We start from the raw sequence: 53,220 nt of genomic DNA, 5'->3' as shown, positions 1-53,220 counted from the left end.
TCCGGATACGTCAGCCCGGTGCCGACCAGGTTGTTCTTGAGCCAGTTGAAGGTCGCCTGGTTCTGGTCGCTGTCGATGGTGGCCCGTGTCACCGGACACGGGCCCGCCCCGAAGAGGTTTCTGTTGCTGAGTACCCCCGCAGAGCGCTCCGCGCGGGTTCAGCGGGAGGCGGCGCGTTGGAGGGCGCTGGCGAGGAGGGCGAGGTCGGTGGGGCCGTTGCCGAGTTCGCGGACCGGGCGGCGGGCGGGTGGGGCGCCGAGTTGGAGGGGGTCTATCGCGACCACGGTGGGGCGCAGGGTGGCGGTGCGGGGGATGCGGCCGCTGATGCGGGCGGTCTGGAAGGCGGTGACGCCGCCGTCCGGGCGGCGCAGGTAGCCGCGGCCGGGGGTGTCCTCCGGGAGGGCGGCCGCGTCGCCGAGGTGGATCAGCAGGTCGGACTCGGCCGGGTCCTCGGTGCGCAGCGCGATCCGCAGCAGGGCGGCTTCGTCCACCTCGGTGCCGGCGCTTGCCTCCGGGCGGCCGGTGGCGACCGCGAGGTGGACGCCGAGCGGGCCGCCGCGGCGGGCGACGGCGGCGAGCGCGCGGGCCAGCGGGCGGCCGACCGGGGAGGTCGGGGAGAGCAGGGCGTCGTAGTCGTCGACGACGACGACCAGCCGGGCCGGGACGGGGGAGGCGGGGGAGCCGGTCGGGCGGGGGTCGGAGGCGCTGCGCGCGGACGGGATGGTCCGGGGGGCCGGAGCCGGGCCGGCGGCGCCGACGGTGGCGGGCACCGGTACGGAGTTCGCGGCGTGCCCGTCCAGGCTGTGCCCGTCCAAGATTCGGGTGGCGTGCCAGGAAGCGAAGTCCAGTCCGTCGAACAGCCGCTCCCGCAAGGCGAGTTCGTCCTCCAGCGCCTCGGCGGCGAGGAGTGCGGCGCGCGGGTCGGCGACGGCGTTCACCCGGCCGGTGACGTGCGGCAGTTCGGTGCAGCCGTCCAGTCCGTCCTGGCCGTCGTCGGTGGCCCGGCCCTCGATGATGGTGACGGCGAGGCGCTCGGGCCGCTCGGAGACGGCGAGCGAGGCGACCAGGGTGCGCAGCAGCTCGGTCTTGCCGGAGCCGCGGGCACCGCCGATCAGCAGGTGCGGGCCGCCCGGGTCCGGGGAGGGCAGGGTGAGTTCGGGGTCGGCCAGGTCGAGGGTGCACAGCTCGTCCCGGGTGGTGCCGAGCAGCGCTGTGGCGGCGCCGATGCCGCCGGCGTGGGCGGCCCAGCGGGCGGACAGCTTGGCCGGGGTGACGGTGTCGAGCTGGAGCAGGTCGAGCAGCCGCAGCGCGTCCGGCAGCGGGCCGCGGGAGACCGGGGCGGCCTCGCGCAGCGGGGCGAGGACGCGGGCCAGCCGTTCGGCCCAGGCGTCGGAGACGGCGTCCAGCGAGACCTCGTGCAGGGTTTCCCGGCCGCGGGCGACCGGGCGGTCCAGGGAGAGCTGGGTGCCGACCTCGCCGGTGATCAGGGCGGTGGCGCCGAGGCCGCGGGGGAGCAGCTCGGGCTGTTCGGCGAGGCAGACCGGGAAGATGCCGACCGCCGGGCCCTGGCGCAGCAGCAGGTCGAGCGCGTGCCGGGCGGCCTCGGTGGCGGGGCGGCCGTCCACCACGACCACGGTGGCGGGGTGGCCGCCGGGGCCGGTCGGGCCGCTGAGCCGGGCGGTGAGTTCGGTGAGCCGGGCGGTGGCCTGGTCGTCGTCGAAGCCGACCAGCAGTCGGCAGTCCTGGCCGTCGGCGGGGCGCAGGTGGGGCAGCCAGAGCGCCCAGGCCCAGGTGTCGACGCGGTCCTCGGGGCTGCGGGCCGGGTCGGCGTCGACCACGACGAGGCTGAGCCCGGTCGGCGGGTGCAGTGCGGCGAGCTGGGCGACGACGGCGCGGGTGAGCGCGTCCAGGCGTTCGCGCGGGCCGCTGAGGCCGAGGCTGCCGGCGGTCTGGAGGTCGAGGGTGACGGGGACGGCGGGCAGCATGGTGCCGGGGGTGGTGCCGGCGCCGCCGGGGCGGTCGGCGGTGCCCAGCCGCAGGGTGAGCGCGTCGGGGTGGCCGGGGCCGCGCTCCCAGAGCCGGGGGCCGGGGCCGACGGCGTTGAGCAGCACGGTGGCGAGGTCGGGCCAGCGCTCCCGCTGGGCGGCGGCCTGGCGCAGCCGTACGGCGGTGTGGTGGCGTTCGGCGCTCTCCTGGCCGTGCGGCTCGGCGGCGCGGCCGGGCAGCAGGGAGAAGAGGCCGCGGCCGCGGCCCGGGGCCGGTTCGGGGGCGGTGGGCGGTTCGAGTACGGGCGGCGCGGGCCGGGCCGGGCCGGGGGCGGCGAGCTGGAGGTGGCCGTTGCCGTCGGGCAGGGCGGCGCGGGCCGGCTCGCCGAGCGGTTCGAGGACCTGGAGGGTGGACTCGCCGATCCGCAGCAGCGCGCCGTGTTCCAGCGGGACGGCGGCCTCGGGCGGCAGCGGCGGGACGATCCGGCCGTCCAGGGTGGTGCCGTTGGTGGAGCCGAGGTCGCGGACGGTGGCCCGGCCGTCGTCGCCGAGGTGCAGGGCGAGGTGCAGTCGGGAGACGTCCGGGTCGTCGAGCGGGACGTCGGCCTCGCCGGAGCGGCCGATCCGGATCTCCCGGCCGTGCAGCCGGTGCACGCCGCCGGCGTCCGGGCCGCCGACCACGCGCAGTTCGGCCGCGGCGCGGGTGTCGTCGGGGTCGTCGGCGGTGGGGTCGGGCTCGTTGAGGCTGAGCACGGCGCCGTCGAGCAGCGGGGGGTGGCCGAGGAGGGTGTGCTCGTCCACCCGGTGCGCCCCGGCGTACAGGTGTACATGGGTGGCGGCCCGTGGTCCGCGCACGCCGACGGCGCCCGCGAGTGCGCCCGCGACGGCGCCGAGCGCGGTGCCCACGGGCGCGGTGACCAGCACGTCCACGTAGGGGATGGCGGAGCCGGCGGCGGTCGGGCCGCTGCGCGGTCGGAGGACGGTCAGCCGGATCTGCATCTCGCCCGCGGGTCCCTTCTGCTGGTGTGATGCCTGGTACCGCTGCCCGGTGTCGTCACGCACGCGCGGGGCGGTTGTGGCGACCCTTGGGCCACACGAGTGGCGAGTGTCCATCCTGCCATCCGGCACGGACGGTCCGCGCACCGTACCGGATTTGACGATCTTGCGATCATCGCCATGGTGGAGGCGACGGAGGGTCAGGTCAACCGTCGCCCCGGCCGCCCGGCCGAGGGGCCCGGTGACCGCCTCCGGGTGGTTCCCTAGGGGATGTCCCCCAACCCTGCTCCGACCGCCAGCCGGTCACCTCGGGAACCGGTACGGACACCGTTAGAGTGGCCGCAAACACGGGCCCGGCAGGCTCACCGCGAACCGGCGGGGGAGCGCCCCGCGGGCGGCACGGCGAGGAGTGCGACAGGTGCGGCCAGTCGGCAGCAAGTATCTGCTTGAGGAGACCCTGGGGCGGGGTGCCACCGGGACGGTCTGGCGGGGTCTGGTGCGCCAGGACGTCCAGGCGCCGGGCAGCGAGCCCGGGCAGCAGGTGGCCATCAAGGTGCTGCGCGAGGAACTGGCGGCCGACCCGGACGTGGTGATGCGCTTCCTGCGCGAGCGTTCGCTGCTGCTGCGGCTGAGCCACCCGAACATCGTCCGGGTCCGCGACCTGGTCGTCGAGGGCGAGCTGCTGGCGCTGGTGATGGACCTGGTGGAGGGCCCCGACCTGGCCCGCTACCTGCGCGCCAACGGCCCGTTCAGCCCGATCGCCGGCTCGCTGCTGATGGCCCAGGTCGCGGACGCGCTGGCGGCCAGCCACGCGGACGGCATCGTCCACCGCGACCTCAAGCCCGCCAACGTGCTGCTCGCCTCCACCGTGGTGCAGGGCACCGAGCAGATGCACCCGCTGCTCACCGACTTCGGCATCGCCCGGCTGGCCGACTCCCCGGGCGTCACCCGCACCCACGAGTTCGTCGGCACCCCCGCCTACGTCGCGCCGGAGTCCGCCGAGGGCCGCCCGCAGACCTCCGCGGTGGACGTCTACGGCGCCGGGATCATGCTGTACGAGCTGGTCACCGGCCGCCAGCCGTTCCAGGGCGACAGCGCCCTGGCGGTGCTCCAGGCCCACCTGGCGCAGGAGCCGCAGCGGCCCAGCACCATGCCCGAGCCGCTCTGGACGGTGATCGAGCGCTGCCTGCGCAAGGACCCGGCGCAGCGGCCGAGCGCCACCGCGCTGGCCCGGGCCCTGCGGGTGGTCGCGGCCGGGGTCGGCGTGCACGCCTCGCCGGCGGCGGTGGACGAGGCGCTGGCGGTCGGCGCCCTGCTGCTGCCGGACCCGCAGCCGACCGCGGTGCCCGGCAGCGCGCCGGCCGCGCCCGCCGCGCCCGTCGGCCCGTACGGCACCGAGGACCGCACCCAGGTGCTGCCCCCGGCCCCGGGCGCCCCGCAGTACGACCCGGCCGCGGCGACCCGGGTGATGGGCACCCAGCCGCCGCCCGCGCCCCCGTACGGCACCCAGGACCGCACCCAGGTGATGCCGCCCACCGCCGTGCCGCCGCCCCCGCCGGTCGCGCCGGCCGGTCCGCCGGAGGAGGCGCCGCACCCCTGGCAGACCCAGCTGCGGGCGGCGCGCGACCGCAACCAGCAGACCCAGGTCGGCTACTTCCGGCCGGAGGACTTCGAGGACCCGCAGGTCGCCCCGCCGCCCTACCAGGCCGATCAGCGGGGCCAGGGCGGCCAGGGCGTGCCCGGCCACCAGCCGCAGCCGCCGGCCGGCTACCGCCCGGACCAGCGCCGCCAGGCGCCGCCGCCCGGCTACGCCCAGCGCCCGCCGGTCGCCCCGCCGCCCTACCAGGTCAACCAGGGGCCCCAGGGGCCCCAGGGCGGCGAGGGCGGCGGCCGTCCGCAGCCGCCCGGCGGCTACCGGCAGGCCCCGTCCGGCCAGGGCCGGACGCCGGGCGGCTACCCGCCCCCGCCTGCCCCGGTGCCACGCCGGGCCGAGCCGCCCGCGCCGCAGCACCGGGAGCCCCGGCCGCCGCGGGAGGAGCCGCGCGAGCCGTCCCGCCGGGAGAGCGCCCCGCCGCGCGAGCGGCGCCCGCGCAGCCGCAACCGGATGTACATCCCGGGGCTGGGCTGCCTCAAGGGCTGCCTGATGGTGCTGCTGGTGCTGGCGGTGGCCGCGCTGGCGCTGTGGAACTTCACGCCGCTGCCGCACTACTGGGACAACGTCGTGGGCTGGTTCGACACCGCCCGGGACTGGGTGAACAACGTCTTCGGCAGCTCCGGCAACTGACGCGGGCCCGGGCGGTCGGCAGGGTACGAGGTACGGGCCCCGGCGACCGACCGGAGGTGACCGGACGTCCGGACCCGGCCCGGAAGCCAGGATTGACGCTTTGTCGACAATTCCCGAGATTTCTCGCCCCCGAGTGCCGCTCCACGGCCCCCAGGCGCCCCGCACGGGGGGTCCGGGCGCGTAGGTTGGTCGCTGTTGTCCCGCCCCACCGAGCGCGCCCGGACCCCCGGAGCGCTCCCGCGCCGCCCACGGAGCAGCATTGGCACGCAAGATCGGCAGCCGGTACACCGTCCACCAGGTGATCGGCCGGGGTTCGGCCGGGACGGTCTGGCTCGGTGAGGGGCCCGACGGCCCGGTGGCGGTCAAGCTGCTGCGCGAGGACCTCGCCGCCGACCAGGTACTGGTCGGCCGCTTCGTCCAGGAGCGCACCGCGCTGACCAGCCTCGACCACCCCCGGGTGGTCGGCGTGCGGGACATGGTGGTGGACGGCAGCGACCTCGCCCTGGTGATGGAACTCGTCCAGGGCACCGACCTGCGCTCCCGGCTGGAGCGGGACGGCGCCCTCCCGCCGCAGTCCGCAGCCTCGATCATCGCCGACGTCGCGGACGGCCTTGCGGCCGCGCACGCGGCCGGGATCGTGCACCGCGACGTCAAGCCGGAGAACGTCCTGCTCGACCTCGCGGCCGCCCCCGGCCCCGGCGGCGCGCCGCGCGCCAAGCTCACCGACTTCGGCGTGGCCCGCCTGGTCGACGCCCCGCGGCGGACCCGGGCCACCCGGATCATCGGCACCCCCGACTACCTCGCCCCCGAGATCATCGAGGGCCTGGAGCCGCGCGCCGCCGTCGACATCTACGCCCTCGCCACCGTGCTGTACGAGCTGCTGGCCGGCTTCACCCCGTTCGGCGGCGGCCACACCGGCGCGGTGCTGCGCCGGCACGTCACCGAGCAGGTGCCGCCGATCCCCGGCCTGCCGGACGGGCTGTGGCGGATCATCTCCGAGTGCCTGGCCAAGGCCCCGGCCTCCCGGCTGCGCGCCGCCGAGCTGGCCGCCCGGCTGCGCGAGCAGCTGCCCTCGCTGGCCGGTCTGCCGGTGCTGGCCGTGCCCTCCCAGGGCCGCGCCCCGGCCGAGGAGCAGCTGACCCCGGGCGAGGCGGTCTACGCCGAGGTGGACGCCGGCCCGGGCACCCACAAGCGCCGCCGCGGCCCGGCCGTCCCGCTGGTGCCGGGCGTCGCCCCGGACTCCACCCGGGACACCCACACCAGCCTGCGCCGCCCCTCGGCCGACGAGCTGGCCGCGTACGCCGCCGAGTCCCGCGCCCAGCGTGCCGCGCCGGGGCACCGCCGGGACCGCGCGGCCCTGCTGCGCCGGCGCCGCCTGCTGGCCGTCCTGCTGGCCACCGTGCTGCTGCTGGCGGGCGCCGCCGCGGCCTGGACGGCCTTCGCGGCCACCGAACCGGGCGGCGGCCACCCGGCCCGCCCGGCCGTGCACGGCACCGCCCCGCGGGCTCCGTAGCCCGCGGAGAACGGCAGCGGAACCGGGGGTGTCGTCATGACCACCCCCGGAACCATTACGCTGGGGGCGTGGCAGCCGTCGATCCTTCCGAAGAGCTCAAGAACCTCGATACGACCATGGGGTCGATCGAGGCCGTCCTCGACCTGGACAAGATCCGGGCCGACATCGCGGTCCTGGAGGAGGAGGCAGCCGCCCCCACCCTGTGGGACGACGTCGCGAACGCGCAGAAGGTGACCAGCCGGCTCTCCTTCCTCCAGGGCGAACTCCGTCGCGTCGAGGGGCTCCGCAGCCGCATCGACGATCTGGGCGTGCTGTTCGAACTCGCCGAGGCCGAGGACGACGCGGACACCCGCACCGAGGCCGAGGCCGAGCTGGTCTCGCTCCAGAAGGCCGTCGAGGAGCTGGAGGTCCGCACCCTCCTCTCCGGCGAGTACGACGCCCGCGAGGCGCTGATCAACATCCGCGCCGAGGCCGGTGGCGTGGACGCCGCCGACTTCGCCGAGCAGCTGATGCGCATGTACCTGCGCTGGGCCGAGCGGCACGGCTACCCGACCGAGGTGTACGACACCTCGTACGCCGAAGAGGCCGGCATCAAGTCCGCGACCTTCACCGTGAAGGCGCCCTACGCGTACGGCACCCTCTCGGTCGAGCAGGGCACCCACCGCCTGGTCCGCATCTCGCCCTTCGACAACCAGGGCCGCCGGCAGACCTCCTTCGCCGGTGTCGAGGTGCTTCCGGTCGTCGAGCAGTCCGACCACGTCGAGATCGACGAGGGCGAGCTGCGGGTGGACGTCTACCGCGCCTCCGGCCCCGGCGGCCAGGGCGTCAACACCACCGACTCGGCGGTGCGCATCACCCACCTCCCGACCGGCATCGTGGTCTCCTGCCAGAACGAGCGCTCGCAGATCCAGAACAAGGCCTCCGCGATGAACGTCCTCCAGGCCAAGCTGCTGGAGCGGCGCCGCCAGGAGGAGAAGGCCGCGATGGACGCGCTCAAGGACAGCGGCAGCTCCTGGGGCAACCAGATGCGCTCCTACGTGCTGCACCCGTACCAGATGGTCAAGGACGTCCGCACCGCGTACGAGGCGGGCAACCCGCAGGCGGTCCTGGACGGCGACATCGACGGCTTCATCGAGGCCGGAATCCGTTGGCGCAAGCAGCGGGAGACCTCGAACGAGGCGTGAGGATTCCGGCCTCGATGAAAATCAAGCACAGCATCGAGGCCGGAATCCGCTGGCGCAAGCAGCGCGAGACCAGCGCCGAGTAACCGCAGGCACACGCGAAGGGCCCCGACCGCAGCGGTCGGGGCCCTTCGTCGTACGCAGGATCGTCAGGCCAGTGCCTGCCGCGCGATCAGCGCCACCGCGAGCAGCCCGGCCAGCAGGGCCAGCAGTATCGCGGGGGAGAGCGCGGCGAACGGCCCCTGCTGCTCCTGCAGCCGGGCCCGGTTGGCGCGGCACACCGGGCAACGCCCGTCGCTGACGCGGCCGTTGCAGTTGGCGCACACCAGATGGTCGCAGGTCATGCGATCTCCTCCTCGCTGCTACAGCCAACGCACCGGACGGGGCTTTGGTTCCCTGTTCCTACCTGTACGGGGGAGTCTGCCCCGTACGGGGGAGCGACCGGACACGGTTGCCCCCTCCACTCTGCCAGGTTCTGGCCGTTCCGGCTCCCGGGCTGTGAGATGGCTCGCAATTATCGGGGCACAACCGGACATTCTCCCCCAGATTCCGGAGTCCGTCCTGGGTCGTCCCTGCGGGCCGGCCACAGCTTCGCGTATGGTCCCAGACCGGGAGCGGCCGTCCGCGCTCCCATCGCCCGCCCCCGGACCGGGCCTCCGGGGCGGATCGACCGAGGACTGGCGCCGCCTAGGATGGCCTCCGTGATGCAGCCGTGATCAGATTCGACAACGTCTCCAAGACCTATCCCAAGCAGAACCGTCCCGCCCTGGACAACGTCTCGCTGGAGATCGAGAAGGGTGAGTTCGTCTTCCTGGTCGGCTCGTCCGGCTCGGGCAAGTCCACCTTCCTGCGGCTGTGCCTGCGGGAGGAGCGACCCTCCACGGGCTCGGTGCACGTGCTGGGCAAGGACCTCGGCAAGCTGTCCAACTGGAAGGTGCCGCACATGCGCCGCCAGCTGGGCACCGTCTTCCAGGACTTCCGCCTGCTGCCGAACAAGACGGTCGCGCAGAACGTCGCCTTCGCGCTGGAGGTGATCGGCAAGCCCAAGAGCGCCATCAACAAGGTGGTGCCCGAGGTGCTGGAGCTGGTCGGCCTCGGCGGCAAGGAGGACCGGATGCCCGGCGAGCTGTCCGGTGGTGAGCAGCAGCGCGTCGCGATCGCCCGTGCCTTCGTGAACCGCCCGATGCTGCTCATCGCGGACGAGCCCACCGGCAACCTGGACCCGCAGAACTCGGTCGGCATCATGAAGCTGCTCGACCGGATCAACCGCACCGGCACCACGGTGCTGATGGCCACCCACGACCAGGCCATCGTCGACCAGATGCGCAAGCGCGTCATCGAGCTCGACAAGGGGCTGCTCGTCCGCGACCAGGCCCGCGGCGTCTACGGATACCAGCACTGACCGACCAGCGCTGACCCGTGGGGCCCGCCGGCCCGGCCCGCCAGACCGCGCAGTACCGACCCTGGAGTTGTTTCCCGCATGCGTGCCCAGTTCGTCCTGTCGGAGATCGGTGTGGGTCTCCGACGCAATCTGACCATGACCATCGCGGTCGTGGTCAGCGTCGCGCTCTCCCTCGCCCTCGCCGGTTCCTCGCTCCTGGTCCGCGACCAGGTGAACTCCATGAAGGGGTACTGGTACGACAAGGTCGAGGTGAGCATCTACTTCTGCACCAAGGCGGATGCCCGCAACTCGCCCCAGTGCGACAAGGGTGCGGCCACCGACCAGCAGGTCCAGGACATCAAGGACCAGCTGGACAAGATGAGTTCGGTGGTCCAGTCGTCCACGTACGAGAGCTCCGCGGAGGCGTACAAGCACTGGAAGGACATGAACCCGGACAACCCGCTCATCTCCGTCCTGGGCCCGGACGCCATGCCGCAGTCCTGGCGGGTCAAGCTCAACGACCCGACCAAGTACGACGTCATCCAGAGCGCCTTCGCGGGCAAGCCCGGCGTCAAGTCGGTCGAGGACCAGCGGAAGATCCTGGAGAACCTGTTCGGTCTGCTCAACGGCCTGCAGACGGCGGCGTTCGTGATCATGGTGCTGATGCTGTTCGTCGCGTTGCTGCTGATCGTCAACACCGTCCGGGTGTCGGCGTACAGCAGGCGGCGCGAGACCGGCATCATGCGCCTGGTCGGCGCCTCGAACTTCTACGTCCAGATGCCGTTCATCGCCGAGGCCGCGTTCTCCGCGCTGCTCGGTGCGGCGCTGGCCTCCGGCCTGCTGGTCGGCGGGCACTTCTTCGTCCAGGGCTGGCTGGCGGACCGGGTGCAGTTCATCCACTTCATCGGCCTCGGCTCGGTGCTGGCGGTGATCCCGCTGCTGGTCGTGGTCGGCATGGGGATGGCCGGCATCGCGGCGTTCTTCACCCTGCGCAAGTACCTCAAGGTCTGACCCCCTGAGGTTGCTTCGGCCCCGTACGGCACTGCGCCGTACGGGGCCGTCGCCGTTCCGCGCTCGGTCGTTCCGGCCCGCCGCGCGCGGTGCGGTGTCTACACTCCGTTGCCATGCTGCAAACTCCGCGCAGGGCACGTCAGGTGGCCGCCCTCAGCCTGGTGTTCGGTGCCGTGCTGCTGGGCGGCGCCGCCACCGGGGCCTGGGGCGGCCCGGGCCACCCGCCGCGCCGGGCCTCCGCCGACGCGGCCCCCGCCGCCGCCGGACTCCCGACGGACCCGGCGGGCGCCGCGCTGTCCGAGCAGCAGGCCGAGCACCTGCTGGCGGCCGGCGGCGACCGCTGGGGCGCGTACTACAGCGCCCAGGAGTACGCCGAGTTCAGCCAGGGCCTGGACGGCCGCTACCCCGGGGTCGGCCTGTCGGTCGGCCGCGGCGAGGACGGCGTCACCGAGGTCTCCCAGGTCACCCCGGCCGGACCGGCCGCCGAGGCCGGGATCGCCCCCGGCGACCGGCTGCTGCGGATCGACCGGGACCAGGCCGACCGGCTGCCGGTCACCGAGGTGGTCGCCCGGCTGCGCGGGCAGGGCGACGAGCGCCGGGCCGGCTCCGAGGTCACCCTGGCCGTCCAGCGCGACGGCGGCGAGGTGCGCGAACTGCGGCTGCGGCGGGTGCTGCTGGACAGCCGGCAGGTCACCGCGGAGCACCTGGACAAGGGCGTGCTGCGGATCACCGTCCGGGCCTTCACCAGCGGCGTGGCCGAGCAGGTGCGCGCCGCGCTGCGCGCCCCGCACGCCGGTGTGGTGCTCGACCTGCGCGGCAACTCCGGCGGGCTGCTGGAGGAGGCGGTCGGCACGGCCGGGAGCTTCCTGGACGGCGGCGCCGTCGGCTCCTACCAGGAGCGCGGCGAGAAGCGGGAGTTGACCGCCCCGCCCGGCGGCGACCGGCGCAGCCCGCTGGTGGTGCTGGTGGACGGCGGCACGATGAGCGCCGCCGAACTGCTCGCCGGGGCCCTCCAGGACCGCAGCCGCGCCGTGGTGGTGGGCTCCCGGACCTTCGGCAAGGGCACCGTCCAGCAGCCCAGCCGGCTCGCCGACGGCGCGGTGCTGGAGCTGACCGTGGGCCGCTACTACACCCCGGCCGGGCGCTCCCTGGACGGCACCGGCCTGACCCCGGACGTCCCGGCGGCCGCGGGCGAGGACGCCGACGCGCTCGCCCTGCGGGTCCTGGCGGGCCTCGGCACCCAGTCCTGACCCGGTCGCCGGGCGGTAAAGCGGCTGCCCGAACCGGCGTCGAAGTGCGAGAATGGCCGCGCTATGGCAAAGGAAACCGGACAGAAGCTGATCGCGCAGAACAAGAAGGCGCGACACGAGTACACGATCCTCGACACCTACGAGTGCGGCCTCGTGCTCACCGGCACCGAGGTCAAGTCGCTGCGTGAGGGGAGGGCCAACCTGGTCGACGGCTACGCCTACATCCAGAACCACGAGGCCTGGATCGACAACGTCTTCATCCCCGAGTACACCCAGGGGACGTGGACCAACCACGCGGCCCGGCGCAAGCGCAAGCTGCTGCTGCACAAGCTGGAGATCCGCAAGATCGAGACCAAGGTCCGCGACGCGGGCCACACCCTGATCCCGCTGTCCCTGTACTTCAAGGACGGCCGGGTCAAGCTCGAACTCGCACTGGCGGTCGGCAAGAAGCTGTACGACAAGCGCCAGACGCTGCGGGAGAAGCAGGACACCCGCGAGACGGCCCGTGCGGTGGCGGCCGCCCGGCGGCGTCAGGGTTAATCCGCTGGACCCTTGCCCGTCGCCTCGCGTACTATGGCGCAAGCAACACGGACGGTCACCGTCCGAGCTGTTTCTCAACAAAACATGGGGATGATCGGTTTCGACAGGGGATGTTGAAACAGGGGAAGCGAGCCGAGGAACGCGGCAATGATCTCGTTAACCACGTGTCGCAAAAAAATAATCGCCAACTCTAAGCGCGATTCCCAGCAGTTCGCTCTCGCTGCCTAATAAGCACCGATAGCGCTTGGGTGTCAGACCGGGGAGTTCCCGACCCGGACCCTGGCATAATCTAGGGAACTCAACCGTCCGCCCGGGCTGCGGGGGTGGATGGGAAATCAAACAGCAGCTGGGCCTGTTGGCGGCTTGTCCGTGTGACCGCCAGGGCCGAGAAAAGCACAGCGGACTGCGCTCGGAGAAGCCCTGAATTAACTCCACTGGACCCGGGTTCGATTCCCGGCATCTCCACCACCCCATGTTGACACCGAAGGCCGTCCACCGCTGATGCGGAGGGCGGCCTTCGGTTTTTGTACGTTCCGGAGCAGCGCGTGCGGGGGGTCGCGGCGTAGGATCATCCGTCCGCTCGTTTTCCGGAGCCGGATTCCGTCGCAACCCCCGAGGCCATGCAGAGCAACACGGACACCACCCCCACCACCGATCACGAGACCGTCCGCGAGCGTGAGATCGCCGGTGAACAGCAGCACCTCGACACCGTCTACCACCGGCTGGAGGAGAAGCTCGCCGAGGCGGAGTACATCCTGGAGGACGCCGCCAAGCGGGTCCAGGTCGGCACTCCCGGCGCCCTCGCCGAGCGCGACGCCCAGGTCTACCGGGCCGGCGCGCACCTCCAGCGGCTCAACAACGAGTTCGAGGACTTCCTCTTCGGCCGGATCGACCTCCAGCAGGCCGACGCGCCGGAGGAGCACGGCATCCCCTCGAACACCCCGCTCGACCCGGCCGACCCGGCCGTCGCCGAGACCCTGCACATCGGCCGCCTGGGCGTGCTGGACGCCGAGTACGGCCCGCTGGTGATCGACTGGCGGGCCCCGGCCGCCGCGCCGTTCTACCGCGCCACCCCGGTGGAGCCCGGCCGGGTGATCCGCCGCCGGGTGATCCGCTCCAAGGGCCGCAAGGTGATCGGTGTCGAGGACGACCTGCTGCGCCCCGACCTCACCCCGACCCTGGACGGCCGGGAACTGGCCGTGGTCGGCGACGGCGCGCTGATGGCCTCGCTGGGCCGCGCCCGCAGCCACTCCATGCGCGACATCGTCTCCTCGATCCAGAAGGAGCAGGACGAGGTGATCCGGGCCGCCGCGGCCGGGGCCACCCTCGTCACCGGCGGCCCCGGCACCGGCAAGACCGCCGTCGCCCTGCACCGCGCCGCCTACCTGCTCTACCAGGACCGCCGCCGCTACGCCGGGGGCATCCTGGTGGTCTCGCCCACCGCGCTGCTGGTCTCCTACACCGAGGGCGTGCTGCCCTCGCTCGGCGAGGAGGGCCAGGTCGCGATCCGCGCGGTCGGCTCGCTGGTGGACGGCATCGAGGCCGCCACCTACGACGCCCCGGAGGCGGCCCGGGTCAAGGGCTCGGCCCGGATGGTGCAGCTGCTGCGCAGGGCGGCCCGGGCGGCGCTGGAGCTGGGCGCCCCCCAGGAGCTCAAGGTGGTCGCCCGCGGCGAGGTGCTGCGACTGGACGCGGGCCGGCTCAAGGCCGTCCGCGGCAACGTGGTGGGCTCCGGCGGCACCCCGCTGAACCTGCTGCGCCCGCGCGCCCGCCGGCTGCTGCTGGACGCCCTGTGGCAGGAGGCCACCCGGCACCTGCCCAGGCCGACCGACCACTACGCCCGGGAGCAGCGCCAGGAGGAGAAGGAGTCCTTCGACGACTACGTCTCGGACGAGTCGTCCTTCCTGGAGTTCCTGGACGCCTGGTGGCCCGCGCTGACCCCGCGCCGGGTGCTCGGCACGCTCAAGCAGACCCGGCACACCAACCGGATCGCCCGCCGTGCCGTCACCCCGGACGAGGCCAGGCTGCTGGCCGCCTCCTGGCGCCACCTGTCGCCGCAGGGCGAGGGCGAGCTGTCCGCGCACGACGTGGCGCTGGTGGACGAGCTGCAGGTGCTGCTCGGCGAGCCGGCCCGTCCGAAGGTCCGCGAGGTGGACGCGGTGGACCTGCTGAGCGGCCTGGAGGAGGTCACCACCTTCGCCGACCGCAACTCCCGTCAGCGCGAGCGTCAGCCGGTGGAGCGCAAGGAGTACGCGCACGTGATCGTGGACGAGGCCCAGGACCTCACCCCGATGCAGTGGCGGATGATCGGCCGGCGCGCCCGGATGGCCACCTGGACCATCGTCGGCGACCCGGCGCAGTCCTCCTGGCCGTTCCCCCAGGAGGCCCAGGCCGCGCTGGACGAGGTGCTGGCGGGCAAGCCGCGCCGCCGCTTCACGCTGACCGTCAACTACCGCAACCCGGCCGAGATCGCCGAGGTCGCGGCGAAGGTGCTGGCGCTGGCCGCGCCGGGCACGCCCTCGCCGAGCGCGGTGCGCCACGTCGGGGTGGAGCCGCGCTTCGCGGCCGTCACCGACCCCGCGCCGGAGGCCTTCGGCAAGGCCGCCCGGGCCGAGCTGGAGCGACTGCTGGGCGAGGTGGACGGCACCGTGGCGATCGTGGTGCCGATGGACCGCCGGGCCGAGGCAGCCGGCTGGGCCGAGGGCCTGGGCGAGCGCGCGGTGGTGCTGGGCAGCCTGGAGGCCAAGGGCCTGGAGTACGACGCGACGGTGGTCGCCGACCCGACCGGCATCGCCGGCGAGTCGGAGGCGGGCCTGCGGGTGCTCTACGTGGCGCTCACCCGGGCGACCCAGCGGCTGACGGTGCTGTCCGGCCCTGACGACCTGCCGGACGCGGCCGGCGTGCCCGCGCTGCTGCACGGCTGACGGCCCCCACGACGAAGGCCCCTCACCACTGGTGAGGGGCCTTCGGACGTTGATGACACCGACCCGCCATGCTCGCCTCGCGGCAAGTGGTCCCTCTGAGGGACGAAGGTTGGGCCCGGGGGCTTGGATCGAGCCGGTGTCCCGTCCAATGTAACGCATCGGCCGGGAGAGGCAAGGAGTGTGCGCCCGGAGACTGTGGGCGACGCGGTCGGCTTGTCGGATCCGCACACTCAATGAACGTTATTTCTGGCAAGCCCTTGGAAGGTGCGACGATCGAGGTCTAGCATGCGCAGGCGATGCCTTCAACAAAATGTTGAGCCTGCGGGACAGACGGAAGAAGGAAGCGTCGATGGCGACGGTGCCCAGTGTCTCCAACTCGATCACCGTGCGAATGGAGGTCCCGGCCCGCGGCAACGCGGTCAGCGCGATCACCACCGCAGTGGAGTCCTCCGGCGGATCGGTGACCGGTCTCGACGTCACCGCCTCCGGTCTGGAGGCGCTGCGGATCGACGTGACGGTCGCGGCCTCCTCGGTGGCGCACGGCGAGGAGATCGTCGAGAAGCTCCGGGCGATCGACGGCGTGTCGATCGGCAAGGTCTCGGACCGCACCTTCCTGATGCACCTCGGCGGCAAGATCGAGATGTCCTCGAAGCTGCCGATCCGCAACCGTGACGACCTCAGCATGATCTACACCCCGGGCGTGGCCCGGGTCTGCATGGCGATCGCCGAGAACCCCGAGGACGCCCGCCGCCTGACCATCAAGCGCAACAGCGTCGCCGTGGTCACCGACGGCTCGGCGGTGCTGGGCCTGGGCAACATCGGCCCGGCGGCCGCGCTGCCCGTCATGGAGGGCAAGGCGGCCCTGTTCAAGCGCTTCGCCGGGATCGACGCCTGGCCGATCTGCCTGGACACCCAGGACACCGACGAGATCGTCGCCATCGTCAAGGCGATCGCCCCGGGCTTCGCCGGGATCAACCTGGAGGACATCTCCGCGCCGCGCTGCTTCGAGATCGAGGCCCGGCTGCGCGAGGCCCTGGACATCCCGGTCTTCCACGACGACCAGCACGGCACCGCGATCGTGGTGCTGGCCGCCCTCACCAACGCGCTGAAGGTGGTCGGCAAGGAGATCGGCGACATCCGCGTGGTGATGTCGGGCGCCGGCGCGGCCGGCACCGCCATCCTCAAGCTGCTGCTGGCCGCCGGTGTCGAGCACGCCACCGTCGCCGACGTGCACGGTGTGGTCCACCTGGGCCGTGAGGACCTCAACGACAGCCTGCGCTGGATCGCCGAGCACACCAACCGCTCGGGCCGCACCGGCAGCCTCAAGGAGGCCGTGGCGGGCGCCGACGTGTTCATCGGCGTCTCGGCCCCGAACGTCCTGGACGGCGACGACCTGGCCACCATGGCGGAGCGCTCGATCGTCTTCGCGCTGGCCAACCCGGACCCGGAGGTCGACCCGGCGGTGGCCCGGCAGACCGCCGCCGTGGTGGCCACCGGCCGCAGCGACTTCCCGAACCAGATCAACAACGTACTGGTCTTCCCGGGTGTCTTCCGCGGCCTGCTGGACGCCCAGAGCCGCACGGTCAACACCGAGATGATGATCGCCGCGGCCCGCGCGCTGGCCACCACCGTCGCCGACGACGAGCTGAACGCCAACTACATCATCCCGAGCGTCTTCCACAAGGACGTCGCCAAGACCGTCGCCGCGGCGGTGCGGGAGGCGGCCCTGGCGGACGCCCAGGAGGCCGCGCCGGCCCGTCCGACCCCCGGCATCGTCGGCACCCTGGACACCTCGGCCTTCCCCACCGTCAAGCTCTGACGGCCCCGGCCGGGCGCCTGACGGCCCGACTCGTGGGCCGGTCGCCGGTCGGTCGTCGGTCGGTCGTCGGTCGGTCAAATGTCCGATTAGCGGCCATACCCGCCCAAGCGCGCCCCGAACCCTTGCGACACAAGGGCGAGGGGCGTGTTTGGGCTTGTCGTGCCTAGGGCGTACGGTAGCCCTGCACGGGGCAGGCGTGTCCGACAAGTACGGAACGTCCCCCTGGTCTTCCGGCGTGTCGTCCCGACCGCCGTCCGCGCCCGGTCCGCCGGAGCCGACGGAGCGTCACACCTCCAACGGGCGGGCGATGTTCGGGTGGCTCGGCCGGGGCCCGATTGGCTTTCTCGGGGCCGGTCGGGGCAGGATTCGTTCCCAGGCAGGCGGCGGGCCTCTTCACGGCTCCGGCGCGCGGCATACGGGTACGGACCCGGCCTGCGACCACGCATTGCCTGCATGAGCACAGTGTGCGGACCTGCGGCCTATCCGGGTGCCCCCCGGTGGGAGCACCGATGGGCCCCCGTACACCGCAAGCGAACAGACCACAGGAGTACACATGAACCGCAGTGAGCTGGTGGCCGCGCTGTCCGAGCGCGCCGAGGTGACCCGCAAGGACGCCGACGCCGTTCTGGCCGCCTTCGCCGAGATCGTCGGCGAGGTCGTCGCCAAGGGCGACGAGAAGGTCACCATCCCCGGTTTCCTGACCTTCGAGCGCACCCACCGCGCTGCCCGCACCGCCCGCAACCCGCAGACCGGCGAGCCGATCCAGATCGCGGCCGGCTACAGCGCCAAGGTGAGCGCCGGCTCCAAGCTCAAGGAAGCCGCCAAGGGCGTCTGAACCACCCCTTGAACGCCCGAGAGGCCGGGCTCCCCGCGGGGAGCCCGGCCTCTCGCCGTGCGTGCGGTCACTCGGTGAATGTCCCTACGCGTCGACCAGCTGCTCGCTGGGCAGCTCGACGTGGGCGCCGAGGTCCCGCAGCTTCTCCATGAAGTTCTCGTAGCCGCGGTTGATCAGGTCGATGCCGTGCACGGTCGAGGTGCCCTCGGCCGCCAGCGCCGCGATCAGGTACGAGAAGCCGCCGCGCAGGTCCGGGATGACCAGCTCGGCGCCCATCAGCTTGGACGGGCCGGACACCACCGCGGAGTGCAGGAAGTTGCGCGCGCCGAAGCGGCACGGGGTGCCGCCCAGGCACTCGCGGTAGAGCTGGATGTGTGCGCCCATCTGGTTGAGCGCGCCGGTGAAGCCCAGCCGCGACTCGTACACCGTCTCGTGGACGATGGACAGGCCGGTGGCCTGGGTCAGCGCGACCACCAGCGGCTGCTGCCAGTCGGTCTGGAAGCCCGGGTGCACGTCGGTCTCCAGGGCGATCGCCTTGAGCTCGCCGCCCGGGTGCCAGAAGCGGATGCCCTCGTCGTCCACCTCGAAGGCGCCGCCGACCTTCCGGAAGGTGTTGAGGAAGGTCATCATCTCCAGCTGGCGGGCGCCGCGGACGTAGATGTCGCCCTTGGTCGCCAGCGCCGCGCAGGCCCAGGAGGCGGCCTCCAGCCGGTCCGGCAGGGCCCGGTGGTTGTAGCCGTTCAGCTCGTCCACACCGGTGATCAGGATGGTGCGGTCGGTGCCCAGGGTGATGATCGCGCCCATCTTCTGCAGCACGCAGATCAGGTCGACGATCTCCGGCTCGATGGCCGCGTTGCGCAGCTCGGTGACGCCCTCGGCGAGGACGGCGGTGAGCAGCACCTGCTCGGTCGCACCGACCGAGGGGTAGGGCAGCTCGATCTTGGTGCCGCGCAGCCGCTGCGGGGCGACCAGGTAGGTGCCCTGCGGGTGCTTCTCGATGGTGGCGCCGAACTGGCGCAGCACCTCGAAGTGGAAGTCGACCGGGCGGCCGCCGATGTCGCAGCCGCCCAGGCCCGGGATGAAGGCGTGGCCGAGGCGGTGCAGCAGCGGACCGCAGAACAGGATCGGGATCCGCGAGGAGCCCGCGTGGGCGTCGATGTCGGCGACGTTGGCGCTCTCGACGTGCGAGGGGTCGAGGATCAGCTCGCCGTCCTCGTCGCCGGCGCGCACGGTCACGCCGTGCAGCTGCAGCAGGCCGCGGACCACCTTGACGTCGCGGATGTCCGGGACGTTGCGCAGTCTGCTGGGGCCCTGGCCGAGGAGGGCGGCGACCATGGCCTTGGGGACCAGGTTCTTCGCACCGCGGACGCGGATCTCGCCTTCGAGCGGGTTTCCGCCGTGGACCAGCAGGACGTCGTCGGTCATCGTTCTCGCAATCCGGGGTGCCAGAGGAGTGGGAACGGCTCCGGTGCGGAACCGCTGGTGGACCGGTGGTACGGGCGTACGGGCGCGTTCGGGCCCCCGGAGAATCCGAGTCGGCACCGTAGAGGGGCGTCCACCATCCGTAGATGGTAGTGGGCGTCCCGGTGGTTCCCGTGAGCCTCTCCCGTGATGGTGCTCTCTCCGGCCCCGCTCCCGCCCGCCGGTTCGGCCGTACGGGTGTTCGTCCGGCGTGGCGGGGTTTCGGGTGTTGCGGTGTCCGACCGGTGCCGTTCTGCGGGATCATGTGTGGCATGACGGCGGCCCATTCGTACGGAGGCCGGTCGCACACCGGCCGTCTGCTCGTCGCGACGCCCATGCTCACCGACCCGAACTTCGCCCGGGCGGTGGTGCTGCTCCTCGACCACGACGCCGAGGGGGCGCTCGGCGTGGTGCTCAACCGGCCGACGCCGGTCGAGGTGGGCAGTGTGCTGGACGGCTGGGGCAGACTCGTCGGGCAGCCCGCGGTGGTGTTTCAGGGCGGGCCGGTGGCGCTGGACTCGGCGCTCGGCCTGGCCGTCGCGCCGGGGGAGCCGGGCACCGGGGAGCCGCTCGGCTGGCGCCGGGTGCACGGCGCGATCGGCCTGGTCGACCTGGAGGCGCCGCCGGAGGTGCTGGCCGGCGAGCTGGGCAGCCTGCGGATCTTCGCCGGGTACGCGGGCTGGTCGCCCGGCCAGCTGGAGTCGGAGCTGGGGAGCGGTGCCTGGTACCTGGTGGACTGCGAGCCCGGGGACGTGTCCAGCCCGGAGCCGGAACGGCTGTGGCGCTCGGTGCTGCGCCGCCAGCGCGGCCCGCTGGCCCTGCTGGCGACGTACCCGGACGACCCGACGATGAACTAAGGCGTGTCTTGACCGGCCCGGTGTCGACGCCCGTGGAACCCGGCCCGCCGCGTGACACTGGCCCGGTTTCCCGGGGCGCCCATAGACTTGGCACCCATGAGCACTCTTGAGCCCGAGCGCGGCCTCGGCACCGGCACCCTGGTCGAGCCCGTCCCGCAGGTGTCCCACGGGGACGGCGACCACGAGCGCTTCGCGCACTACGTCCAGAAGGACAAGATCATGGAGAGCGCGCTCTCCGGATCCCCGGTGGTGGCGCTGTGCGGCAAGGTGTGGGTGCCCGGGCGCGACCCGAAGAAGTACCCGGTCTGCCCGATGTGCAAGGAGATCTACGACGGCATCGGCAAGCCGCAGGGCGGCGACGGGGACAACGGCGGCAAGTAGTCCGCCGCCGTCCGCAGGACGCCGTTTTGCATAGCACCGCGTTTGCGAGGTGGTCTGTGCCAATCGTTCCGGGCCTGGGCAGGATGTCGGGATGGACCTCATTCCCGCACCTTCGAGTGCCGTCCGGCGCCCGGACGGGGACTTCCCGCTCGACGCCGCCACCACGCTGACCGCACCGCCCGCACTGGCCGACGCCGAGCGCTGGCTGCGCGGCACGCTGTCCGCCGCCACCGGGCTGCCGCTCGGTCCGGGCCGGCCGGGCACGGGCATCGAGCTGGTCCTGGACGGCACCCTGGCCGCCGAGGCGTACCGGATCGCGGTGCGCCCCGGCCACGCCCTGCTCACCGCCGGCGGCCCGGCCGGCGCCCTGTGGGCGGCCCAGACCCTGCGGCAGCTGCTCGGGCCGGACGCCTACCGCCGCTCCCCGCTGCGGGCCGGGGGCTGGGTGCTGCCCGGCGCGGACATCGCGGACGAGCCCCGGTTCGGCTGGCGCGGCGCGCTGCTGGACGTCGCCCGGCACTTCCTGCCCAAGTCCGACCTGCTGCGCTTCGTCGACCTGCTGGCCGCGCACAAGCTCAACGTGCTGCACCTGCACCTGACCGACGACCAGGGCTGGCGGGTGGAGATCAAGCGCTACCCGCGGCTGACGGAGCGCGGCGCCTGGCGGGAGCGCTCGATGGTCGGCTACCGGACCGGGCAGCGCCGGGACGACCGCCCGCACGGCGGCTACTACACCCAGGACGACCTGCGCGAGATCGTCGCCTACGCGGCCGCGCGCGGGGTCACCGTCGTCCCGGAGATCGACCTGCCCGGCCACACCCAGGCCGCCGTCGCCGCCTACCCCGAGCTGGGCAACACCGACGTGGTGGACACCGCCGCGCTCGGCGTCTGGACCGACTGGGGGGTGAGCCACCACGTGCTCAACGCCTCCGAGGAGACCCTGCGCTTCTTCGAGGGGGTGCTGGAGGAGGTCCTGGAGCTGTTCCCGTCCGAGTTCGTCCACCTCGGCGGCGACGAGTGCCCCAAGGAGCAGTGGAAGGAGAGCCCCGCCGCCCAGGCCCGGATCCGCGAGCTGGGCCTGGCCAACGAGGACGAGCTGCAGAGCCACCTCATCCGGCACTTCGACCGCTGGCTGGCCGAGCGCGGCCGCCGGCTGATCGGCTGGGACGAGATCCTGGAGGGCGGGCTGGCCCCCGGCGCCGCCGTCTCCTCGTGGCGCGGCTTCGGCGGCGGGATCGCGGCCGCGAAGGCCGGGCACGACGTGGTGATGTGCCCCGAGCAGCACGTCTACTTCGACCACCGGCAGGCGGACGGGCCGGACGAGCCGATCCCGGTCGGTTTCGTGCGCACGCTGGAGGACGTCTACCGCTTCGAGCCCGTCCCCGAGCAGCTGGACGGGGAGGCCGCCCGGCACGTGATCGGCACCCAGGCCAACCTGTGGAGCGAGTTCATGGACAGCGCCCGGGACATCGACTACCGAGCCTTCCCCCGGCTGGTCGCCTTCGCCGAGGTCGCCTGGTCCGCGCTGCCCGCCGTACCCGCCGAGCGCGACTACGCCGGCTTCGAGCGGCGGCTGCGGGGCCACCTGGCGGTGCTGGACGCGCTGGGCGTCGAGTACCGCCCGGCCGACGGGCCGCACCCCTGGCAGCGCCGGCCCGGGGTGGCGGGGCGGCCGATCGAGGGGCCGCCGCCGGTGCGCTGAGGTCGTGCGCGCGGTGCGCTGATGTGTCCGTCGGGAACTTATGGACGGTCATCTGACGTCAAGAAGAGATGAACATCTGCCCCGGTCCCGTTCGGACCGGGGCAGATACCGCCCGGTATCCGTCCCAATCGGGCAGTCCCGGTCACCGGTCCCGAAATGATCATCGAGCATTGTGTGCCAGAGTTGCCCAACCCGGCCCGATCGCCCGTACCCTACGGCCAGGCCGGGCTGCTGACGCGGACAGTGCAGTGCGGCCACGGCCGCGGGCGGCAGACGATCGATGAGCAAGTGGAGCACGGTGGGACCCAGGTGAACCGGACGATCATGCTGCCGGCCTCGCTCGACGAGGCCGTCGACGCGTTGGCCGCCGCCCCGGCCGCGGTACCGGTGGCCGGAGCCACCGACCTCATGGAAGCCGTCAACGCCGGACGGCTGCGCCCCGCCGCCCTGGTCGGCCTCGGCCGGATCACCGAACTGCGCGGCTGGCGCTACGAGGACGGCGGCACCGCGGTGCTCGGCGCCGGACTCACCCACGCCCGGATGGACCGCCCCGACTTCGCCGCCCTCATCCCCGCCCTCGCCGACGCCGCCCGCACCGCCGGCCCGCCGCAGGTCCGCAACGTCGGCACCCTCGGCGGCAACGTCGTCACCGCCGCCCCGGCCGGCGACACCCTCCCGGTGCTCGCCGCCCTGGAGGCCACCGTCACCCTCGCCCGGGCCGGCGGCAGCCGCGAGGTGCCGGTCAGTCACCTGCTCACCGGACTCGACCCGGTGCGCCCCGGCGAACTGCTCACCTGGGTGCGGGTCCCGCTGCTGCACGCGCCGCAGGTCTTCCTCAAGGCCACCGGCCGCAGCGGCCCGGCCCGCGCCACCGCCTCCGTCGCGCTCGTCCTCGACCCGGCCCGGCGCGCCGTGCGCTGCGCCGTCGGGGCCGTCGCCCCGGTGCCGCTGCGCCCGCTGGAGGCCGAGGCCTGGGTGGCCGGCTGCATCGACTGGGACGGCAGCCGGGAGATCGACCCGGCCGCGGGCGCCGCCTTCGGCGAGTACGTGGCCGCCGCCTGCGTCCCCGACAACTACGGTGCCGAGGGGGCCTGGGAGGCCGTGACCGAGGGGCCGACCGCGGCCGCCGTTCGGCTGCGGCGTACCGTATCGGTGCTGGCCCGACGGGCACTGGGAAGGGCGCTGAAGTGACCACAGACCCCATCGAGACCCTCGACGCCGACCCGCTCGGCTCCACCCCGCAGGTCAGCCGGGAGCTGCGCCCGTGCGCCTCCTACACGCTGCGGGTCAACGGTTTCGAACGGCCCGTCACCGACGCCTGGATCGGTGAGAGCCTGCTCTACGTGCTGCGCGAGCGGCTCGGCCTGGCCGGTGCCAAGGACGGCTGCGAGCAGGGCGAGTGCGGGGCCTGCTCGGTGCAGGTCGACGGCCAGCTGGTGGCCGGCTGCCTGGTGCCCGCCGCGCTGGCCGCCGACAGCGAGATCAACACCGTCGAGGGCCTGTCGGCCGGCGGCGGCGCGAGCGACGTCCAGCAGGCGCTGGCCGCCTCCGGCGCCGTGCAGTGCGGCTACTGCACCCCCGGCATGGCGATGGCCGTGCACGACCTGCTCCAGCGCAACCACCGGCCCACCGAGGTCGAGGCCCGGCAGGCGCTGTGCGGCAACCTGTGCCGCTGCACCGGCTACCGCGGGGTGCTGGCGGCCGTCCAGACCGTCGCGGACGCCCGCGCCCTGGAGGTCGAGGAGGCCGAGGAGGCCGCCGCCGCGGCCTCCTCGACCGCCGAGGGGAACACCGCGGCCCCGGCCGCGGAGACCGGGGCCCCGGCCGCCGCCGAGCCGGAGCCGGTCGTCGAACCGCCCGTCTACGCCGACTCCGAGGCCTGGATCGAGCACGTCCCGCAGCCGCCCGTCGAGCCGGCCCCCACTCCGGTGCCCGCCGAGGCCCAGGCCCCGCTGCCGGCCCCGGCCCCCGCCGAGCAGCCGTACGGTGACGGCGGCTACGACACCGGCGTGTACGACACCTCCGCGCTGACCGGGATACGGCCCGGCATCCCCGCCCAGGCCGTCGGCGACCAGGTGTACTACCCCCAGGGCTACCCCGAGCAGGCGTACCAGGCCACCCCCGCGCACGGCACCTACGTGCCGGCCGGCTACCCGGACGGCCACCAGCAGCACACCGGCTACGACACCGGCTACGACGCCCCGGTCTACGAGCCCACCCCCGCGCACGGCACCCCGCTGCCCGGCGCCGTCCACGACGGCACGCCCCCGCACGGCACCCCGTACGCGGACCCGCACGGCACCCCGGCCGAGGCCGGCGTCCCGACCACCGGCGTCCCCTACGGCGCCACCCCCGCCCACGGCATCCGGCTCCCCGAGGACGACCACGCATCATGACGTCGCCTACCGACATCGGCGCAGCACTCCAGCAGGACGGCGGCGAGGGCGGCGCCGCACCGGAGCCCTTCGGCCTGGGCAGCTCCCCGCTGCGCAGCGACGCGCTGCCCAAGGCGCTCGGCATCTACCCGTACGCGGCCGACCTCTGGGCCGAGGGGCTGCTGTGGGGCGCGGTGCTGCGCTCGCCGCACCCGCACGCCCGGATCCGCGGCATCGACACCTCGGCCGCGCTCGCCCTGCCCGGGGTGCACGCCGTGGTCACCGCGGCCGACCTGCCGCCCGGCCCGGACGGCCTGCCGGACGGCGCCCCGGCCGGCCCGATCGTCTCCGACCGCCCGGTGCTGGCCGCCGGCGTGGTGCGCCACCACGGCGAGCCGATCGCCGCGGTCGCCGCCGACCACCCCGACACCGCCCGGCTGGCCGTCGGCCTGATCGCGGTCGACTACGAGCCGCTGGAGGCGGTCACCGACCCCGAGCAGGCCTTCACCGCGCCGGCGCTGCACCCGGACGGCAACCTGTTCCGCCACCTGCCGTTGCGCACCGGGGACCCGGACGCGGCCGGCGAGATCATCGTCGAGGGCCTCTACCAGGTCGGCCGGCAGGACCCGGCCCCGCTCGGCGCCGAGGCCGGCCTGGCCGTGCCGCGCCCGGACGGCGGCGTCGAGCTGCACCTGTCCTCCACCGACCCGCACGGCGACCGCGACCGCACCGCCGCCTGCCTGGGCCTGGAGCCGGACCGGGTCCGCCTGGTGGTCACCGGAGTGCCCGGCGCCACCACCGACCGCGAGGACCTCTCCTTCCAGGTCACCCTGGCGCTGCTGGCGCTGCGCACCGGCCGCCCGGTGAAGATGACCCTCACCCGCGAGGAGTCCTTCCACACCCACGCCTCCCGCCACCCCGCGCTGCTGCGCTACCGCCACCACGCCGACGCCGACGGCACCCTGGTGAAGGTGGAGGCGCAGATCCTGCTGGACGGCGGCGCCTACGCCGACGTCTCCGCCGAGGCGCTGGCCGCCGCGACGGCCTTCTCGGTCGGCCCGTACGTCTGCCCGAACGTGTTCGTGGACGCCTGGGCGGTGCGCACCAACAACCCGCCGGCCGGGCGGATGCGCGGCGAGGGGGCGCTCCAGGCCTGCTTCGCGTACGAGTCCCAGCTGGACCAGCTGGCCGCCCGGGTGGGCGTGGACCCGGTGGAGATCCGCCGCCGCAACGCGATGTCCACCGGCGACCCGCTGCCCACCGGACAGGCCGTCACCTGCCCGGCCCCGGTGAAGGCGCTGCTGGACGCGGTGGCCGCCGAGCCACTGCCGGCCCTGCCGGTGGACGACCCGGACGCCGAGTGGCTGCTGCCGGGCGGTCCCGGCGGGGCCGGGGACCCGGCCGCGGTGCGGCGCGGGATCGGCTACGCCGTCGGCATGGTGCACATGCTGGGCGCCGAGGGCGAGGACGAGGTCTCCACCGCCACCGTGCGGGTCAGCGGGGACCACGCCACGGTGATCTGCGCGGCCGTCGACGCCGGGCAGGGCTTCGCCACGCTGGCCCGGCAGATCGTGCAGACCGTGCTGGGCGTCAGCGAGGTCTACATCGCGCCGGCCGACAGCGACCAGTCGATCGCCGGGCCCTCCGCCCGGGGCCGGCACACCTGGGTCTCCGGCGGGGCGGTCGAGCGGGCCGCGCTGATGGTCCGCCACCAGTTGCTGCAGCCGATCGCGGCCGACTTCGGGATGTCGGTGGAGCTGCTGCAGATCGCCGACGGCAAGATCACCTCCTACGACGGGGTGCTCGGCATGCCGGTCGCGGAGGCGCTGGAGGGCAAGGAGCTCTGGGCCACCGCGCAGTGCCGCCCGCACCCGACCGAGCCGCTGGACGAGTCCGGGCACGGCGACGCCTTCGTCTCCATCTCCTTCTGCGCGATGCGCGCGGTGGTGGACGTGGACATCGAGCTGGGGTCCGTCCGGGTGGTCGAGATGACCGTCGCCCAGGACGTCGGCCGGGCGCTGAACCCGCGCCAGATCGAGGACCGGATCGAGGCGGGCGTGGCCCACGGGGTGGGACTGGCGCTGATGGAGGACCTCCAGACCTCGGGCGGGGTGATGGCCAACCCCTCGCTCACCGGCTACCGGCTGCCGACCTCGCTGGACACCCCGGAGGTGCGGATCGCCGCGCTGCTGGAAGAGCGGGACGTGGTCGCCACCTTCGGGGCCAAGGCGGTCAGCGCCGTGCCCGCGGTGGTCGCCCCCTCGGCGGTCGCCGCCGCCGTCCGGGCCGCCACCGGGCTGCCGGTGGGCCGGCTGCCGATCCGCCCGGAGGACGCCGTCACGGCCTGAGCCTGTGCCCCGGCCGCCGCGCCCGGTGCGGCGGCCGTCGTGCCGGGCTCCCGCGGCGGCCGGAAATGGAACGGGAAATGCGGAATTGCCGGTCGACTTCCGGTCGACCGGCAATTCCGTTTCCGAGGCCGTGGCGGGAATTGAACCCGCGTACATCGCTTTGCAGACGATTCCCTGAGCCACTCGGGCACACGGCCAGTGAATTCAGGATGGCGTACCGGCCGAATGGGGTCAATGACGTTCTGTAAATTCTGTGTGGCAATGTGTGCTACCGTCGGAACAGGTGGTTGATTCCCCCGCCACCCCGGACGAGCGCGTCGTACCCGGTGACGACAAGACGGCGCAGTTCAGCGGCAATCCGGCCGCTGTGGACTGCGGAGGTACGGCCGTCATGGCTTGGCTCGTTCTGATCGTCTCGGGTCTCCTGGAGACCGTCTGGGCGGTGGCCCTGGAATCGTCCAAGGGCTTCTCCCGGCTCACCCCCAGCCTCGTGTTCGGCGTCGCGCTGCTGTTCAGCATGGGCGGGCTGGCGTACGCGATGCGCACCATCCCGATCGGCACCGGCTACGCGGTCTGGGTCGGCATCGGCGCGGTCGGCACCGCGCTCTACGGCATGGCCGTGCTGGGCGACGCGGTGACCATGGCCCGGATCGGCTGCCTGCTGCTGATCGTCTGCGGCGTGGTGGGGCTCAAGGTGCTGCACTGACGCCTGTTCCGGGGCCGGTCCTAGGCCCTGCGACGGATCCGGCCCGGGACTCCGGTCAGGAGTCAAGCACGCGGACGGCTCTTACGATGTCACCCATGACCACTGCCTCCCCCACCTCGGTCGACTCGCCCTCGACACCCTCCGGAGCCGACCCCGGGGGCGGGGTCATGAGCGGCCGCTTCCGGGCCCTGACGCTCGGGATCGTGTCGGTGGTGCTGGTGATCGCCTTCGAGGCGACCGCCGTCAACACCGCGATGCCGACCGCGGCCCGGGAGCTGGACGGCCTGGGGCTGTACGCCTTCGCCTTCTCCGGCTACTTCACCACCACGCTGTTCGCCCTGGTCGTCTCCGGCCAGTGGTGCGACCGGCGCGGCCCGCTCCGGCCGCTGTTCACCGGCATCGCGGTGTTCGGCGCGGGCCTGGTGGTGGCCGGGACGGCGCCGGGCATGTGGGTGTTCGTGGCCGGGCGGGCGATCCAGGGGCTGGGCGGCGGGCTGGTGATCGTCGCGCTGTACGTAGTGGTCGGCCGGGCCTACCCGGAGCGGCTGCGGCCGGCGGTGTTCGCCGCCTTCTCCTCGGCCTGGGTGCTGCCCTCGATCGTCGGGCCGCTGGTCTCCGGGGCCGTCACCCAGCACCTCGGCTGGCGCTGGGTCTTCCTGGCGGTGCCGGTGCTGATCCTGCTGCCGCTGGCGGTGATGGGCCCGGCGCTGGCCCGCTCCGAGCGGGAGCACCCGGTGCCCAAGGGCGCCGACTTCGACCGCCGCCGCACCCTGCTGGCCGCGATGGCGGCGGTCGGCGCGGGCCTGCTGCAGTACGCCGGCCAGCGCCGGGACCTGGTCGGGCTGCTCCCCGGCGTCGCGGGGGCGGCGCTGCTGGCCCCGGCCGTGCTGGGGCTGCTGCCGAAGCGGACCCTGCGGGCCGGGCGCGGGCTGCCGACGGTGATCCTGCTGCGCGGGCTGGCGGCGGGGGCGTTCCTCGGGGCCGAGGCCTTCGTCCCGCTGATGATGACCACCCAGCGCGACCTCTCGCCGACGCTGTCCGGGCTCACCCTGACCAGCGGCGGGCTGACCTGGGCGCTGGGCTCCTGGCTGCAGGGCCGCCCGGGGGCCGAGCGGTACCGCGAGGCGATGATCCGGGGCGGCTTCGTGCTGACGGCGGTGGCGATCGCGGCCGCCGCGCTGGTGCTGGTCCCGGCGGTGCCGGCCTGGGTGGCCTCGGTGGCCTGGGGCGTCGGCGGCATCGGGATGGGGCTGACGGTCGCGAGCGTCAGCGTGCTGATGATGAAGCTCTCCGCGCCCGAGGACGCGGGGGCGAACTCGGCCGCGCTGCAGATGAGCGACGCGCTGGGCAACGTGCTGCTGACCGGTCTGGCCGGGGTGCTGTTCGCGGCGCTGGGCGGCGGGTCGCCGGTCGCGGCGCACGAAGGCGCCGGGGCCGACGGCTCGCCCGGCGCCTTCGCGGTGATCCTGCTGGTGATGGCCGCGGTGGCGGCGCTGGGGGCGCTGCTCGCCGGGCGGGTACGGGTCCGGGCCTGACCGGAGGTCAGGAGGCGGTGGCGGTGGGGGAGGCGGCCGGCGGCGCGGCCGGGGTGCCGAGGAAGGCCTCCCAGCCGCCGGCCGGGGACTGGCCCGGGCCGAGGCTCTGGAGCTTGCGCAGCACCGCCGGGTCCTGGGCGTCCAGCCAGTCGACCAGCTGGCGGAAGGAGACCAGCCGGACCTCCGGCTTGCCCGCGATCGACTTGAGCACGTCCTCGACGGCGTTCATGTAGATGCCGCCGTTCCACTCCTCGAAGTGGTTGCCGATGATGTACGGCGCCCGGTTGCTGTTGTAGGTGCGGTCGAAGCCCATCAGGTAGGAGTCCCGGGCCTGGGCCTGGAAGCCCGGGTAGAGCGCCGGGTCGGCCTTGGTGTTGGGGCCGCACTGGTTGAACATGATGTTGTAGTCCATCGACAGCACCTGGAAGGTGTGCCCGGGGAAGGGGATGGCCTGCAGCGGGAGGTCCCAGAGCGCGCCGCCCTGGATCTTCTGCGGCCAGACCTGGGTGCCGTTGCCGCTGCTGTCGTAGCGCCAGCCGCGCTTGACGGCGGTGGGCAGCAGGTTGCGCTGGCCCTCCAGGCAGGGGGTGCGGCTGCCGATCAGCTCCTTGCGGTAGTCGAAGGGCAGGGCCGGCAGGTCGGTGAAGCCGGTGTTGGTGCGCCAGCTCGTCACGAACTCCATCGCCTGCTGGATCTCGCTCTCCCACTCCTCCGGGGACCACGCGCCGACGCCGGTGGGGCCGCAGAAGTGGCCGTTGAAGTGGGTGCCGATCTCGTGGCCCTCCAGCCAGGCGGCGTGCACGTTCTCCAGGGTGTCGTGGATGTGCTGGTCGCTCAGGTAGCCGATCTCGGAGGCGCCGACCTTGTGCTGCGGCGGGCGGTACAGGTCCTTCTTGGACTCCGGCAGCAGGTAGAGGCCGCTGAGGAAGAAGGTCATCGAGGCGTTGTGCTCCTGGGCCAGCCGGCGGAAGCGGGCGAACAGCCCGTTGTCGAGCTCGCCGGCGCCGTCCCAGGAGAAGACCACGAACTGCGGGGGGCGCTGGCCGGGCTGGAGCCGGTCCGGGACGGGCTGGCGGGGCTGGGGGCCGGTGTCGGAGGTGGAGCCGTCGCCGAGCAGGACGGTCTGCGGCTTCTGCGGGACCGCGGCCGGGGTGGCGCTCTGCCCCTCGGACGCCGGGGTGGCCGGGGCCGCGCCGTCGGCCGCGTGCTCCCCGCCCCCGCCGGCCCGGTCGCTGCCGCAGCCCGCCGCCAGGGTGGCGGCGGTGGCCGCTCCGGCGGCCAGCAGGGTTCGGCGGGAGAGCGCGTCCATGGTCACTCCGTTCGTGAGGTGTTCGACGGGCGGGCGGAGTCCGGCAGGCGTGCGGGGTGCGTGCGGCGCGCGGGGGGTCCGGTCGGCCCGGAGGGGGTGGAGCCCGTGACCGGGTCAGGATGGCATGTGGACCGGAACGGTCGTAGAGGCGCAGCGAACGGTCGCAATCGATCGCCCGATTGACGCAACCGAAACGGCGGACCGAAACGTCGAAGGTGTTCGTACGGGTGGGGGCCGGGTGGGGGCGCCGCATTCGGACGCGGAAGCGGAAGGTCACTTTCCGTGGCCGCGCACCCACTCCGTGCAGGTCCGAAGCCGTCATCCCTGCCGATCGGCGGGTGCGGATCGGGCCGTCGTGAGGACGTGCCCCAGGGTCCGATCCGATTGAATGAGTTCCCAGCAAACTCTCAGGAATGGGATCCGGGCCGGCAGAAGGGAGCACCCGTGGGCGACCGGCAGAGCAGCAGCCCCTGGCCGGGCACCCTGGCGGCCGGCGCCGCCCTGGTGCTCGGCGCCTGGCTGCTGAACGGCGGCGGCTCGCCCGTACTGCCGCCCGCGCCGAGCGGACAGGCGCTGTCGGGCTTCGCCCCGGTCTCCGTCGTCCCCCCGCTCGGCCCGTCCGCCCCGACCCGGATCCGCATCCCGGCCGTCCGCCTGGACGCCCCCGTCACCGAGCTGGGACTGGACCCCGACGGCCACCTCCAGGCCCCGCCCGCGGCCGACCGCAACCTCGCGGGCTGGTACCGCGGCGGCGCCAGCCCCGGCCAGCGCGGCACCGCCATCCTGGCCGGGCACGTCGACAACAAGGCCGGACCGGCCGTCTTCTACCACCTGGGAGCACTCCACCGGGGCGACCGGATCGAGATCGCCCGCGCCGACGGCGCCACCGCCGTCTACCAGCTGTACGCCATCGAAGTGCACGACCGAAAGGACTTCCCGGACGACCGGGTCTACCGCCAGGCCGCCGACGCTCAGCTGCGGGTGATCACCTGCGGCGGCGCGTACAGCGAGGAACACGGCTACGAGGGAAACGTCGTCGCCTACGGATTCCTGGCCGACACCACACCGCCGGGCAAAGCCGCATGACCACGCTCACCCTCGCCAGCCGCTGGAACCCGATCGACTGGCCGCTCACCCACGGTCCCATCCCGCAGGCCGTCCTGCTGGCCGGCTGGGCCGCGCTGTTCGCGCTCGCCGTCGGCCGCGGCCGCAGCTGGTGGCGGGTCCGGCTGCCCGCCGCGCTGATCACCGCGGCGGCGCTCAGCCTGCTGCTGGAGGTCGTCGTCGACGGCTGGTGGCACCCCTTCCCGGAGGGCACCCCCCGGTACGTCACCTGGTGGATAGCCGTCGCCCTGCTGGGCTTCTGCCTGGCGGGGTACCGGATGCGCCGGCTGTCCTGGCCGCGCCGGGGCCTGGCGCTCGGCCTCAGCGGGCTGGTCCTGCTGATGGCCGCCTCCGAGGTGAACACCGGCTTCGGCCAGTTCCCCAACGGGCGGGTGATGCTCGCGCCGTGGCTGACCAGGACCGAGGGCCTGGTCGCCGCCAAGGTGGCGCAGACCGTCTCCGCCCAGCCGCAGCAGGTGCTGGAGGAGGTCTGGCAGCCCCCGGCGAACCTGCCCGACAAGGGCACCGTCTCGGTGGTCCCGATCCCGGGCCTGCGGTCCGGCTTCAAGGCCCGGGACGCGTACGTCTACCTCCCGCCCGCCTACCAGGCCACCCCGCGGCCGCTGCTGCCCGTGGTCGTGATGCTCCCCGGCCAGCCCGGGCAGCCCGGGGACTGGGTGCTCTCCGGGCAGATCAACGCGGCGATGGACGCGTTCGCGGCCGAGCACCACGGCCTGGCGCCGATCGTCGTGATGCCCGACCAGCTCGGCTCGACCTGGGCCAACACGCTCTGCCTGGACTCGAAGATCGCCAAGGTGCAGACCTACCTCGCGGTGGACGTCCCCCGGTGGGTCCAGCAGAACCTCCAGGCCGCCACCGGCCCGAAGGCCTGGGCGATCGGCGGCGCCTCGATGGGCGGCACCTGCGCCCTCCAGCTCGGGGTCAACGCGCCCGACGTGTACGGCACCGTGCTCGACATGTCCGGGCAGGAGGAGCCCACCCTGGGCACCCGCGAGGAGACCGTCAAGGCGGCCTTCGGCGGCGACGGGAAGAAGTTCGAGGCGGTCGACCCCGCCCATGTGATGGCCCGCCGGAAGTTCCCGGACACCAGCGTCGCGCTGGTCGTCGGCGAACACGACGGGGAGTTCAGACCGCAGATGGAGAAGGTCTACCAGCTCGCCCAGGAGGCCGGTATGAAGGCGAAGTTCGAGCTCATGCCGGGAGGTCACGGCTGGGTCGTCTTCCGCCCGGGCATCGTCCGGCAGATACCGTGGCTGGCCCAGCAGACCGGCCTGACCCGGTGATCGGGACGGCGGCGCGCACCGCCAGGGGGCGGGAGCGCGCGGAGGGGCGGGACGCGCAGGGCGCGCAGCCGCAGGACGCCCACCTGGCCCCGGTCACCCCGACGCCGGAGGCCGGGCCGCAGCGGATCCGCCGGGCCGTCCGGGTGCTCGGCGACCGGCTGCGCTCGGCGCCGCTGACCCTGGCGCTGCTGGCCGGGCTCTGGGCCCTCGGCGCGGCGACCGGCAGCCTGTCCGGCGGGCCGTCCGGGCGGCTGCTCGCCCGGGTCGGCGTCGGCCTGCCCACCCTCGGCGAGGGCCGCTGGTGGACGCCGGCCAGCTCGCTCCTCTTCTCCACGGGCATCGGCTCGTACGTCTTCACCAGCCTGCTGCTGCTCCTGGTCGGCCCGGCCGCCGAGCGCCGGTTCGGCCGGCTGCGCACCCTCGCGCTGCTGGTCGGCGGACAGGTGGCCGGCACCCTGCTGGGCACCGGGCTGGTCGCCTTCGGCTCCTCGGCCGGGGAGCAGTGGACCGCCTCGGTGGCCGACCAGACCTCGGTCGGGCCCGCCGTCGGCCTGTTCGCCGTGGCCGGGGTGCTCGGCTACCGGCTCACCGTGCTCTGGCGCCGCCGGCTGCACCTGCTGGTGCTGCTCGTCCCGCTGGTCATGACCCTGTACGTGGGGCACCTGCAGAGCGTCCAGCGCTGCGCCGGCGCGCTGTTCGGCCTCGGCCTGGGCGCCCTGCTCAGCCGCGGCCGGCCGTACCTGCGCGCCCACCGCTCCTCGCACGGCGAGACCCGGGTGCTGGTCGCGCTCTGCCTGGTCGCCGCCGCCTGCGGGCCCCTGATCGCCTCGCTGTACGACAACGCCAGCGGGCCGTTCAACACCTTCTCCGAGCTGTACCTCTCGCACCGGCTCAGCCCCGAGGAGGTGGCCGACTTCTGCGCCGCCTCGGCGCACGACTGCGCCCGGGCGCACGCCGTCGAGCGGATCTTCGACACCCCCGCCCGGCTGATGGCAGCGCTCTTCCCGGCCCTGCTGCTGGTGCTCGCCGAGGGGCTGCGCCGGGGCCTGCGGTTCGCCTGGCGGATCAGCGTCGTCACCGAGGTGCTCTGGGCCGCGCTGCTGGCCTGGCTGTACTTCGAGGCCGGGCCGGTCGACGGGGACGCGGTGCAGTACTTCGTCGAGGCGATGCTGCTGCCGCTGCTGACCACCGTCCTGCTGCTGGCCACCCGGCAGCGGTTCCGGCTGCGGCTGGCCGGCCGGGCGGTGCGCCGACTGGCCGCCGTGGTCGGCGGGGCGGCGCTGGTGGCGGCGGCCGCGTACGTGGGCCTCGGGCGGCTGGTGGCCGGGCAGTTCGAGCCGGGGGCGGGCGTGCGCGGGCTGGTGAACGGGCTGCCCGCCCAGTTCCTGCCGCCCGCGTACAACGACCTGCTGCCGGACTACCCGATAGCCGTCGGCCCGATGGCGCTGTTCCTGGAGACGTACTGCGGACTGGCGTTCTGGGTGGTCGCGCTGCTCGCGCTGCTGTCGGCGTTCCGCCGTCCGGTGCTGCGCACCGACACGGCGGCGGCCGCCCGGGCCCGGGCGCTGCTCGCCGAGCACGGCGGCGGGACGCTGTCCTTCATCACCACCTGGGAGGGCAACCACTACTGGTTCGACGAGCGGGGCCGCGCGGCCGTCGCCTACCGGGTGATCGGCACCGTGGCGCTGACCACCGGCGACCCGTTCGGCGCCCCGGAGGAGCGGGCCCGGGCGGTGGCCGGATTCGCCCGCTACTGCGACGCCCGCGGCTGGACGCCGTGCTTCTACAGCGTCTGCGCCGAGACCAGGGCGGCGGCCGCGCAGCTGGGCTGGCGCTCGGTGCAGGTCGCCGAGGACACCGTGGTGCCGCTGCCGGAGCTGGCCTTCACCGGCCGCAAGTGGCAGGACATCCGCACCGCCCTGAACAAGGCCGGCAAGCAGGGCATCACCGCGCAGTGGTGGACCTACCAGGAGGCGCCGCTCGCGCTGCGCGACCAGATCCGGGCCATCTCCGAGGAGTGGGTCTCCGAGAAGGGCCTGCCCGAGATGGGCTTCACGCTCGGCGGTCTGGAGGAGCTGGACGACCCGGACGTGCGGGTGCTGGTCGCGGTGGACCAGGACCGGGTGGTGCACGGGGTCACCAGCTGGATGCCGGTGTACGAGGACGGTGTGCCGGTCGGCTGGACGCTCGACTTCATGCGGCGGCGCTCGGACGGCTTCCGCGGCGTGAGCGAGTTCCTGATCGCCTCGGCCGCGCTCGGCTTCAAGGGCGAGGGCGCCCGCTTCCTCTCGCTGTCGGGGGCACCGCTGGCCCGCGCCCGGCAGGACGAGGAGCCCGCCGGTCTGCAGCGGATGCTGGACTGGATGGGCCGGGTGCTGGAGCCGGTGTACGGCTTCCGCTCGCTGCTGGCGTTCAAGGCGAAGTTCCAGCCGGAGTACCGGCCGATGTACATGGCGTACCCCGACCCGGCCGCGCTGCCCGGCATCACCAGGGCGATCGGCAAGGCCTATCTGCCGCACCTCACGGCGGCGCAGGGGGTCCGGCTGATGCGCAAGCTGTCCGGCTGAACCGGGTGATGCGCAAGGAGTCCGGCTGAACCGGCTGAACGGCTGAACCACCCGCCCCGGAGGCGAGCGGGCGAACGGCCGTCAGCCGAGCAGCTGGGCGAGGGCGCGGTCGGCGTCCAGGTGCAGGTGCTCCTCGCCCTCCGGGACGAGCAGGCGGCTGCGCCACAGGAACCGGCGCAGGTCCCCGGTGTCGAACCGGAGCAGCGCGGTGCCCTCCGGGGCCCGCAGCTCGACCATGGTGCGCCGGTCGAGGGTGGGGCGGACGTGGACGTCGCCGACGCCGGCCGGCAGCTCCAGGCCGGCCGAGAGCAGCTGACGGGCGAACACCCAGACGATGTCCTCGCCGGCCCGCTCGTCCGCGGGCCCGTCCAGCGAGAACTCGGCCGGGAAGGCCATCCGGACCGCGTACGGGTCCTCCGGCAGGTACGACAGGACCACGCGCAGCCGGGCGGAACGCTGCGGGGAGAGGATCAGACGGGCCTGGACGGTCTCTTCGACGGCGGAGTACAAGGGGTGGGTCCCTTCGTTCGGCGCGGGCCGCCCGACGGCAGGTGGGGTTGGGGCGGCCTCACCCTGGTGAGAGTGCCGGGGACGGTGGGGATTACCCGGTTCCACGAGTGAATCCACGTGACCTGCGTCACATCGATTTCCGGCCGTCCGGGCCCGGCGCGAAGCCCGTCCTGGAGGTCCGAGCGGCGCCGGGCCGGTAGGCTGGGCGGGTTGTCCGATCGCCGCCCGACCGCGGGACGGGGCCGCAAAACCGCCTCTGACCTGCGATGATCCCCCCTCGGAGACCGTGAGTACTGCCGCCGCCTCCTCGATGCCGCTGTTCTCCGACGCACCGGAGCAGCAGGAGCCCGCCCGGGCCGTCGGCCACGCCGCGCCCGCCGCCTCGCACCACCTCTCCCCGGCCTTCCCCGGTCGTGCCCCCTGGGGCACCGCGGGCAAGCTGCGGGCCTGGCAGCAGGGTGCGCTGGACAAGTACATCGAGACCCAGCCGCGGGACTTCCTCGCGGTCGCCACCCCGGGCGCCGGCAAGACCACCTTCGCCCTCACCCTGGCCTCGTACCTGCTGCACAACCACCTGGTGCAGCAGGTGACCGTCGTCGCCCCGACCGAGCACCTGAAGAAGCAGTGGGCCGAGGCCGCCGCGCGGATAGGCATCCGGCTGGACCCGGCGTACTCCTCCGGCCCGCTCTCCCGGGACTACCACGGCATCGTGGTCACCTACGCGGGCGTCGGGGTCAACCCGATGCTGCACCGGAACCGGACCGAGGCCCGCAAGACCCTCGTGATCATGGACGAGATCCACCACGCCGGTGACTCCAAGTCCTGGGGCGAGGCCTGCTTCGAGGCCTTCGAGCCGGCCACCCGCCGACTGGCGCTGACCGGGACGCCGTTCCGCTCGGACACCAACCCGATCCCCTTCGTGGCCTACGACGCGGGCAGCGACGGCATCCGCAAGTCCATCGCCGACTACACCTACGGCTACGGGCACGCGCTCGCCGACCACGTCGTCCGCCCGGTGATCTTCCTCAGCTACAGCGGCAACATGCGCTGGCGCACCAAGTCCGGGGACGAGCTGGAGGCCCGGCTCGGCGAGCCGATGACCAAGGACCTGATCGCCCAGGCCTGGCGCACCGCGCTGTCCCCGCAGGGCGAGTGGATCCCCTCCGTCCTCCAGGCCGCCGACCGCCGGCTCACCGAGGTCCGCAAGGCGATCCCGGACGCCGGCGGACTGGTGATCGCCACCGACCAGAACGTGGCCCGCGCCTACGCCAAGATGCTGCGCGAGATCAGTGGCGAGAAGGTCACCCTGGTGCTCTCCGACGAGGCCGAGGCCTCGCAGCGGATCTCCGACTTCGCGGCGGGCACCTCGCGCTGGATGGTCGCGGTCCGCATGGTGTCCGAGGGCGTGGACGTGCCCCGGCTGTGCGTCGGGGTGTACGCCACCTCGATCTCCACCCCGCTGTTCTTCGCCCAGGCCGTCGGCCGCTTCGTGCGCGCCCGCAAGCGTGGCGAGACCGCCTCGGTGTTCCTGCCGACCATCCCGATGCTGCTGGGCTTCGCCAACGAGATGGAGCTCCAGCGCGACCACGTGCTGGACCGGCCGAAGAAGGAGGGCGACGGCCTCTTCGACGAGGAGGACCGGCTGCTCGCCGAGGCCGAGCGCGCCAACGACGGGCCGGACGGCGCGGGCGGCGAGGAGTTCTCCTACGAGGCGCTGGGCTCCGAGGCGGTCTTCGACCGGGTCCTGTACAACGCCATGGAGTTCGGCATGCAGGCCCACCCGGGGAGCGAGGAGGAGGAGGACTACCTCGGCATCCCGGGCCTGCTGGAGCCGGACCAGGTGCAGATGCTGCTGCAGAAGCGCCAGCACCGGCAGATCCAGCGCAGCAAGACCAAGCCCGCCGAGGAGGCCGACCTGCTGGAGCTCCCGGCCGAGCAGCGGCCGGTGGTCACCCACCAGGAGCTGCGCGAGCTGCGCAAGGAGCTGAACGCGCTGGTCGCCGCCTGGCACCACCGCACCAACCAGCCGCACGGCACCGTCCACAACGAGCTGCGCCGCCAGTGCGGCGGGCCGCTGACCGCGCAGGCCACCGCCAACCAGTTGAAGGCGCGGATCGCCAAGATCCGGGAGTGGGCGAAGTAACGGTCCGGCAGGCGGATCCGGGCCGCCGGGGGCTTTGCGGGCCCGGACCCGCCGCCTCCGGGGTGTCCGGACATCGGACCGGGGTCGAACTGGCGCCCTGGTCGGGCCGGTGGATCGGCATGATTTGTCCGGAATTCCCGGCGGCGGTGATGCCGATCACGACCGAATTTTGGACAACCACTTCCGCCGCGGGAATTACTTCACTACCTTTCCCCCACGCTCTTCCGCCGGGCAACCCCCGCGGGACGGGCTCCGCAGGACCGTGCGGTCGTCAGGGACGACGCCGCACGGCCCGAGCGCGGCCACCCCCACCTGCGCGCGACACCGACCTTCTGGCCCGGCGCCGCACGCCCCGCGAGCGCCGCGGAAAGGACTGCCCGTCGTGACAGCAGAGACCTCCCAGACCTTGGACCGCGGCGTCCGCGTCCTCAAGCTCCTCGCCGACTCCGAGCGCGGGCTCACCGTCACCGAGCTGGCCGCCCGGCTCGCCGTCAACCGCACCGTGGTCTACCGGCTCCTCGCCACCCTGGAGCAGCACGGCCTGGTCCGCCGCGACATCGGCGGTCGGGCCCGGGTCGGCCTCGGCGTGCTGCGGCTGGCCCACCGGGTGCACCCGCTGCTGCGCGAGGCCGCACTGCCCGCCCTGCGCAGCCTCGCCGAGGACCTCGGCGCCACCGCCCACCTGACCCTGGTGGACGGCAACGAGGCCCTGGCCGTCGCCGTCGTCGAGCCCAGCTGGACCGACTTCCACGTCGCCTACCGCACCGGCCTGCGCCACCCGCTCGGCGAGAGCGCGGCCGGCCGGGCGATCCTGGAGGCCCGCACCTTCCCCAGCCAGCGCCGGCCCGAACAGGGCTTCGTCATCACCCGTGCGGAGGAGCAGTCCGGGGCCAGCGGGGCCGCCGCCGCGCTGCTCGGGCTGAGCGGCATCGAGGGCAGCGTCGGCGTGGTGATGCTCAACGGGCTGGTGCCCGAACGGGTCGGCCCCCGGGTGGTGGAGGCGGCCACCGAGGTGGCCGACGCCCTGCGGTAGCGCTCGCGCGGGGTGTCGGGTGTGTTTGGATTCCCCTTGTGTCCGACACCAAGCTGCCCAAGGCCCTCCCGTCCCCGCGGACCCGCGCGCTCGCGCTCTGCGGGGTGCTGGTCGCCGCGCTGTTCGGCGTGGCGGCCTTCGTCCCGCTGCCGTACACCGTCACCTGGCCGGGCCTGACCGCGGACACCCTGGGCACCTACCAGGGCCGGCCGGTGCTCACCATCACCGGGGCGCCGCTGCGCAGCACCGACGGTGAGCTTCGGATGGTCACCATCTCGGCCACCAACCCGGGGCAGCGGACCACGTTCTGGCGGGGGCTGCGGGCCTGGTTCGACCAGGACGAGGCCGTCCGGCCGACCGAGACGGTGTACCCGCAGAGCGACCCGGCCAAGGCGGAGCAGGTGACCGCCCAGCAGATGGCCGAGTCCCAGGACAGCGCCACCGCGGCCGCGCTCGGCTACCTCCACCTCTCGCCGGCCCAGGTGAAGGTCAAGGTCGACCTGGGCGACGTGGGCGGCCCCAGCGCCGGACAGATGCTGGCGCTGGGCATCGTCGACAAGCTCGCCGGTGACGGCAAGGGCGGCGACCTCACCGGTGGGCTCAGGATCGCGGGCACCGGCACCATCGCCGACGACGGCACCGTCGGCCCGGTCGGCGGCGTCCCGTTGAAGACCCAGGCGGCGGCCCGGGACGGCGCCACGGTGTTCCTGCTGCCCAAGGAGGAGTGCACGGACGCCAAGGTGAACACCCCCAAGACGCTGCGGCTGGTGCCGGTGGGCACGCTCGCCGAGTCGGTGCAGGCGCTGGAGGCGTTGAAGAGCGGCGGCAGCGTTCCCAGCTGCTGAGCGTTCCCGGCTGCTGGGCGGGCCCAAGTGCTGAGCGGGCCTAGCTGTTGGGCGCTTTCGGCTGCTGGGCGGGCCTCGGGCTACTCGGCGGCCGCCTGGTCCACCAGGGGCAGGATCCGGTACGGCACCGGGTTCTCCAGCACGATCGCGGTGGAGGAGCGGACGATCCCGTCGAAGCCCACCACCCGGTCGATCACCCGCTGGAGGTCCGCGTTGGAGCGGGCCACGATCCGCACCAGCATGTCGCCGATCCCGGTGATCGTGTGCAGTTCCAGCACCTCCGGCACCCGCGCCAGGTGCGCCCGCACGTCCGCGCCCTGGCCCTGGGAGATCTCCAGGGTGGCGAAGGCCGTCACCGGGTAGCCGATCGCGGCCGGGTCCACCTCCGGGCCGAACCCGCTGATCACCCCCTTGGCCTGCAACCGGTCCAGCCGGGCCTGCACGGTGCCCCGGGCGACCTGGAGCCGGCGCGAGCACTCCAGCACGCCGATCCGGGGCTCCTCGGCGAGCAGCCGGATCAGCCGGCCGTCCAGCGCGTCGATGGTGTCGTTGCCGCCGCCGCTGCTGGCCGGGGTTGCGGGGGCGCCCTGGGGGGTGGACGGGTCGGGGTCGGGGGAGCCCGGGGCGCTCGGGGAGTGGGCGGGGGGCATCGCGGCTCGGTCCTCCGGTGGGCATTCTGTACAGCGGTGCCGCCGATTCTCCCGCTCCGGGGCGCAGCTTGACCAGGAGGAAACGGAACAGTTGCGCGTAGGTCGGCCCGGCGCCACCCTCCAGCCACGATCCCGTGCTCCGGGCCCCACCCCGGGTGCCGGGTGGTCCGTACGCCTACCGGGAGGGCCGTCATGACCGACACCGCCGCCGAATCCGTCCTGCTCGCCGCGGGCCCGGCCGGGGGAGCGGAGGACCCCGGCCCGCTGCCGCCCGGCCGCGCCGACGCGGTGGTGTTCGTGGTCGGCGACGCCGAGCGGGCGGCCCGCCGCTACCAGGCGGCGCTCGGGCTGCGCTGTACGGCGTACGCCGGGCCGGGGACCGGCGATCCGGAGGCGGTCTCCTACGTGCTGGCCGGGCCCGGGACGCGGATCGTGCTCACCTCGCCGGTGCAGGTGATCGGCTCGCGCGGCCGGGAGCTGGCGGCACACCTGGAGCGCTACGGGGACGGGGTGCTGGACCTCGCGGTCGGCGTGCCGGACGTCCCCTACGCGTACGACTACGCCGTGGACCGGGGCGCGCTGTCGCTGGCCGAACCGTACGAGGTGCGGGACCGGTACGGCTCGGTGGTGCTGGCCACCATCGCGGTGCCGGGCGGCTCCCGGCACACCCTGGTCGACCGGTCGGGGTACGCGGGGCCGTACCTGCCGGGGTACCAGGCCTTCGCCGGGTGGTGACCGGGGCGGTCGCGGGGGCCGGAGGGGCAGCGGGTGTGGCGGGTGTGGCGGCGGGTCAGCGGATCGCCGTCTCCACGACCGGCGGGTGGCCGTTCCAGTAGACGAAGACCGAGTTGGCCTGGTTGTCCTTGGTGAAGTCCACCCGCATCCACTGGTCGCCGTTCCAGACCTGCATCTGCCAGCCCGGGTCCGGGGTGGCGGAGACCAGCGAGGCCCGGTCGGCGCGGATGTCCAGGGCGACCCGGCCGCCGGGGACCGGGTAGCTCTTCACCGTCGACGTCGGGGTGGTGGCGGCGGGCACGGGCTTCCTGGTCGGCGGGGCGGCCGCGGTGGTGACCGGGGCGTGCGCGGCGGTGGCGGCCGTGCTCGCGGTCGGGGAGGCCGACGGGGAGGCGGGCGAGGACGGTACGTCCTCGGCCGGCGTCCGGCCGGGGGTGGCGCTCGCTCCGTACGGAGTGCTCCCGGCCTTCGGGGAGGGCAGCGGCAGTGCGGTGGGCCGCTCGGACGCGGCTCCGCCGAGCACGGCGTGCACGCCGAGCCAGGACAGCGCCACCGCCGCCCCGGTGGCCGCCGCCCAGGCGCAGAGCTGTACCAGTCCGTTCCGCATCGTCCGCACATCCTGCCGTACTTCCGGGCAGGTGGTGACGGGTACCCCCGGTGTTCGGCAGGGGAGTTGCACACTGTCCGGAGGCCGTGCGGAGCCGCCCCCGAGGTACAGACCACTGCCTGCCGATGGCGTACCGTGCAGGGCCATGGCAACAGTGCTCGTGGTCGAGGACGACCCCTTCGTACGTTCCGCGCTCATCCGCCACCTGACCGACACCGGTCACGCGGTCCGCAGTGTGGGCACGGCCCTGGAGGCGCTGCGGGAGGTCGCCCAGGTCGGCTGCGACCTGGTGATCCTGGACCTGGGCCTGCCCGACCTGGACGGCAGCGAGGCGCTCAAGATGATCCGGGGACTGACCAACGTCCCGGTGATCATCTCGACCGCGCGGGACGACGAGGCCGAGATCGTCCGACTGCTCAACGACGGTGCCGACGACTACCTGGTGAAACCTTTCTCCGGGGAACACCTGAGCGCCCGGATGGCCGCCGTGCTGCGCCGGCTCGGCGGCGGCGCCGCCCCCGTCGCCCAGGTGCTGCGGGTCGGCGGACTGGCCATCGACCTCCAGCGGCGCGAGGCCGTCCTGGACGGGCGGCTGCTCGACCTGACCCGGCGCGAGTTCGACCTGCTGGCCTTCCTGGCCGCCCGGCCCGGGGTGGTCGTGCCGCGCAAGGAGATCCTCGCCGAGGTCTGGCAGCAGACCTACGGCGGCGACCAGACCATCGACGTCCACCTCTCCTGGCTGCGGCGCAAGCTCGGCGAGACCGCCTCCAACCCCCGCTACCTGCACACCGTCCGGGGCGTCGGGGTCCGGCTGGAGGCGGTCGCGGGCACTGGGGGCGCTGGGGGCACCGCCAGTGCTGGGGGCACTGCCGGTGCTGGGGGCACTGCGGACCCGGCGGACCCGGCGGGCACTGCGGAGCACCGGACATGAAGCGGTTCACCCACTCGCTGCGCTGGGCCCTGATCAAGGCCGCCGTGGCCGGGACCACCATGGTCGCGCTGGCCTTCCTCATCCCGCTCGGCCTGATGGTCCAACAGACCGCCCGGGACCGGGCGTTCACCGCCGCCGAGCGACAGGCTGCGGCACTCGGGCCGGCCCTGGCGATCACCACCGACCAGGACGCCATCAACCGCGCGCTGGCCAGCACCGACGCGGGGGGCCAGAGCCGGATGGCGGTGCACCTGCCGGTGCCCCCGGGGGAGTCCTGGGCCCCGGGCGGGGCCGGGGCGCCTGCGGAGGCCGGTGGGGCCCGGGAGTCCGCGGGGGCCGGTGGAGCCGGGGCGCCTGCGGGGTCCGGTGGGGCCGGGGCGTCCGGTGGGCCCGACGGGCCGACCATCGGGGAGGGGCGCGCCGCCGCGGCGGACGTGGCCACGGCCGGTGGCCAGGGCCGGGCCTTCACCGTCGCGGTGCCCGGCGGCTACGCGCTGCTCCAGCCGGTCGCGGTGGACACCGGGCGGACCGCCGTGGTCGAGGTGTTCGTCGCCGAGAGCGACCTCACCCGGGGAGTCTCCACCGCCTGGCTGGTGCTCTCCGCCGTCGCGCTCGGCCTGGTCGCCCTCTCGGTGCTGGTCGCCGACCGGATGGGCGGCCGGATCGTGGCCTCCGCCCGCCGACTCGCCGCCGCCGCCCGCTCGTTGGGCGCCGGGGACCTCGCGGTGCGCGTCCCGGTGACGGGCAAGCAGGTCGACGGCAGCCCGGAGGAACTCCGCGAGGCCGCCCACGCGTTCAACGCCATGGCCGACCGCGTCGTCCAACTCCTGGCAGCCGAGCGCGAGTTGGCCGCCGACCTGTCGCACCGGCTGCGCACCCCGCTGACCGTGCTGCGACTCAACGCCGCCTCCCTCGGCGACGGCGACGCGGCCGACGCCACCCGGCACGCGGTGGCCCAACTGGAGCGCGAGGTCGACCAGATCATCCGCTCCGCCCGCCGCGCCCCCGAGGACGCGCCCGCCGTCGCGGTCGGCTGCGACGCCGCCGAGGTGATCCGCGAACGGGTCGGCTTCTGGTCCGCGCTGGCCGAGGACGAGGGCCGCCGCTGGCAACTGGCCGGTGCCGAACGCGCCGCACCCGTCCCCGTCCAGCGCGGCGACCTGGCCGCCGCGGTCGACGCCCTGCTCGGCAACGTCTTCCGGCACACCGCCGTCGGCACCGCCTTCTCGGTGGACGTCCTGGCCACCGACTCCTCCGTGATCGTGCTGATCGGCGACGCCGGGCCCGGCTACAGCGACCCGGCCGCCGCCCTCAAGCGCGGCGAGGGCCACGGCGGCGAGGGCTCCACCGGCCTCGGGCTGGACATCGTGCGCAAGCTCGCCGAGTCCACCGGCGGGGACCTGGCACTCGGCCGCTCCGCCGTGCTCGGCGGCGCGGAGACCAGGCTGCGGCTGCGCACCCGCCCGACGGAGGCCCCGACCACCCGGGCCGGCCGGCGGCGGACCCGGGGTGCGCTGTTCCCGAAGTGACGGTGAGTGGGGCGGGAGGGTCGTACGGGCTGCGCCCTGTGGCCCGCCGCTCGGCCGGCCTCTTCCTTGGGCGGGCCTCTTCCTTAACTGCGGCCTAAGGGACCTTCACCCCTCGCTCAGCCCACGGCTTCCGGCCCTCGGGCGCGGCTAGCGTCGGTCGCGCCGGTCACCCGACCGAGCCGGGCCGGCCGCCCGGGACGTCCCCGCGCACCCGTGCGCGGCCCGTCCGGACGGCGGCCGACCGCAGGCACCGGCGAACGGTGCCGACCGCAGGCACCCGCGGAGGTAACGCGCATGACCACCCGACCCACCCGCCGTTCCGGCCGCCGCAGGCGAAGCCGTAAGGGGACGATCATCGGGGCCTCGGCGGCCGCCGCCGTCCTGGTCGCGGGCGGGACCGTGGTGCTCGCCTCCTCGGCCAGTGCCGCCCCGCTTGGCGCCGTGTTCAGCCGGACCAGCAGCTGGGACGCCGGTTACACCGGCCAGTACCTGGTGACCAACCCGGCCGCCGACCCGATCGAGGACTGGACGCTGAGCTTCGACCTGCCGGCCGGCGCGAAGATCGACTCGCTCTGGAACGCCACCTTCACCGCCGCCGGGCAGCACGTCACCGTGCGGCCGGAGGCCTGGAGCAGGCGGCTGGACCCGGGGAAGAGCGTGGTGGTCGGCTTCGTCGCCCAGGGCGCCGGCGCGGCGCAGGCCGAGCCCGGGAACTGCCTGATCGACAACGCCTCCTGCAAGGCCGGTGAGGGCCCCGCGCCCACCCCCTCCGGGCGTCCGACCAGCACCCCCACGCCCTCGCCCACCGGTCCGGCCTCGCCCACCGCGACCGCCTCGGCCACGGCCACCGCCACCGGGAAGCCGAGCCCGACCGCCACCGCGAAGCCGACCCCGACCGCCACCCCGACCGCCACCCCCACGGCGACCGGTGTGCCGGTACCCCCGGCCGGCGCCGGGGGCGGCTTCGCCCCGTACGTCGACACCTCGCTCTACCCGCCCTACGACCTGGTCGCCACCGCCAAGGCCACCGGGGTGAAGCGGTTCAACCTCGCCTTCGTGGTCTCCGGCGGCGGCTGCGTGCCCAAGTGGGGCGGGGTCAGCGACCTGTCCGCCGACGCGGTGGCCGCCCAGATCGGGGCCCTGCGCGCGATCGGCGGCGACGTCCGGGTCTCCTTCGGCGGCGCCAACGGCAGCGAACTGGCCCTCGCCTGCAGCTCCACCGCCGACCTGGCCGCCGCGTACCGCACGGTGATCGACGCGTACGGCGTGACCCGGCTCGACTTCGACGTGGAGGGTGGCGCGATCGCCGACACCGCCGCCAACACCCGGCGGGCCCAGGCCGTCGCCCAGCTCCAGCGCGAGGCCGCCGCGAAGGGCAGGCCGCTCGATGTCTCCTTCACCCTGCCCGCACTGCCCTCCGGCCTGACCCAGGACGGCGTCGACCTGGTCGCCGGTGCCAAGGCCGCCGGTGTCGCGGTCGGTGCCGTCAACATCATGGCCATGGACTTCGGCGACGGCGTCGCCCCCGACCCGCAGGGGCGGATGGGCACGTACGCGATCGCCGCGGCCACCGCCACCCAGGCCCAGGTCAAGAGCGTGCTGGGGCTCGACGACGCGGCCGCCTGGCGCAAGGTCGCGGTCACCCCGATGATCGGCGTGAACGACGTCGCCAGCGAGGTGTTCACGGTGGCCGACGCCGAGCAGCTGGCCGACTTCGCGGCCGGCAAGCACCTCGCCTGGCTGGCCATGTGGTCCGGCACCCGGGACAAGGCCTGCGCCGGCGGCGCCAAGGCCTCCGCGGACGCCAGTTGCAGCAGCATCGTCCAGCAGCCGCTGGACTTCACCCGGGCCCTCGGCCGCTACACCGGCTGAGGCCCTCAGTCCGGGTCCGGCCCCCAGTTCGGGGCCGGCCCCCAGCCCGGGTCCGGCCCCCAGCCCGGGTCCGGCCCCCTGCCCGGGTCCGGCGCCCTGGACCGCCCCGGACGCCCGTGCTCAGCCCGCAGCCGAGCACGGTCGGCCGGGGCCCTTTCGTCACTGTGAGTAGTTGATCGCGCCCAGGACGGGATGGGTCGCATCCGGTATCGTCGCTGGTTGGCCGAGCGGTGGACGGAGTGGACAGTGACAGCGGTGCAAGACGAGCGCAGCCCGGTGCGGACGGTACCCGCCCCGTCGCCCGTTCCCCTGTCCGACCGGCTGCGCGTCGCGCTCGGTGCCCCCGTGCGCGCACTGCGTGAGGCCCCCCGCCGCCCGATGCTGATCGCCTCGTCCGTGGCACTGCTGTCGCTGGTCGTGTACGCAGTGGTCCGCCACTTCGTCCACACCTCGATGGTCGACATGATCGTCTACCGGGCCGAGGGTGCCGCCGTCGCCAACGGCACCGACCTCTACGCGCTGCGCGTCACCGAGTGGAACCTCCCCGCGACGTACCCCCCGTTCGCGGCCATGCTGTTCGTCCCGACCACCTGGCTGCCGATCCCCGTCCTCCGCGTGGTGATCACTCTCGGCAACCTCGGGCTGCTCGCGCTGATGGCCCACCTGTCCTTCAAGCTGGTCGGCTGGCCGCGCCGCGAACTCCGGCCGATCGGCGTGGTCCTGATCACCGGCCTCGGCGTCTGGCTCGAACCCGTCTTCACCACGCTCCGGTACGGCCAGATCAACCTCGCGCTCGGCTGCCTGATCCTCTGGGACCTCACCCGGTCCGACGCCCACCGCAGCAAGGGCATCGCGATCGGCATCGCCGCCGGCCTCAAGCTCACCCCCGGCCTGTTCGCCGTCTACCTGCTGGTCACCGGCCGGGTCCGGGCCGCCTTCACCGCCGCCCTCACCTTCCTCGGCACCTTCCTGATCGGCGCGCTCTTCCTCCCCGACGCCACCTGGGGCTTCTGGACCAAGTACCTCTACGACTCCTCCCGGGTCGGCAAGACCGAGATCGTCGACAATCAGTCGCTGCGCGGCGCCTTCGCCCGCCTGCTGCACAGCGCCGACCCCGGCTTCCTCGCCACCCTCGGGGCGGGCCTGGCCGCGGTGGCCGGCCTCGCCGTCGCCGCCTGGGCCGTCCGCAGCGGCCGCTGGCTGCCCCGGGCCGAGGCCTGGGGCTTCTGCGTCACCGCCGTCACGGCCGTGCTGATCTCGCCGATCAGCTGGACCCACCACTGGGTCTGGTGCGTGCCGGTGCTCGTGCTGCTCGCCGCCGAGGCCTCCGTCGAGCGCGCCCGCCCGGCCGGCGTGCGCCGACTGCGCTGGCGGGCCGCGTTCTGGGCCACCCTGCTGGCCTTCCTGTCCTTCGCGATGTGGGCCGCCAAGCCGGTCGGCGCGGCCGTGCTCCACATGTCACCGCTGAGCCAGCTGCCGACCTCGATCTATCCGTGGGTCGGCCTCTGCTTCCTGCTCGCCGCCGCCATCCGGATAAGGGCACGCCGGCGCTCCGCCGGCGCCCCGCTGGTCCGGCTGCCCGGACAGCGCGACGGCGGCGGCGGCCCGGACGCCACCCGCGGTCGTCAGCAGGCCCCCGCGGCCCGCTGAGCCGACGGGGGCGCCGTCGCTGCTGTGCCGGTGCTGCTGGACGGTCCAGTGCACGCTGCGGCGCACGACCCGTACGCCTCGCCCGTCCCGTACCTCCCGCACGCCTACGCGAGCAGCTCGGCGAGCGAGCCGTCCATGTCGAGGGCGGCCAGCTCACTGCCCGGCGGCACCAGCCGGTGCGCCCGCTCCAGCCAGGCCGCGACGACCGGCAGCGGCGCCTCCAGCAGCGCGTCCCCGGCCGGGGAGCTCAGCGCCATGCACAGCACGCTGCGCCGGCCGGAACGGGTCGGCCAGATCCGTACGTCGCCCTGGCCGCACGGGCGGAAGGTGCCCTCGACCAGCAGCTCGCGGGCGAACACCCAGGTCACCGGGGAGCCGGTGTCCAGGTGGAAGGTGATGTACACGGCGTACGGGTCGTGGCTGCCGTAGGTCAGCCGGGCCAGGACGGGGACGCTGTGCTCCGGGGAGAGCACCAGGTTCAGCTCCAGCTCGTGCTCCACGACGCCGACGGGGCGGTCCATGATCGTCTTCCTCTCTGCCTTCGGTTTCGTGCCCGGTTCTGGGCCCTGTGACCTTTGAGAGGGCGGTTCGCGCCGGGTCTTACACGCGTTTCCGGGATTTCTTCGGGAAGTTTTGGGGCGGGGCGGGGCGGGGGTGTGGCGGTGGGGGCGTTGCCGCTGGGCGTGGCGGCGGGGCGGTGGGGCGGTGGGGCGGTGGGGCGGGCTCCCGCCCCGGGTGGGCCCTTACCCCGGGCGGGCCTCCGCTGTCCGGGGAATCGTCGGTTTTCCCTCGGGGCTCCGGCGAGGTACTACCCTTTGTGACTGTCCGGCGACTGTCCGCCTTCGGTGGTGCCCCCACGCCCCGAGCGCCCCGTATGCCCCCGGGCGTACGCGGGCGTGTGCGGGCGGCGGCGTGGCCCTGTGCTCGGACCTACCCGGTTCCGACCACGTTCCGATCTTTGGATCTGCCGACTTTGGATCTGCCGAGGCCCGCCCCTCAACGGCCCTCGTCAAGGCCCGACAGGAGAGAAGACCCCCATGGCGGACCGCCCCTTCGCCGCCGACGGCGACCCGGCCGTCGCACCCGAGCCCGGCTACTACCCCGACCCGTCCATCCCCGGGTTCGTCCGTTACTGGGGCGGCTCGGCCTGGGTGCCGGGCACCAGCCGGCCTGCCCCCGTCGAGGGCGAGGTGCTGCAGCCGCCCCGGTACGCCACCCGGCGGGCCGCCCCCGCCCCCGGCCCCGCCCCCGGCCCTGGCACCGCGGCCGCGCGGGCGGTGCCGCCGCCGGTGGTGCCGGTGCCGCTGGCGCGGTCGGAGTCGCCGGTGCCGGTGGTCGTGCCGGTGCCGGCGTCCGTGCCGGTATCGCCCGTGCGGGAGGCTCAGGGGGCGGGGGACACCGGGCCGGTGTACCTGGACCAGACCACGGGCGGGGCGTCCTTCGTGGTCGGGCCGCGGGTCGCCGAGGTGATCGGCGGGCCGGTGTTCCGGACCGTCGAGCCCGCGCCGGAGGAGGGTCCCGGGGTGGGCGGGGCCGCCGAGGCCGCTGCCGCCGCTGCTGCCGGTGCCTCGGGTTGGCAGGCCGATCCGCGGGCGCAGCGGGGCCTGATGGAGACCGGCGGGGCGCCGCGTTGGGTGTCCTGGGGGGTGCTTCCGGGGGCGCTCGAGGAGGAAGAGGGGCGCGCGGAGGGGGAGCGTGCTGCGGTTGCCGTGGAAGCGGCGGTGGCCGTCGCGCCCGCCGTGACGGGCCCGGTCCGCGAGGTGACGGCGCCGACCGCCGCGGTGGCGGTCGAAGAGGCGGCCCAGGTGGCGGCCGAGGTGGCCGCCGAGCCCGGGGCGGCGCCGGTTCGTACGGTGGCGTCCGCGGTGCCGGTGCCGGCTCCCGTCCCGGTGCCCGTGCCTGTCCCCGCCGTCGCTGCCGCCGCCGCGTTGCCGGTGGCGCGGCCGGCCCGGGAGTCCGCCGTCCGCCGCCGGTCGGCACCCCCGGCGCCCCCGGTGCCCGCCGGGCTGGGGCGGCGGCTGGTGGCCCGGGTGGTGGACACCGCGGTGCTGCTGGTGGTCGCCGTCGCGGCCGGGATCCCGCTCGGCAGCTCGGTCTCCGACCACCTCCAGCAGAAGGTCGACCAGGCCAGGATGGCCAGCTCCCTCGCCCGCCGCCACGTGCAGGTCTGGCTGGTCGACGACGTGGTGCTGGGCAAGCTCGCCGCCCTGCTCGGAATCCTGGTGTTCGTCAGCCTCGTCTACGAGGTGCTGCCGATCGCCCGGACCGGCCAGACCTTCGGCAAACGGCTGGCCCGGATCCGGGTCGTGGACGCCGGCGCCTCCGGTGGACGGGCCAGACCGAGCCTCGGCCGCTCGCTGCTGCGGTGGCTCGTCCGCCAGCTCGGCACGGTGCTGCTGCTCGGCCTGGTCTGGCCGATGTTCGACCGTCCGGCCCGGCGTGGCTGGCAGGACCGGGCGGCCCGGACCCGGGTGGTCCGCAGCTGAGGCGGCCGTTGCGGTCCCGGGCCCACCCGCTGGTCCCCTCCGGTCCACTCTCCGGTCCACTCCCGGGTGCGCGACAGCAAAACAGACAAAATGTCCCAAAAGCGGAGAATCCGCGATGTTCTACTCGGGGGATGAGCACCCACGACCCCTCAGGCCCCCAACCGGAGGGGGGCGGTCAGCCCTCCTTCGACAAGCAGCCCCCCACCCCGGGCGGCGGCACGCCGGACGGCGAACCGCCACGCCCCGCCCCGTCCGGTGCCCCAGGGGAGGGCCCCGGCGCCTACCAGGGCAGCTACGGCGGACCGACCCCCGGTCAGAACCCCTACGGCGGGCAGCCCTACGACCAGCCCCCGTCCGGCCACGGCCCCGACTCCGCCCCGTACGGCACCCCCAGCGGCGGACCCGTCCCCGGCATGCCGCCGATCGGCACCTGGCCCAAGCGGATCATCGCCCGCCTCATCGACTACGTCCTGATGCAGGCCATCGGCGTCCTCGTCATCGGCCCCTTCGTCGACCTCAGCACCCGCCAGGGCACCACCGAGGCCTTCTGGCTCGGCTGCGCCGTCTACCTCGTCTACGAGGCGCTGATGCTCAGCCGGGACGGCCAGACCCTCGGCAAGAAGGCCATGAAGATCCGCGTCGCCATGCTGATCGACGGCAACTCGCCCACCCAGTCCGCTGCGTGGACCCGGGCCGCCGTCTTCATCCTCCCGGCGGTGCTCTGCTGCGCCGCCCTGTGGTGGGTCATCGACGGCCTGTTCGGCGTCGTCGACAAGCCCTACCGGCAGTGCCTCCACGACAAGGCCGCGAAGACCGTGGTGGTCACCACCGAGATCTGACCGCGAAAGCGGCAGGACGACGCCCGGCGGCGGATCAGCGCTGCCGGGCGTACTCGCGCCCGGCAGCGGCCGCGGAGGCCCCGGACCGGTCGCCGACCGCGGCCGAACGGGCGGACACCGACATCGAGAGCACCGTCACCACGGTGCCGAGCGCCAGCGCGAACCCCACCAGCACCGCGACCTCCAGGACGCCCGCGGCGCCCGAAACGGCCAGCAGCGCCACTGTGGTGGCGACGACGGTCAACGAGCCGAGGCAGAGCTGGGCAGCGGACGGACGTGGCATGGCGGGGGTCCTTCGCACGTCGGGGGAAACGGGCGGGAATGATGCCGGTGCCAGAAGTCGTACCCGGCAAGGGAGTTCGGCACGACCAGGCTAGCCCGCGAGGCCGGGGGCACAGGGGGCGCACGGGCTCACCCCGGGGTCGTCCGCACCCCTCGGTACGGTGGGACCCGTCCGACACCACGCAGACCCGGGGGAACCGACCGTGCCCATCCCCGCCGACTGGCCCACCACCGAGGCCCAGGCGCTCGCCGAACAGGAACGACTGCGGCCGCTCGTCCGGGCCCAGGACGACGGCACCCCCGGCCGGCTCATCGCCGGAGTCGACGTCGCCTACGACGACGACCACGACCTCGTCGTCGCCGCGGCCGTCCTCCTCGACCGGGACACCCTGGACGTCGTCGAGGAAGCCACCGCCGTCGGCCGGATCGCCTTCCCGTACGTCCCCGGACTGCTCGCCTTCCGCGAACTCCCCGCCGTCCTCGACGCGCTGGCCGCCCTCACCCGCACCCCCGACACCGTCGTCTGCGACGGCTACGGCCTCGCCCACCCCCGCCGCCTCGGCCTCGCCAGCCACCTCGGCGTCCTCACCGGACTGCGCACCCTCGGCGTCGCCAAGACCCCCTTCACCTTCGACCACCACGACCCCGAGGCGGCCCGCGGCTCCTGGACCCCGCTCACCGACCCCGCCACCGGCGAGGAGGTCGGCCGCGCGGTGCGCACCCAGCCCGGCGTCAAACCCGTCTACGTCTCCGTCGGCCACCGGATCGGCCTCGACACCGCCGTCCGCACCACCCTCGACCTCGCCCGCCGCTACCGGCAACCCGAGACCACCCGGCACGCCGACTCCCTCTGCCGCCGCGCCCTCGCCGAAGCCCTGCACACCAGGACGCCCTCGAACTGACCGTGCACCGGGCGGGGTTCCGACCCGGTGTGTTAGACATGAGACACCGGGGCCCGGGCCCCGAAGGCCAGGAACGGACGCACGGGGGGCGCCGCAATGGGAACAGGGACCGGCTCGACCGGCGGGGCCAACCAGGGCTACCGCGTCGAGGTCGAGCAACTGCGCACGTTCGCCGGGCAGGTGCGGCTGCTGTTGAAGGAGTTCGAGAAGGACGCCAACGGCAGCACCACCCACGGGCGCAGCGGCATCGGCAAGACCGCCTTCGGCACCTTCGCGGAGGCGACGGAGATCCACGGCCGCTACAGCACCATGCGGGACGCGCTGCGGGACGTGCTGAACCAGCTCCAGCAGGCGATCGATCAGGCCCAGAAGAAGGCAGAACTCACCGCGACCAACTACGAGGAGCAGGACCAGCACGTGAGCACGAAGCTCAAGCTGTCCGGCGACGGTTGGTCCGTGGCCGCTCCCTCGGCCACCAGCGAGGTCGCCTACCAGGCCAACCAGGTCCCGTCCCAGCGCGGCAACGCCACCATCTGACCGACCGCCCGACCGGAGGTGAACCACCCGTGACCTACACCGACTTCACCAAGTACAGCCATGCCGATCTCCGCAAGATGGCGCAGGCCCTCGACCCGGGCGCGGTGATGGCCGCCGGCGACCCGTGGCGCAAGGCGGCGACCACGCTCAAGGAGATCCGCAAGACCCTCACCAACGCGAGCACCGAGGCGGCCACCACCTGGGAGGGCACCACCAGCGACTCCTTCCACACCTCGATGCTGACCCTCGCCGCCAACATCAACGAGGCCGCCGCGTACGCCAACGACGCGGCCAACACGCT

General features: G+C 74.0%; 42 protein-coding genes, 1 tRNA gene, 1 other RNA gene, 1 pseudogene and 1 riboswitch (1 of these 46 only partly in view). Of the genes and pseudogenes, 35 read left to right on the top strand and 10 right to left on the bottom strand.

What is annotated here, in order from left to right; all coding sequences use genetic code 11:
• Window positions 1-158: 158 nt before the first annotated feature.
• Window positions 159-2,984 (bottom strand): FHA domain-containing protein, encoded by a 2,826-nt coding sequence (locus AB0F71_RS27220; RefSeq protein WP_360239125.1) that lies wholly within the window; start codon window positions 2,982-2,984, stop codon window positions 159-161.
• Window positions 2,985-3,399: 415 nt separating this feature from the next.
• Here AB0F71_RS27220 and AB0F71_RS27215 point away from each other — a divergent pair, with 415 nt between their 5' ends.
• The 3 genes from AB0F71_RS27215 to prfB all read left to right on the top strand — a co-directional run bounded on the left by AB0F71_RS27215 (window position 3,400) and on the right by prfB (window position 7,962).
• Window positions 3,400-5,265 (top strand): protein kinase, encoded by a 1,866-nt coding sequence (locus tag AB0F71_RS27215; protein WP_360239110.1) that lies wholly within the window; start codon window positions 3,400-3,402, stop codon window positions 5,263-5,265.
• Window positions 5,266-5,524: 259 nt separating this feature from the next.
• The gene (locus tag AB0F71_RS27210; protein ID WP_360239107.1) at window positions 5,525-6,778 is read left to right on the top strand and encodes a serine/threonine-protein kinase; all 1,254 of its coding nucleotides are present in this window, start codon (window positions 5,525-5,527) and stop codon (window positions 6,776-6,778) included.
• A gap of 68 nt (window positions 6,779-6,846) precedes the next feature.
• Window positions 6,847-7,962, top strand: coding sequence for a peptide chain release factor 2 (gene prfB, locus AB0F71_RS27205; RefSeq protein WP_360239104.1), 1,116 nt, complete (start codon window positions 6,847-6,849; stop codon window positions 7,960-7,962).
• 146 nt (window positions 7,963-8,108) lie between these two features.
• Here prfB and AB0F71_RS27200 read toward each other — a convergent pair whose 3' ends face one another.
• The gene (locus AB0F71_RS27200) at window positions 8,109-8,303 is read right to left on the bottom strand and encodes a hypothetical protein (protein ID WP_360239101.1); all 195 of its coding nucleotides are present in this window, start codon (window positions 8,301-8,303) and stop codon (window positions 8,109-8,111) included.
• Between the two features lie 368 nt (window positions 8,304-8,671).
• On the opposite strand from AB0F71_RS27200, the gene ftsE reads away from it, so the two are divergent.
• The 8 genes from ftsE to AB0F71_RS27160 all read left to right on the top strand — a co-directional run bounded on the left by ftsE (window position 8,672) and on the right by AB0F71_RS27160 (window position 17,719).
• Window positions 8,672-9,361, top strand: coding sequence for a cell division ATP-binding protein FtsE (gene ftsE / locus AB0F71_RS27195; protein WP_360239098.1), 690 nt, complete (start codon window positions 8,672-8,674; stop codon window positions 9,359-9,361).
• Between the two features lie 78 nt (window positions 9,362-9,439).
• A complete protein-coding gene (ftsX, locus tag AB0F71_RS27190; RefSeq protein ID WP_350504738.1) occupies window positions 9,440-10,351 on the top strand; it encodes a permease-like cell division protein FtsX in 912 nt (303 codons plus the stop codon).
• A 113-nt stretch (window positions 10,352-10,464) separates the two neighbouring features.
• The gene (locus AB0F71_RS27185) at window positions 10,465-11,601 is read left to right on the top strand and encodes a S41 family peptidase (protein WP_360239094.1); all 1,137 of its coding nucleotides are present in this window, start codon (window positions 10,465-10,467) and stop codon (window positions 11,599-11,601) included.
• Between the two features lie 63 nt (window positions 11,602-11,664).
• Window positions 11,665-12,141, top strand: a complete 477-nt coding sequence (smpB, locus tag AB0F71_RS27180) for an SsrA-binding protein SmpB (protein WP_097237694.1) — start codon at window positions 11,665-11,667, stop codon at window positions 12,139-12,141.
• An 86-nt stretch (window positions 12,142-12,227) separates the two neighbouring features.
• Window positions 12,228-12,609, top strand: a transfer-messenger RNA (tmRNA) gene (gene ssrA, locus AB0F71_RS27175).
• Between the two features lie 152 nt (window positions 12,610-12,761).
• Window positions 12,762-15,065, top strand: coding sequence for a UvrD-helicase domain-containing protein (locus AB0F71_RS27170; protein ID WP_360239091.1), 2,304 nt, complete (start codon window positions 12,762-12,764; stop codon window positions 15,063-15,065).
• Window positions 15,066-15,414: 349 nt separating this feature from the next.
• Complete coding sequence (locus AB0F71_RS27165) at window positions 15,415-16,884, top strand: NAD-dependent malic enzyme (protein WP_360239088.1); 1,470 nt, start codon at window positions 15,415-15,417, stop codon at window positions 16,882-16,884.
• 553 nt (window positions 16,885-17,437) lie between these two features.
• Window positions 17,438-17,719: an HU family DNA-binding protein gene (locus tag AB0F71_RS27160; RefSeq protein WP_188304146.1), complete on the top strand. Its 282-nt coding sequence runs from the start codon at window positions 17,438-17,440 to the stop codon at window positions 17,717-17,719.
• 84 nt (window positions 17,720-17,803) lie between these two features.
• Here the strand turns inward: AB0F71_RS27160 and murA are convergent, their stop codons facing one another.
• Window positions 17,804-19,144, bottom strand: coding sequence for a UDP-N-acetylglucosamine 1-carboxyvinyltransferase (murA, locus tag AB0F71_RS27155; protein WP_360239085.1), 1,341 nt, complete (start codon window positions 19,142-19,144; stop codon window positions 17,804-17,806).
• Between the two features lie 308 nt (window positions 19,145-19,452).
• On the opposite strand from murA, the gene AB0F71_RS27150 reads away from it, so the two are divergent.
• From AB0F71_RS27150 to AB0F71_RS27125, 6 genes and pseudogenes are all read left to right on the top strand, one after another.
• On the top strand, window positions 19,453-20,037 hold the full coding sequence (locus tag AB0F71_RS27150; protein WP_360239082.1) for a YqgE/AlgH family protein: 585 nt from the start codon (window positions 19,453-19,455) through the stop codon (window positions 20,035-20,037).
• Between the two features lie 96 nt (window positions 20,038-20,133).
• Complete coding sequence (locus AB0F71_RS27145) at window positions 20,134-20,418, top strand: DUF3039 domain-containing protein (RefSeq protein ID WP_360239079.1); 285 nt, start codon at window positions 20,134-20,136, stop codon at window positions 20,416-20,418.
• Window positions 20,419-20,509: 91 nt separating this feature from the next.
• Complete coding sequence (locus tag AB0F71_RS27140) at window positions 20,510-22,120, top strand: beta-N-acetylhexosaminidase (RefSeq protein WP_360239076.1); 1,611 nt, start codon at window positions 20,510-20,512, stop codon at window positions 22,118-22,120.
• 324 nt (window positions 22,121-22,444) lie between these two features.
• The gene (locus AB0F71_RS27135) at window positions 22,445-23,311 is read left to right on the top strand and encodes an FAD binding domain-containing protein (RefSeq protein ID WP_360239122.1); all 867 of its coding nucleotides are present in this window, start codon (window positions 22,445-22,447) and stop codon (window positions 23,309-23,311) included.
• Between the two features lie 77 nt (window positions 23,312-23,388).
• Window positions 23,389-23,835, top strand: a pseudogene (locus tag AB0F71_RS27130) ((2Fe-2S)-binding protein); the annotation flags it as partial.
• A 677-nt stretch (window positions 23,836-24,512) separates the two neighbouring features.
• Window positions 24,513-26,843, top strand: coding sequence for a xanthine dehydrogenase family protein molybdopterin-binding subunit (locus AB0F71_RS27125; protein WP_360239073.1), 2,331 nt, complete (start codon window positions 24,513-24,515; stop codon window positions 26,841-26,843).
• A 125-nt stretch (window positions 26,844-26,968) separates the two neighbouring features.
• Here the strand turns inward: AB0F71_RS27125 and AB0F71_RS27120 are convergent.
• Window positions 26,969-27,040 (bottom strand) — tRNA-Cys (locus AB0F71_RS27120).
• Between the two features lie 83 nt (window positions 27,041-27,123).
• A riboswitch (guanidine-III (ykkC-III) riboswitch) is annotated at window positions 27,124-27,190 on the top strand.
• 44 nt (window positions 27,191-27,234) lie between these two features.
• Between AB0F71_RS27120 and AB0F71_RS27115 the strand changes: the two genes are divergently transcribed.
• The gene (locus AB0F71_RS27115; RefSeq protein WP_360239070.1) at window positions 27,235-27,549 is read left to right on the top strand and encodes an SMR family transporter; all 315 of its coding nucleotides are present in this window, start codon (window positions 27,235-27,237) and stop codon (window positions 27,547-27,549) included.
• Window positions 27,550-27,644: 95 nt separating this feature from the next.
• Entirely contained in the window at window positions 27,645-29,084 is a 1,440-nt protein-coding gene (locus AB0F71_RS27110) for an MFS transporter (protein WP_360239067.1), read from the top strand.
• Window positions 29,085-29,091: 7 nt separating this feature from the next.
• Here the strand turns inward: AB0F71_RS27110 and AB0F71_RS27105 are convergent, their stop codons facing one another.
• Window positions 29,092-30,393 carry a hypothetical protein gene (locus AB0F71_RS27105; protein ID WP_360239064.1) on the bottom strand — a complete coding sequence of 434 codons (1,302 nt, stop codon included), beginning with the start codon at window positions 30,391-30,393 and terminating at the stop codon, window positions 29,092-29,094.
• A 444-nt stretch (window positions 30,394-30,837) separates the two neighbouring features.
• On the opposite strand from AB0F71_RS27105, the gene AB0F71_RS27100 reads away from it, so the two are divergent.
• Genes AB0F71_RS27100 through AB0F71_RS27090 form a run of 3 tightly spaced genes read left to right on the top strand, consistent with a single transcriptional unit; the run spans window position 30,838 to window position 35,368 of the window.
• The gene (locus tag AB0F71_RS27100) at window positions 30,838-31,479 is read left to right on the top strand and encodes a class F sortase (protein ID WP_360239061.1); all 642 of its coding nucleotides are present in this window, start codon (window positions 30,838-30,840) and stop codon (window positions 31,477-31,479) included.
• Complete coding sequence (locus AB0F71_RS27095) at window positions 31,476-32,801, top strand: alpha/beta hydrolase-fold protein (protein WP_360239058.1); 1,326 nt, start codon at window positions 31,476-31,478, stop codon at window positions 32,799-32,801. The genes AB0F71_RS27100 and AB0F71_RS27095 overlap by 4 nt, the downstream gene beginning before the upstream one ends.
• Complete coding sequence (locus tag AB0F71_RS27090; RefSeq protein WP_360239055.1) at window positions 32,768-35,368, top strand: rhomboid family intramembrane serine protease; 2,601 nt, start codon at window positions 32,768-32,770, stop codon at window positions 35,366-35,368. Before AB0F71_RS27095 ends, AB0F71_RS27090 begins: the two co-directional genes overlap by 34 nt.
• Before the next feature lie 81 nt (window positions 35,369-35,449).
• On the opposite strand, the gene AB0F71_RS27085 is transcribed toward AB0F71_RS27090, so the two are convergent.
• Window positions 35,450-35,878, bottom strand: a complete 429-nt coding sequence (locus AB0F71_RS27085) for an SsgA family sporulation/cell division regulator (RefSeq protein WP_360239052.1) — start codon at window positions 35,876-35,878, stop codon at window positions 35,450-35,452.
• A 310-nt stretch (window positions 35,879-36,188) separates the two neighbouring features.
• Between AB0F71_RS27085 and AB0F71_RS27080 the strand changes: the two genes are divergently transcribed.
• From AB0F71_RS27080 to AB0F71_RS27070, 3 genes are all read left to right on the top strand, one after another.
• Window positions 36,189-38,021, top strand: coding sequence for a DEAD/DEAH box helicase (locus AB0F71_RS27080; protein WP_360239119.1), 1,833 nt, complete (start codon window positions 36,189-36,191; stop codon window positions 38,019-38,021).
• A gap of 382 nt (window positions 38,022-38,403) precedes the next feature.
• Window positions 38,404-39,054 carry a helix-turn-helix domain-containing protein gene (locus tag AB0F71_RS27075; RefSeq protein ID WP_030308168.1) on the top strand — a complete coding sequence of 217 codons (651 nt, stop codon included), beginning with the start codon at window positions 38,404-38,406 and terminating at the stop codon, window positions 39,052-39,054.
• A gap of 38 nt (window positions 39,055-39,092) precedes the next feature.
• Complete coding sequence (locus AB0F71_RS27070) at window positions 39,093-39,899, top strand: S16 family serine protease (protein ID WP_360239049.1); 807 nt, start codon at window positions 39,093-39,095, stop codon at window positions 39,897-39,899.
• A gap of 80 nt (window positions 39,900-39,979) precedes the next feature.
• On the opposite strand, the gene AB0F71_RS27065 is transcribed toward AB0F71_RS27070, so the two are convergent.
• A complete protein-coding gene (locus AB0F71_RS27065; RefSeq protein WP_360239046.1) occupies window positions 39,980-40,549 on the bottom strand; it encodes an Lrp/AsnC family transcriptional regulator in 570 nt (189 codons plus the stop codon).
• A gap of 192 nt (window positions 40,550-40,741) precedes the next feature.
• Here AB0F71_RS27065 and AB0F71_RS27060 point away from each other — a divergent pair, with 192 nt between their 5' ends.
• Window positions 40,742-41,284 (top strand): VOC family protein, encoded by a 543-nt coding sequence (locus AB0F71_RS27060; RefSeq protein ID WP_360239043.1) that lies wholly within the window; start codon window positions 40,742-40,744, stop codon window positions 41,282-41,284.
• 55 nt (window positions 41,285-41,339) lie between these two features.
• Here the strand turns inward: AB0F71_RS27060 and AB0F71_RS27055 are convergent, their stop codons facing one another.
• Complete coding sequence (locus AB0F71_RS27055; protein ID WP_360239040.1) at window positions 41,340-41,891, bottom strand: hypothetical protein; 552 nt, start codon at window positions 41,889-41,891, stop codon at window positions 41,340-41,342.
• Window positions 41,892-42,036: 145 nt separating this feature from the next.
• Here AB0F71_RS27055 and AB0F71_RS27050 point away from each other — a divergent pair, with 145 nt between their 5' ends.
• From AB0F71_RS27050 to AB0F71_RS27035, 4 genes are all read left to right on the top strand, one after another.
• A complete protein-coding gene (locus tag AB0F71_RS27050; protein WP_360239037.1) occupies window positions 42,037-42,822 on the top strand; it encodes a response regulator transcription factor in 786 nt (261 codons plus the stop codon).
• Window positions 42,819-44,351 (top strand): HAMP domain-containing sensor histidine kinase, encoded by a 1,533-nt coding sequence (locus tag AB0F71_RS27045; RefSeq protein ID WP_360239034.1) that lies wholly within the window; start codon window positions 42,819-42,821, stop codon window positions 44,349-44,351. Before AB0F71_RS27050 ends, AB0F71_RS27045 begins: the two co-directional genes overlap by 4 nt.
• A gap of 294 nt (window positions 44,352-44,645) precedes the next feature.
• Complete coding sequence (locus AB0F71_RS27040) at window positions 44,646-46,223, top strand: cellulose binding domain-containing protein (RefSeq protein WP_360239031.1); 1,578 nt, start codon at window positions 44,646-44,648, stop codon at window positions 46,221-46,223.
• Between the two features lie 246 nt (window positions 46,224-46,469).
• Window positions 46,470-47,873 carry a glycosyltransferase 87 family protein gene (locus AB0F71_RS27035; RefSeq protein WP_360239028.1) on the top strand — a complete coding sequence of 468 codons (1,404 nt, stop codon included), beginning with the start codon at window positions 46,470-46,472 and terminating at the stop codon, window positions 47,871-47,873.
• A 104-nt stretch (window positions 47,874-47,977) separates the two neighbouring features.
• On the opposite strand, the gene AB0F71_RS27030 is transcribed toward AB0F71_RS27035, so the two are convergent.
• Complete coding sequence (locus tag AB0F71_RS27030) at window positions 47,978-48,394, bottom strand: SsgA family sporulation/cell division regulator (protein WP_360239025.1); 417 nt, start codon at window positions 48,392-48,394, stop codon at window positions 47,978-47,980.
• A gap of 516 nt (window positions 48,395-48,910) precedes the next feature.
• On the opposite strand from AB0F71_RS27030, the gene AB0F71_RS27025 reads away from it, so the two are divergent.
• Together AB0F71_RS27025 and AB0F71_RS27020 are read left to right on the top strand one after the other, a co-directional pair.
• On the top strand, window positions 48,911-50,359 hold the full coding sequence (locus AB0F71_RS27025) for an RDD family protein (protein ID WP_360239022.1): 1,449 nt from the start codon (window positions 48,911-48,913) through the stop codon (window positions 50,357-50,359).
• Window positions 50,360-50,490: 131 nt separating this feature from the next.
• Window positions 50,491-51,198 (top strand): RDD family protein, encoded by a 708-nt coding sequence (locus AB0F71_RS27020; RefSeq protein ID WP_360239019.1) that lies wholly within the window; start codon window positions 50,491-50,493, stop codon window positions 51,196-51,198.
• 34 nt (window positions 51,199-51,232) lie between these two features.
• Here AB0F71_RS27020 and AB0F71_RS27015 read toward each other — a convergent pair whose 3' ends face one another.
• Complete coding sequence (locus tag AB0F71_RS27015; RefSeq protein WP_360239016.1) at window positions 51,233-51,481, bottom strand: hypothetical protein; 249 nt, start codon at window positions 51,479-51,481, stop codon at window positions 51,233-51,235.
• Between the two features lie 202 nt (window positions 51,482-51,683).
• On the opposite strand from AB0F71_RS27015, the gene AB0F71_RS27010 reads away from it, so the two are divergent.
• From AB0F71_RS27010 to AB0F71_RS27000, 3 genes are all read left to right on the top strand, one after another.
• Window positions 51,684-52,382, top strand: coding sequence for an endonuclease V (locus AB0F71_RS27010; RefSeq protein ID WP_360239013.1), 699 nt, complete (start codon window positions 51,684-51,686; stop codon window positions 52,380-52,382).
• A gap of 96 nt (window positions 52,383-52,478) precedes the next feature.
• Complete coding sequence (locus AB0F71_RS27005) at window positions 52,479-52,919, top strand: hypothetical protein (protein WP_360239010.1); 441 nt, start codon at window positions 52,479-52,481, stop codon at window positions 52,917-52,919.
• A gap of 29 nt (window positions 52,920-52,948) precedes the next feature.
• A protein-coding gene (locus AB0F71_RS27000; RefSeq protein ID WP_360239007.1) for a hypothetical protein crosses the window boundary here: on the top strand, window positions 52,949-53,220 show its 5' end (the start). Its footprint extends 1,123 nt past the window's final position; the window shows 272 of its 1,395 coding nt (coding positions 1-272); it begins with the start codon at window positions 52,949-52,951; its stop codon lies off the right edge, out of view.

Source organism: Kitasatospora sp. NPDC028055 (genome assembly GCF_040637885.1).
Taxonomy (GTDB): Bacteria; Actinomycetota; Actinomycetes; order Streptomycetales; family Streptomycetaceae; genus Kitasatospora.
The sequence above is the reverse complement of the archived record's forward strand: the minus strand, read 5'-3'. Positions and strand labels throughout refer to the sequence as shown.

What these genes read in the sequence shown, in the direction of transcription:
- AB0F71_RS27220 (WP_360239125.1), bottom strand. Translation starts at nt 2,984, where the DNA reads ATGCAGATCCGGCTGACCGTCCTCCGACCGCGCAGCGGCCCGACCGCC.
- AB0F71_RS27200 (WP_360239101.1), bottom strand. Translation starts at nt 8,303, where the DNA reads ATGACCTGCGACCATCTGGTGTGCGCCAACTGCAACGGCCGCGTCAGC.
- ftsX (WP_350504738.1), top strand. Translation starts at nt 9,440, where the DNA reads ATGCGTGCCCAGTTCGTCCTGTCGGAGATCGGTGTGGGTCTCCGACGC.
- AB0F71_RS27185 (WP_360239094.1), top strand. Translation starts at nt 10,465, where the DNA reads ATGCTGCAAACTCCGCGCAGGGCACGTCAGGTGGCCGCCCTCAGCCTG.
- smpB (WP_097237694.1), top strand. Translation starts at nt 11,665, where the DNA reads ATGGCAAAGGAAACCGGACAGAAGCTGATCGCGCAGAACAAGAAGGCG.
- AB0F71_RS27170 (WP_360239091.1), top strand. Translation starts at nt 12,762, where the DNA reads ATGCAGAGCAACACGGACACCACCCCCACCACCGATCACGAGACCGTC.
- AB0F71_RS27165 (WP_360239088.1), top strand. Translation starts at nt 15,415, where the DNA reads ATGGCGACGGTGCCCAGTGTCTCCAACTCGATCACCGTGCGAATGGAG.
- AB0F71_RS27160 (WP_188304146.1), top strand. Translation starts at nt 17,438, where the DNA reads ATGAACCGCAGTGAGCTGGTGGCCGCGCTGTCCGAGCGCGCCGAGGTG.
- murA (WP_360239085.1), bottom strand. Translation starts at nt 19,144, where the DNA reads ATGACCGACGACGTCCTGCTGGTCCACGGCGGAAACCCGCTCGAAGGC.
- AB0F71_RS27150 (WP_360239082.1), top strand. Translation starts at nt 19,453, where the DNA reads ATGACGGCGGCCCATTCGTACGGAGGCCGGTCGCACACCGGCCGTCTG.
- AB0F71_RS27145 (WP_360239079.1), top strand. Translation starts at nt 20,134, where the DNA reads ATGAGCACTCTTGAGCCCGAGCGCGGCCTCGGCACCGGCACCCTGGTC.
- AB0F71_RS27140 (WP_360239076.1), top strand. Translation starts at nt 20,510, where the DNA reads ATGGACCTCATTCCCGCACCTTCGAGTGCCGTCCGGCGCCCGGACGGG.
- AB0F71_RS27135 (WP_360239122.1), top strand. Translation starts at nt 22,445, where the DNA reads ATGCTGCCGGCCTCGCTCGACGAGGCCGTCGACGCGTTGGCCGCCGCC.
- AB0F71_RS27125 (WP_360239073.1), top strand. Translation starts at nt 24,513, where the DNA reads ATGACGTCGCCTACCGACATCGGCGCAGCACTCCAGCAGGACGGCGGC.
- AB0F71_RS27115 (WP_360239070.1), top strand. Translation starts at nt 27,235, where the DNA reads ATGGCTTGGCTCGTTCTGATCGTCTCGGGTCTCCTGGAGACCGTCTGG.
- AB0F71_RS27110 (WP_360239067.1), top strand. Translation starts at nt 27,645, where the DNA reads ATGACCACTGCCTCCCCCACCTCGGTCGACTCGCCCTCGACACCCTCC.
- AB0F71_RS27105 (WP_360239064.1), bottom strand. Translation starts at nt 30,393, where the DNA reads ATGGACGCGCTCTCCCGCCGAACCCTGCTGGCCGCCGGAGCGGCCACC.
- AB0F71_RS27095 (WP_360239058.1), top strand. Translation starts at nt 31,476, where the DNA reads ATGACCACGCTCACCCTCGCCAGCCGCTGGAACCCGATCGACTGGCCG.
- AB0F71_RS27080 (WP_360239119.1), top strand. Translation starts at nt 36,189, where the DNA reads ATGCCGCTGTTCTCCGACGCACCGGAGCAGCAGGAGCCCGCCCGGGCC.
- AB0F71_RS27065 (WP_360239046.1), bottom strand. Translation starts at nt 40,549, where the DNA reads ATGCCCCCCGCCCACTCCCCGAGCGCCCCGGGCTCCCCCGACCCCGAC.
- AB0F71_RS27060 (WP_360239043.1), top strand. Translation starts at nt 40,742, where the DNA reads ATGACCGACACCGCCGCCGAATCCGTCCTGCTCGCCGCGGGCCCGGCC.
- AB0F71_RS27055 (WP_360239040.1), bottom strand. Translation starts at nt 41,891, where the DNA reads ATGCGGAACGGACTGGTACAGCTCTGCGCCTGGGCGGCGGCCACCGGG.
- AB0F71_RS27050 (WP_360239037.1), top strand. Translation starts at nt 42,037, where the DNA reads ATGGCAACAGTGCTCGTGGTCGAGGACGACCCCTTCGTACGTTCCGCG.
- AB0F71_RS27045 (WP_360239034.1), top strand. Translation starts at nt 42,819, where the DNA reads ATGAAGCGGTTCACCCACTCGCTGCGCTGGGCCCTGATCAAGGCCGCC.
- AB0F71_RS27040 (WP_360239031.1), top strand. Translation starts at nt 44,646, where the DNA reads ATGACCACCCGACCCACCCGCCGTTCCGGCCGCCGCAGGCGAAGCCGT.
- AB0F71_RS27030 (WP_360239025.1), bottom strand. Translation starts at nt 48,394, where the DNA reads ATGGACCGCCCCGTCGGCGTCGTGGAGCACGAGCTGGAGCTGAACCTG.
- AB0F71_RS27025 (WP_360239022.1), top strand. Translation starts at nt 48,911, where the DNA reads ATGGCGGACCGCCCCTTCGCCGCCGACGGCGACCCGGCCGTCGCACCC.
- AB0F71_RS27020 (WP_360239019.1), top strand. Translation starts at nt 50,491, where the DNA reads ATGAGCACCCACGACCCCTCAGGCCCCCAACCGGAGGGGGGCGGTCAG.
- AB0F71_RS27015 (WP_360239016.1), bottom strand. Translation starts at nt 51,481, where the DNA reads ATGCCACGTCCGTCCGCTGCCCAGCTCTGCCTCGGCTCGTTGACCGTC.
- AB0F71_RS27005 (WP_360239010.1), top strand. Translation starts at nt 52,479, where the DNA reads ATGGGAACAGGGACCGGCTCGACCGGCGGGGCCAACCAGGGCTACCGC.